Below are 56937 nucleotides of genomic sequence, written 5' to 3'. Positions count from 1 at the left end.
CCACCTGATTCCACCCACTCCAGCGTGCCTGGGTCCGCGTATCGAGCCATGGGCAGAGAACCTACACGGGCAGCGGTCAGCAGCCGCACTCGCCTTCGACGGGCGCCGTCAGCGGATCGGCCTCGCGGCGGGCCGGGCCCTGCCAGGTCTCGTAGCCGAAGCCCTCGCGGGCCCAGTACTCGAAGCCGCCGAGCATCTCCTTGACCTGGTAGCCGAGTTCGGCGAGGGCGAGAGCGGCGCGGGTGGCGCCGTTGCAGCCGGGGCCCCAGCAGTACGTCACCACCGGCACGGACCTGTCGAGGAGCCGCTCGGCCTGCTCGGGGATCAGCGCGGTGGGCAGGTGGACGGCGCCGGGGATGTGCCCCTGGTCCCAGGACCCGGTCGAGCGCGTGTCCACGACGACGAAACCGGGATCGCCTCCGGCCGCGAGCGCGGCGGCCACGTCGGAGACGTCGGCGTGAAAGGCCAGGCTCGCCCGGAAGTAGGCGGCGGCTTCGGCGGGAGCGGCGGGGGCGACCCGCAGCACGGGATTCACAGAGATCTGGGACTGGGGCTGATGCTGGGGCTGGGGCTGGGTGGTCTTGGTGATCATGACTGGAAATCTATGGCCCAGGGGCGACTCCTTGAAGAGGGAATCCACGGAGCCACCCTTGCCCAGGCCGGGATTCCCCTGCTATCCATCCGGAATGACCGTGTATTCCCCGGACGCCACCGACTGGCGCATTCTCGAGGTCCTCCAGCGGGAGGGACGGGCCAGCTACGCCGAGCTGGCGCGCGCCGTCTCCATGTCGCCGAGCGCGGTCACCGAGCGGGTCCGCCGGCTGGAGGAGGCGGGCGTGATCCAGGGGTACGCGGCGGTCGTCGACCCCGAACGGCTCGGGCTGCCGATCCTGGCGTTCGTACGGCTGCGGTATCCGAACGGCAACTACAAGCCGTTCCACGACCTGGTCGCCGCGACGCCCGAGATCCTGGAGGCGCACCATGTCACGGGCGACGACTGCTTCGTCATCAAGGTCGCCGCGCGGTCCATGGCTCACCTGGAGGAGATCTCCGGACGGATCGGCGCACTGGGTTCCGTAACCACCAGCGTCGTGTACTCCTCTCCCCTGCCCCGACGCGCCCTGGGCCACTGAACCGGTCAGACGCCGCGCTGCCGCAGCGTAGACCCCGCTCTCCCCTTCACCACCTCCAGCTGGGCGTGGATGCGGCGGCGCAGGTCGGGGACGTGGCTGACGATGCCGACGCTGCGGTCGCGTTCGCGGAGCGAGTCCAGGACGTCCAACACCTCATCCAGGGTTTGGTCGTCGAGGCTGCCGAAACCCTCGTCAATGAACAGGGTGTCGAGGCGGACGCCGCCGGCCTCGTCGGTGACGACGTCCGCGAGGCCGAGGGCGAGGGCGAGGGAGGCGAAGAAGGTCTCGCCGCCGGACAGGGTGGCGGTGTCGCGTTCGCGTCCGGTCCAGGCGTCGACCACGTGCAGCCCGAGGCCGCTGCGGCCGCGTCCGGTGCGGTCGTCGGAGTGGACGAGGGTGTAGCGGCCCGCCGACATGCGCTGCAGCCGGGCGGTCGCGGCGGCGGCGACCTGCTCCAGCCGGGCCGCGAGCACATACGACTCCAGGCGCATCTTGCGTTCGTTGTCGGCCGAGGTGCCCGCGGTGAGGGCGGCGAGGCGGGCGACCCGGTCGTACTCCTCGCGGAGCGGGGCGAGGCGTCGTACGGCCTCCGTGGCGCGCGCGGAGAGGCGGTCCAGCTCGGTGCAGCAGCGGGCGGCCGCGTCCCGTGCGGATGCCGCCTGGCGCAGCCGTTGTTCGGCCCGCGTCGCCGTGTGCTCAGCCATGGCCGGGTCGGCGGCCGGGCGCTGGGCGGCGGCCGCGCTGTCGGCCTCCGCGAGCACCGCGCGGACGGCGGCCTCCTCCGTCTGCCAGGCGTCCAGACGGTGCTGCAGCTCGCGGTGGGCGGCGGCGTCCAGAAGGGCGGCGGCCGCGGCCTGCGGGGTGTCGAAACCGGCCCGGAAGGCGGCGTCGGCAAGGCGGGCGTCAGCGTCCTTCAGCCGTTGCGCGGTGTCCTCGGCGGTACGCGCGGCGTCGGCGGCGTCCGTGAGCAGCGCCGCCTGCCGCTCCAGCTGCGCGGCGCGCGCGGCCACGCTGCCCGAGCTGCCGCGCGCCTGGGTCAACTCCCCCTCCAGCTGGGCCTGTTCACGCTCCAGGGTCTCGCGCCGGGTGAGTCGTGAGGCGGCCCGTACGGCGGCCTGCTGGCGGTCCGTGAGGCGCTGCTCGCGTTCGTGCTCGGCGCGCCGCAGCTCTTCGTGGGTGGCGTGCAGGGCGGAGGCCTCGCGGCGGGCGTGGGCGTACTCCTGCTCCAACTCGGCGGCAACTTCTTCGAGTTGGGCGGTGGGGGTGTCGCCGGCCTCGGCGGTGGCGGCGGCCAGGGCCTCGCGGACGACGCCGAGTCGCCGCTCGTCCTCGGTGTGCTGCTCCTCGGCGCGCTGGTGGGCGGCGAGGGCGCGGTTCTCGGTCTCGCGGTCGACGTGTCCGGCGTCCTTGCGGGCCGGTGCGGGGTGTTCGGTGGCTCCGCAGACGGCACAGGGCTCGCCGTCGGCGAGGTGGGCGGCCAGCTCGGCGGCGATGCCGTTCAGGCGCTGTTCCTTGAGGTCGAGCCAGTGGGCACGGGCGTCCAGGGCACGCTGCTCGGAGGCGAGCGCGCGACGCTGGGCCTCCTCCAGGTCCGCGGCCAGCTCGTCGCGGGTGCGGGCCGCGACGAGGCGCCTGCGCATCGGGTCCCGCTGGACGGCGAGCTGCTCGGCGCGGGTGGCGGCCTCCTGAGCGGAGTCGACGCGGGACTGCAGGCCCGCGCGCGTGGTGTCCCAGGCGGCGAGCCAGGTCTCGGCCTCGCGGAGCACGTCCTCGTCGGCGCGCTCCTGACGGTCGAGCCCGGAGCGCTCCTCGGCCAGGTCGGCGAGCCGCCGCTCGGCGCGACGGGCCGAGTCCAGGCCGCCCAGCTCCTCGGCGGCGCGGCGGGCGGCGGCGGCCAGTCCACTCGCGCCGGCGTCGGCGTAGGAGTCGGGGAGCAGGCCACGCGCGTGTGTCTCGGCGCGGGCCGCCCTGTGGTGCTCCTCCTCGGCGGCCGCGCGCAGCTCCAGCGCGGGCGCGACCGCCTCCGCCTTGCGGGCCCGCTCCATGCGCTGTTGGGCCTCGTCGTGGGCGCCGGCCCGCTCCTGGAGCCGCTCGGCGCGCTGCCGGGCCTCGGTGAACCGGCTCTGCAGCCGGGCGAGTTCGCGTACCTCCTCCAGGGCGCGCCGGGTCTCGGTGTGCGCGGACTCGGCGGCGGTGAGGCGGCACTGGGCGACCGTGAGCCGTTCGCGGGCGGTGGCACGGGCGACGGCGGCGGCGCCGAGGACGGCGGCGGCCAGGCCGGGATCGCCGGGGGCCAGCTCGGGCAGCTCCATGGCGTCGCCGGCCTCCTGCTGCATGCGGTGGGCGTCGGCGAGCAGCGCCGCGTCGCCTTCCCGCACGCGTGCCTCTGCGGCCCGGCGCCGCTCGGCGAGGCGCTTCTCGACGTCGGCGAAGCGCTGGGTGTCGAAGAGGCGGCCCAGCAGCTTGCCGCGGGCTTCGGCGTCGGCGCGCAGGAAGCGGGCGAAGTCGCCCTGGGGCAACAGCACGACCTGGCAGAACTGCTCGCGGCTCATGCCGAGCAGCTGGGTGATCTCCTCGCCGATCTCCTGGTGGGAGCGGCTGAGGTCCTTCCAGGCGCCGGCCGTGGCGTCGTACTCGCGCAGCCAGGTCTGGGCCTTGTCCACGGTGGTGCCGGTGCCGCGCAGTTTGGGCCGCTCCCAGGGCGGCTGCCGGGTGATCTCCAGCCGGCGTCCGGCGACGGTGAGGTCGAGGCGGACCTCGGTGCGGGTGCGCGGCTCGGCGTGGTCGCTGCGCAGGTGCATGCCCTGGCCACTCTGCCGGGCGCCGGGGACGGAGCCGTACAGGGCGTAGCAGACGGCGTCCAGGACGGAGGTCTTGCCGGCGCCGGTGGGGCCGTGCAGCAGGAACAGCCCGGCGGCGGACAGGGCGTCGAAGTCGACGCTCCGGGAGCCGCCGAAGGGCCCGAAGGCCGTGATGTCCAGCCGGTGCAGCCTCATCGGGCCACCTCCCGTACGGCGGCGTCGGCGCGCACGGCGTCGAAGGCCTCGCGCAGCACGGCCGCCTCGCGCTCGTCGGGCCCGGCGCCGCGCACATGGGCGACGAAGTCCTGGGCGATCTGCTGGTCGCTGCGGTCGGCGAGGCGCCGGGCGTACGACACCGAGGGGTCGTCCGGGGCGCGCTCGGGGGCGAAGGCGAGGCTGAGGGTGTGCGGGAAGCGCTCGGTGAGCCGGGCCATGGGGTCGGCGGGGCGGACCGGGTCGGTGAGGGTGGCCTCGACCCAGGCGTTCTCGTGCCCGGCGAGGTCCGGGTCGGCGAGGAGGCCGTCCAGCGTGCCCCGGATGCGGGCCAGCGGGCGGGGCACCGGGCACGCGACGCGCTCGGCGGAGACGGAGCCGTCGACGCCGAGGTCGATCAGCCACATGCTCTTGCGGTGCTCGGCCTCGGAGAAGGAGTAGGCGAGCGGGGAGCCGGAGTAGCGCACGCGCTCGGTGAGGGTCTGGCAGCCGTGCAGATGACCGAGCGCCACATAGTCGACGCCGTCGAAGACTCCGGCGGGTACGGCGGCGACTCCGCCGACGGTGATGTCCCGCTCGCTGTCGCTGCCCTGGCCGCCGGTGACGAAGGCGTGGGCGAGGACGACCGAGCGGGTGCCGGGCGCACGCGTGGCGAGGTCGGCGCGGACGCGGTCCATGGCGGCGCCGAGCACCGCCTCGTGACCGGCCTTCTCGACCGCGAACTCGTCCTTCACCAGGGCCGGTTCGAGATACGGCAGGCCGTAGAAGGCGACGTCGCCGTGTGCGTCGGCGAGCAGGACCGGGGTGCCGGCGGCGGCGGGCTCGGTGCGCAGGTGGATGCCGGCGCGGTCGATGAGTCCGGCGCCGACGCCGAGGCGGCGGGCCGAGTCGTGGTTGCCGGAGATCATCACCGTGGGCACGCCGAGGTCCGCGAGGCGGTGCAGGGCGTCGTCGAAGAGCTCGACCGCGGCGAGCGGGGGCACCGCGCGGTCGTACACATCGCCCGACACGACCACCGCGTCCACCTCGCGCTCGCGCACGGTGGTGACGAGGTGACCGATGAACTCGGCCTGGGCCCCGAGCATGTTCACCCGGTGGAAGGCCCGGCCGAGATGCCAGTCGGACGTGTGCAGGAGTCTCATGATCCTCGAGACTAACGGCCGGGTCTGACATCACGGGCGGTTACTCCCGTATCAGCCCGGCATGACCGGCCACACCGGCGCCCCTTATGCCCGGCTAGTGGCGGATGTCACGCATCTCCGTAGGCTTCTCCGCCCAGTTCGAATCCCGCCGTGCCCGCCGTCGTGTCCGCGAGCCAGGCCCGGAAGGCGTCCACGTCGGCGTCGGGCAGGCCGATCTCGATGGTGACGGCCTCGCCGCCGTAGCGGACGTCCCGCACCTCGCGTCCGGTGGCGTGCAGGTCGTTCTGGACCTTGCCCGCGCGCTGGTGGTCGACGGTCACCGTGGCCAGCCGGAAGCGGCGCCGGGTGAGGGTGCCGAGGGTGTCGAGGGCCTCGCCGACGGCGCCGCCGTAGGCGCGGATGAGTCCGCCGGCGCCGAGCTTGACGCCTCCGAAGTAGCGGGTGACGACCGCGACGACGTAGCGCATCTCACGGCGCAGCAGCATCTGGAGCATGGGGACACCGGCGGTGCCGCCCGGTTCGCCGTCGTCGCTGGCCTTCTGCACGGAGGCGTCGGCGCCGATGACGTACGCCCAGCAGTTGTGGGTGGCGTCGGCGTGCTCCTTGCGCACGGCGGCGATGAAGTCCTGCGCCTCCTGCTCGGTGGCGGCCGGGGCGAGGGCGCACAGAAAGCGGGAGCGGTTGATCTCGACCTCGTGCACGCCCGCGTGGGCGACTGTGCGGTACTCGTCCTGCATCCCGTCACCCTATGCGGTGACGGGGCGTGCCGGATGCGGACGCATGCCGGTGGCAGTCCGGTGGCAGTGAGGTACGCGCGCGTGGCGCTACTCCTTGCTCCCGCGCGGCACGATCATCGACGTCAGGAGGGCCGTGTCGGGGCCGAGGGCCGGCCAGCCGGTGCCGTGCCAGGAGAGGACGGCGATCGCGGACGTGGGGAACTTCGTCCGCACCCGGTCCAGCGTGTCGTCGAGCCCGTCCCCCGCCACCTCCAGGACCAGTTCCTCCAGCCCGGGGTTGTGCCCGACCACCAGCAGCGTCTCCACCTCGGGCGGTGCCTCGCGGACCACCTCCAGCAGCTCCGGTACGTCAGCCGCGTACAGCCGCTCGTCGTAGCGCACCGGCGGCGGCGTGCCCCACTCGGCGGAGGCCAGCTCCCAGGTGCGGCGGGCACGCACCGCCGTGGAGCACAGGGCGAGGTCGGGCAGGCAGTCGGCCTCGGCGAGGGCGCGCCCGGCGGCCGGGGCGTCGCGCAGGCCGCGTCGTGCGAGCGGTCTGCGGTGGTCCTCGACGCCCTCGGGCCAGGCGGATTTGGCGTGCCGCAGCACCACCAGGCGGCGCAGCGGGCCGGTGCCCGCCCGCGCGATCAAGCGAGGCTCCCGAGGTCACGGGCCAGGTCGAGGGCCAGCAGGCGGTCGGCGTAGACGTACGTCTCGAAGCGGGCTCCGTCGGGCAGGTCCGGGGCGCTCGCCACGGCCCGCAGCACGTCCAGTACCGCGGGCAGGTCGAGGTCGTCCTCCCAAGCGGAGCGCAGCCGCGCCCGCACCTCGTCGGGCACCGGCCGCGACGGCTGCCGCGCCCACCCGGCCACGGCCCGCCGCCAGCGCGCCAGCCGCCGGGCGGCCTCGTCGAGCACCGCGGAGTCCAGCCGGACGGGCGCCGTGCGCGGCACGGAGAGCAGGGCGAGCCGGAGCGCGGCGGGATCGGCGAGCAGGAACGGGAGCGCGGCGTGGACAGCGGACTCGGACGCGAGACCCGGAGCGGGCTCGAAGGCGGGCCCTGCGGCGGGCTCGGGCGTACGTCCGGGACCGGGCTGGGACGCGGGTTCGGACCCACGACCGTGAGCGGGCCGGGACGCGGGCCCGGACCTACGGCCAGGAGCGGACTCCGTATCGGGCTCGGACGCGGTATCGGGCTCGGGCGAGGGCTCGGACATGCGGCCAGGCGCAGACTCGGAGGCCGGCTCGGTCATACGGCCGGGAGCAGGCCCAGACGCAGGCTCGGGCCTACGACCGGGAGCGGACTCCGTATCGGGCTCGGACGCGGACCCGGGCATACGGCCCGGCGCGGCCTCGGACGCAGACTCCGGCGTAGGGCCAGACGCGGGCCCAGGTGCACGCTCCGCCGCCCCCGCAACGCCGGGCTCCATCGCGGCCCCGGACGATCCGCCCGCCCCCGCAGACGCATCCGTGCCCGCATCCGTGCCCCCCGCATCCGTGTCCGCGTCCGCGTCCGTGTCCCCCGCCGAAGCCCACCCCGCCCCCCAGTCGCTCGGCGGCTCCTCCGTCCACTCCACCGGCGCGACCCACACCACCGGCCCCTCGCCGCAGGCGTCCGCCGGCTCGGCCGTCACATGGATCGCCTGGGCCTCCCCGAGGCCCGATGCCAGGTCGTGGCCGTCCTCGAAGGGGCGGATGGACAGGGTGGTCGCGGCCGCGCGGAGCTCGGCGTGGCGGTGGGGCGCGGTCAGGATCGTCCAGACCGGGGTGCCGCCCAGTTCCAGGGCGCGGACCAGCAGGTCGGCGGTGAGCAGCACCCGCAGGGCCGTGGGGTCGAGGCCGGAGGCACGGGCCTCGATGCGGGTCAGGCCACGGCGGGCGGGCGCGGCGGGGACGGGCTCACCGGTTCGGGCGTCGAGGATGCGCAGCACGGGCTGAGCGTAGGCGCGCGGAGGCCCGTACGCAGGCACCTTGCGCCGATTCCGGACATGGCGGCGGCGCCGCGGGGCCGGAAGTGGCAGGGTGGCCGCGTGGCCGGGCTGGGAATCCGGACCCACCGGGGGTCTGTTGGCGATGGAAACCTGCAAGGGAAACAGTCCCCGCAGCGCGAGGAGGCAGCCGTGTACGGCGACGACGCGACGATCCGCAGGATCCTGAACGAGCTGGGCGGCACCTGGGCGGTGGTGGGCCTGTCGACCAACCAGAACCGGATCGCCTACCGGGTGGCGCAGGTGCTCCAGCGGTACGGCAAGCGGATCGTGCCGGTGCACCCGAAGGCCGAGACGGTCCACGGCGAGCAGGGCTACGCCTCCCTCGCGGACATCCCGTTCGACGTGGACGTGGTCGACGTCTTCGTCAACAGTGAGCTGGCCGGCGCGGTGGCCGACGAGGCGGTGGCGAAGGGCGCGCGGGCGGTGTGGTTCCAGCTCGGCGTGGTGGACGAGGCCGCCTACGAGCGGACCCGGGCGGCCGGCGTGGACATGGTCATGGACCGCTGCCCTGCCATCGAATTTCCCCTCCTGGGGGCGTGACAACCAGCGAATCTCTCTATCTACCTACATTTCTCCGCTGAATATTGACATTCCTACTAGGCATCTGACCTGTGACAAGGCCGTGACCGTGTGTGTGCCCAAGGCACCTAAGATCCCAGGTCAAAATTTGGTTAACAGTCTTTTGTCGCGCCGGAATGAATCCCTAGCCTGTGGCAGCTCCATCCCCGTTAAACCTGCGTTTACGATCTGAGAGGCCACTTGACATGGCGAATGTCGACCAGGCTGCACCGGTAGCCACAAGCGACACCGGTGGCGGCTTGCGCCGAGACGTCGGACTTATCGGTCTGATGTGGGCCTCCGTCGGCTCGATCATCGGGTCCGGCTGGCTCTTCGGCGCCGAGAAGGCGGTCGTGGCGGCGGGTCCCGCGGCGATCATCTCGTGGGTGATCGGTGCGGTGGCCATCGTGCTGCTCGCGCTCGTGCACGCCGAGCTCGGCGGCATGTTCCCGGTGGCCGGCGGTACCGCCCGTTACCCGCACTACGCCTTCGGCGGCCTGGCCGGTATGTCCTTCGGCTGGTTCTCCTGGCTCCAGGCCGCGACGGTGGCTCCGATCGAGGTCGAGGCCATGATCGGCTATGCCAAGCACTGGCACTTCGCCGACGGCCTGCAGAACGCCAACGGCACGCTCACCACCAGCGGCATCGTCGTCGCGGTGGTCCTCATGGCCGTGTTCGTCGCGGTCAACTTCCTCGGCGTCCGCATCCTGGCCCACACCAACAGCGCCGCCACCTGGTGGAAGATCGCGGTCCCGCTCGCGGCGATCTTCATCATCGCCATTGGCAACTTCCACCCGGCCAACTTCACCTCCGAGGGCTTCGCGCCGTTCGGCGCCAAGGGCGTCCTCACCGCGATCAGCTCCAGCGGCATCATCTTCGCGCTGCTCGGCTTCGAGCAGGCGATCCAGCTGGCCGGCGAGAGCCGCAACCCGAAGCGTGACCTGCCGCGCGCGACGCTCGGTTCGGTGGCGATCGGCTCCGTGATCTACCTGCTGCTCCAGATCGTGTTCATCGGCGCCCTGCCGCACGCTTCCTTCGCGAAGGGCTGGGCGAACCTGGCCTACGCCGGCATCAGCGGCCCCTGGGCTGGTCTCGCCTCGCTGGTCGGCCTGGGCTGGCTGGCCTGGGTCCTGTACGCCGACGCGATCGTCTCTCCCGGCGGCACCGGCCTGATCTACACCACCGCCACGTCCCGTATCTCCTACGGCCTGGCCAAGAACGGCTACGCGCCGAAGATCTTCGCCAAGACCGACACGCGCGGTGTGCCGTGGTTCGGCCTGGCGATGTCGTTCGTGACCGGTGTGATCTGCTTCGCGCCGTTCCCGAGCTGGCAGACGCTGGTCGGCTTCATCACCTCGGCGAGCGTGCTGATGTACGCGGGCGCTCCGCTGGCCTACGGCGTCTTCAAGGACCGGCTGCCGAACCACGACCGTCCGTACAAGCTGCCCTTCGGCAAGTTCATCTCGCCGCTGTCGTTCGTGGTCGCCAACCTGATCATCTTCTGGTCCGGCTGGGACACCCTGTGGCGCCTGGGCTGCGCGATCCTGATCGGCTACGTGCTGCTCGGCTCCTACGCCGCCTACGCGATCCGCAAGGGCCTGCCCGACGCTCCCCGGCTGGACTTCAAGGCCGCGCAGTGGCTGCCGCCCTACCTGGTGGGCATCGGCATCATCTCCTACCTGAGCACCTTCGGTGGTACCGGTGACCTGCCGCTGTGGTGGGACATGGCAGTCGTCGCGGTGTTCTCGCTCGGCATCTACTTCTGGGCCAAGGCGACCGCCTCCGAGCCCGAGGCGATCGAGCGCAGCATCGAGGAGGTCGTGGTCACCGACGCTCCGGCGCACTGACCCCGCCCCCTCCCCCGGTGTCCCGTCGGCCGATCCTGGCTGACGGGACACCGTCATAATGCGGGGGTGATCTCCCCAATGATCCTCCCCTCCCCCCACCCCGGCTCCGCTCCGGAGGAACGCCGTACGGTCGTCGTCGTGGGCGCCGGGCCCGCCGGGCTCACCGTCGGCAACATCCTGCGGGCCGCCTCCGTCGACTGCGTGGTCCTGGAGACCGAGAGCAGGCAGTTCATCGAGACCCGGCCGCGGGCCGGCGTGATCGAGGAATGGGCGGTGCGCGAACTCGGCCGGCGCGGCCTGGCCGAACGGCTGCGGCAGCGCGCCGAGCTGCACAGCGTCTGCGAGTTCCGCTTCGACGGCGAACGGTACCGCTTCCCGTACGCCGATCTGACGGGCAGTCACCATTACGTCTATCCGCAGCCGCTGCTGGTGACGGACCTGGTGCGGGAGTACGCCGACGTACGCGGCGGCGACATCCGTTTCGGCGTGCGCGAGGTCAGGCTGCATGACCTGGACTCGGACCGGCCGGCGGTGTCGTACCGGTGCCCGGAGACGGGTGAACGGCGGCTGCTGCGCTGCGACTTCGTGGCGGGCTGCGACGGGGCGCGCGGGGTGACGCGGGACGCGATCCCCGCGGAGCACCGGCGGATCGCCCGGCAGGACGACGGCATCGGCTGGCTGGCGCTGCTCGCGGAGGTGCCGCCGTCCACGGACTGCGTCCTGTTCGGCGTCCATCAGCGGGGTTTCGCCGGGCAGATGCCCCGCAGCCCCGAGGTCACCCGGTTCTATCTGCAGTGCCCGCCCGGCGACGATCCGGAGAACTGGTCGCATGACAGGGTCTGGACCGAGCTGCGCGAGCGGCTCGCCGCGACCGGTGCGCCCCCGCTCACCGAGGGCCGGCTGATCGAGAAACGCGTCCTGGACATGCACCACTACGTCGTCGAACCGCTCACCCACGGGCGCCTGTTCCTGGCCGGGGACGCGGGGCACCTGATCGCGCCCATCGCCGCGAAGGGCATGAACCTCGCCCTGCACGACGCCTTCCTGCTCGGCGACGCGCTCACCGCGTACGTGACGCGGGGCGACGGCGGCGGGCTGGACGACTACTCGGCGGCGAGTCTGCGGCGGGTGTGGGACTACCAGGAGTTCTCGCAGTGGCTGTCGGACATCTACCACGGGGTCGCGTCGGGCGACCCGTTCCGCGCCGGCACGACACTGGCCCGGCTGCGCCGGCTGTTCACCTCGCCGGCCGCGGCGACGGCCTTCGCCGAGCAGTACCTCGGCACGGCAGCCGCCTACTGACCTCCGGTGGGCCGTTCGGCGAGGTGGTGGTCCGCCGTCTTCAGGGCCTCCTCCACCAGTCGGCGCAGATGGCCGTGCGGGAGGGAGTAGATCACCCGGCGGCCCTCCTTGCGGGTCCTCACCAGGCCCGCGAGGCGCAGCCGCGCCAGATGCTGGCTGACCGCGGGACGGGCCGCGCCGCACGCCTCGGTGAGCGTCGTGACGTCGGCCTCGCCGGCCGTCAGAGCGTGCATCAGAGTGAGCCGGGTGCGGTCGCCGAGCAGGGCCATCAGCTCGGCCGCGAGCGCGAACTGCTCCTCGCCCGGGGTGCGCGTATGCGCATGGTGTGCAGGTGACAGGTGCATGCGTGCGCTCATACGCACATAATGGTCCCGTGGACGCCCCGCGTCCACTCCCGCACACCGGAAGGAGACCCACGTGAACGACCGGCACTCGCATCACCACGAGCACGGCCACGCGAGCCACACCCACACCCCCGGTCTCCGGCACCGGATCGCGCATCTGCTCACCCCGCACTCCCACGACAGCGCCGACAAGCTGGACCCGGCGATGGAGGCCTCGGCGCGGGGGATGCGGGCGTTGTGGGTGTCGCTGGGCGTGCTCGGGGTGACCGCGCTGGCACAGGCGGCCGTGGTGGCCGTCTCCGGGTCGGTGGCGCTGCTCGGGGACTCCGTGCACAACGCCGCCGACGCGCTGACCGCCGTACCCCTCGGCATCGCCTTCGTGCTGGGGCGGCGGGCGGCGACCCGCCGGTTCACCTACGGCTACGGGCGCGCCGAGGATCTCGCGGGGCTGGTGATCGTGCTGACCATCGCCGCCTCGGCGGCCTTCGCGGCGTGGGCGGCCGTGGGACGGCTGCTCGATCCGCGCCCGGTCACCCAACTGCCGGCGGTCGCGGCGGCCGCGCTGCTCGGGTTCATCGGCAACGAGTGGGTGGCCCGGTACCGGATCCGGGTGGGCCGGGAGATCGGCTCGGCCGCGCTCGTCGCCGACGGGCTCCACGCCCGGACCGACGGATTCACCTCGCTGGCGGTGCTGGTGGGCGCGGGCGGGTCGGCCCTCGGGTGGCAACCGGCCGACCCCGTCGTCGGGTTGGCGATCACGGTCGCGATCGTGCTGGTGCTGCGGGACGCGGCGCGGGAGGTGTTCCGGCGGATGCTAGACGCGGTCGACCCGGCGCTGGTGGACCGGGCCGAGCGGGCGGTGCGGGCGGTGCCGGGCGTGCGCGAGGTGGGTGAGCTGCGGCTGCGGTGGATCGGGCACCGGCTGCGGGCCGAACTCGCGGTGGTGGTGGACGGCGAGGCGACGCTACGACAGGCGCATGCCGTCGCCGTCGAGGCCGAACACGCCCTGCTGCACGCCGTACCGAAGCTGACGGCGGCCCTGGTGCACGCCGATCCGGCACCGGCGCCGGGCGAGCGGGACCCGCATCTGGTGCTGGCCCACCATGCGACGGCCTGACCTCCCACACCCGCGAGGTCCTACGTCCTGCCGGCCTCAGGCGACCCCGAGGCCCTCCAGCACCACGGCGCCCGGAAGTTCCGCGAGGGCCTTGCCGGGGACCAGGAGCTTGCCGCGGCGGCGGCCGCTGCCGACGAGGACGTAGGGCAGATCGACGACGGCCGAGTCGATCAGCACCGGCCAGCCGGCGGGCAGTCCGACCGGGGTGATGCCGCCGTACTCCATGCCGGTCTCGCCGGTCGCCGTCTCCATCGAGGCGAACGAGGCCTTGCGCGCGCCGAGTTGGCAGCGCACCAGGCCGTTGACGTCGGCCCGGGTGGTGGAGAGCACCAGGCATGCGACAAGGGTGGTCTCGCCGCCGCGCTTGCCCGCGACCACCACACAGTTCGCCGACCGCTCCAGCAGATCGCGGCCGTAGTGCTCGACGAAGACGGTGGTGTCCGCCCACCGCGGGTCGGTCTCGACATAGAGGATCCGGTCCGCGGGGGTCGCGCCCTGCCACCGGCGTACGGCCTCGGCGACCGGGGCGACCAGCTCCTCCAGGCAGTCCGGCACGGGCGTGGCGGTGTCGAAGTCTCCGATGGGTGCGCGCATGGCCGCACGCTAACAGCCCGCCGGAGCACGGTTCAGCCCACGGGCGGGACGCTGACCGCCATCACCATCTCCATCGGTACGTCGCCCTCGTTGCCGTAGGTGTGCGGGCTGCCGGCCTCGAACGTGGCGCTGGCGCCGGTCGGCACGAGGTGCTTCACCCCGTCCACGGTGAGGGTCAGTTCGCCCGCGGTGACGTGGACGAGTTCCACCGTGCCCACCGGATGCGGCTCGGAGGGGCTCTGCTCGCCCGGCATCAACCGCCAGTCCCACATCTCCAGCGGGCCGGGGGCCTCGGTGCCCGCCAGCAGGCGGTTGTAGCTGCCGGCGTCGGTGTGCCACATCCGTACGGCCTGTTCGGCGGGGACGATGCGGACGGTGCGGCCCTGCTCGTAGTCGAGCAGGGTGGTGATGCTGATGCCGAGCGCGTCGCCGATCTTGACGACGGTGCCGATGCTGGGGTTCGTCCGGGCCTGCTCGATCTGGATGAGCATGCCGCGACTGACGCCCGCGCGGGCGGCGAGCGCGTCCAGGGTGAAGCCGCGCTCGGTGCGCCAGCGCTTGACGTTGCGCGCCAGGGACTGGGTCAGCAGGTCGAGGTCCGACACGTCACGTCCATCGATGAGAGTTCAATATATGGGATACCCATGTTCACTGAACCGAACTACGGTGAGGTGTACCTGATCATTCACCACACTGTACTGCGAGGCCCTGCCGTCACAGCATCCACGGTCGCGGTCCGGCCGAGTCAGCTCTCGGGTTCGAGTGCCGCGAGGCGGGCCGCTGTGTCCTCGTCCAGTTCTGCCAGCGCGCGCAGCTGCTCCGGGGTCGTCCCGTCCGGGATCGGCACCGGAGCCGGAGTCCGGAGCGGTGGCTGCCAGCCGTCCTCGGGCGTCCAGCGCCGGACGACCCGGGCGGGCGCACCGGCCACCACGGCGTGATCGGGCACCGTGCCGCGCACCACCGCGCCGGCCGCGACGACCACGTTCCGGCCGATCCGCGCGCCCGGCAGGATCACCGCGCCGGTGCCGATCCAGCAGCCCGGACCTATCTCCACCGGCTCCATGCGCGGCCACTGCCTGCCGATCGGCTGGTGGGGGTCGTCGTAGGAGTGGTTGGTGGAGGTGACGTAGACGTACGGGCCGAAGTAGCAGTCGCTGCCGATGGTGACCGTCGTGTCCGCGATGACGTGGCTGCCGCGCCCGAGCACCACTCCGTCGCCGATGCGCAGGATGGGGTCCGGGCCGAGGTCCAGGTCCGGCATCAGGCCGGCGGTCAGCGTGACCTGCTCGCCGATGATGCAGTGGGACCCGAGGCGGATCCAGGGCTCGCCGAAGACCGTGCCGAGCGGGAAGGCGAGGCGGGTGGCTTCCCCGATCGCTGCGAACTTCAGGCGGCCGGGGTGATCGGCGGTGACGGAGCCGGTGCGCTGGACCCAGGCCCAGGCCGCGTGGACGGCGCGCTGGGCGAGGCCCTGCCTCCAGGATGAGAACGTGTTCTTGCGCTTCGGCACGGGGTCACGTTACTCAGCGGTTGCCTTCGAGGAGAGGGCGGGCTGCTGTGATCTTTGCCCCACCCTTTGTCGTACCGTGCGGGGTACTTACGGATGCGAGGAGACGGTGATGACGCAGCAGGCGCTGATCGTGGGTATCGGGGGCAAGGAGCCGCGGGTCGATCCGGAGGCGTTCGTGGCGCCTACGGCCTCGGTGATCGGGGACGTCACGCTGCATGCCGGGGCCAGCGTCTGGTACGGGGCGGTCGTGCGGGGAGACGTCGAGACGATCACCGTGGGGGCGAGCGCGAATGTGCAGGACAACGTGACGCTTCATGCCGATCCCGGGTTTCCGGTTTCGATCGGGGAGCGGGTTTCCGTCGGGCACAACGCCGTGGTCCACGGGGCAACCGTCGGGGACGACTGCCTCATCGGGATGGGGGCGACCGTGCTGAACGGTGCGGTGATCGGCGCGGGGTCGCTCGTTGCCGCGCAGGCCCTGGTTCCTCAGGGGATGGTGGTGCCGCCCGGGTCGCTCGTGGCCGGGGTGCCGGCGAAGGTCAAGCGGGCGCTTACCGAGGAGGAGCGGCAGGGGGTCACCCTCAACGGCACGATGTATGCCGAGTTGGCGAAGGCGCACAAGGATGTGCATCGGCCCCTTTAGGCCGGCTCACTCCCCGGCATTGACTGGTTCCGCGTCTCGTTCGTTGTGCTGCTGGGCCTTCTTCGCCTTGCGCTTGACGAGGAGCATGGAGGCCAGGCCGATCAGGACCGCGGCCGCGAGGCCCACGTAGGAGAACTTCTTCAGCCAGCCCTCGGCTACGACGCCCACGTAGTAGATGACGGCCGTGGTGCCGCCCGCCCAGCAGATGCCGCCGAGGACGTTGGCGATCAGGAACTTCCAGTACGGCATGTGGAGGACGCCGGCGAGCGGCCCGGCGAAGATGCGCAGGAGGGCGATGAAGCGGCCGAAGAAGACGGCCCACATGCCCCACTTCTCGAAGGACCGCTCGGCGGTGGCCACGTGGCCCTCGCTGAAGTGTCTCGGGAACTTCTTGCCCAGCCAGGCGAGCAGCGGGCGGCCGCCCTTGCGGCCGATGGCGTAGCCGATGGAGTCGCCGACCACGGCGCCGGCGGTCGCGCAGGCGCCGAGGACGATCGGGTTGATGCCCGAGTGCTGGGAGGACATCAGCGCCGCCGACACCAGGACGATCTCGCCCGGCAGCGGGATGCCCAGGCTCTCCAGACCGATCACCAGGGCCACCATGGCGTAGACGGCGACCGCCGGTACCGAGTCGAGCCATTCCTGGACGTGCACCGCCGGATCCTCCCCTGTCGCTGTCCTTGCGTGCCGGGCGCCGCATGTAAAGGGCGTCCCAAGGGAAGGCTACCTGGTCGACGGTGAACGGCGGCTCGCGCGCGTCCGCCCAGTGGCACCGTCCCGCCCTCCGTCCTTCGGTTTTCGGACATCCCCGTGTCACGCGGGAGGGGAAGGCTCCTCGCGGTTTCGCCCGCCCCGCCTCCCCCAGGTCCCCGCCCCGGGGCCCGCTGCGGAAGGACGACGTCCCCGTGTCCTCACCGTCCCCGTCCTCGCTCTCCTCGCTCCCCTCGCTCCCCCTGTCTCCGGCCTCCCCGCTCGCGCCGGGAACGGTTTCGCCCCGGCCCGCGTCCTTCATGGCGGGCCGGTCCGTACGGCTGGCCCTGTGCCTGGCTCCGCTGCTGCTGGCCGGCGGCTGGGCCGTGGCCAACCGGCCCGCGGTGTACGAGGGGGTCCGGCGGCTCGTCGCCGCGGATCCCTGGTGGCTGCTGGCCGGGGGCGGATTCACCTGCCTGAACTGGGTGGCGGCCACCTGCGTACGGCAGGGCGCCCTGCCCGACCGGGTGCCGCCGGGGCTGCTGCTGGCCTCGCAGTTCGCCGCCGGTGCCGCCAACCACGCGCTCCCCGCCGGGTTCGGCGCCCACGCCGTCACCGTGCGCTTTCTGCGGGCGCGCGGGGTGCCGCTGGAGCGTGCGACCGCGTCCATCGGGCTGTACTCGCTGGCGAAGTCCTCCGCCAAGACGGTCGTGCTGGTGGTCCTTCTCGCGGTGTCACCGGCCTGGCGGCGCCTCGGCGAGCTGGTCCCGGACGGGCGCCTGCTGGTGCCGCTCGCCGCGGTCGCGGGCGGTGCCCTCGCCGTCGTGGGCGTGCTGCTGACGGTCGTACGGCCGTTGCGGCGACCGGTGACCGGGCTGCTGCGCTCCGCCCTCGCCGACGCACGGGAGGTGCACACGCGGCCCGCCCGGGTGGCCGCGCTGTGGGGCGGGGCGATCGCGATGCCGTTGCTCCAGGGGACGACCCTCGCCTGTGTCGGTGCGGCGCTCGGGCTGGCGCTGCCCTGGGCGCACACGGTGCTCGCCTATCTCGCGGCGGGCACGGCCGTCGGGGCGGTGCCGGCGCCGGGCGGGCTCGCGGTCGACGCGGCGCTGGTGTGGACGCTGGTCGCCTTCGGCTCCTCCCTGGCGCTGGCCACCGCGACGGTGATCGGCTACCGGGTGCTGACCGACTGGGTGCCGCTGCTGCCGGGCACGCTGGTGCTGTCGGCGCTGATCCGCGCGAAGGTGCTGTGAGCCACCGAGGTGCTGCGAGCCTCCGAGGTGCTGCGAGCCCCGCTCACTCCCGGCGGGCCACCAGGCGGTATGCGTTGGACAGGCCGAGGCGGTGGGACAGGGGGCGCACCGCGAAACGGTCGAGGAGTGTCGCCGCGATGAGCGCGGGCACGCCCGCGAGAAGGAGCGCGGTGCGCGTGGCACGCCGCAGGGTGCCGGGCGGCTCGGGCAGCCAGGGGGCGTCCTCGCGCGGGGCGGCGTGGTCGAGGGCCAGCCAGACGGCGGCGAGCAGGTCGACCGGGTCGTGCGCCTCGGCATGCTGCTCGGCGACCACCGTGAAGCCCAGCTCGGTCAACCGCCGCCGGAGATTGGCGACCGGCATGAAGTGCAGATGCTGCGGCTGGAGCCAGGGCAGCCACCAGCGGCCGAGCAGCCGGGCGTAACGGCTCTCCGGGTCCGGCACCTCGATGAGGAGGTGCCCGCCGGGGCGTACGGCCGCGTGGGCGGCGCGGAGTTCGCGGTCCGGGTCGGTGCTGTGCTCCAGGTAGTGGAACATGCTCACCACGTCGTAACGCGCGGCGAGTTCGGGGGCGAGAGCCGGGAAGGCGCCGCGGTAGGCGTGGTCCACGCGGCCCTCGCGGGCGGCGAGTTCGACACCGTCGGTGAAGTCGAGCCCGTCGAAGGAGGTGCCGGGCAGGACGGCGCGGGCGGTCGCGCAGAAGTGGCCGTGGCCGGTGCCGACGTCCAGCCAGGTCTTCGGGGTGGGGTCGTGCGGCAGCATCGCCTCGGTGCGGGCCCGGTACATGGCCGCGCGGCCGCCGAAGGTGCCGCTCATCCGCTGCTCGCCGAGGCCGTCGTAGAAGTCCCGGTAGTAGAACTCCAGCCCTTCCTCGGTCAGTTGGGGGTTCTGGAAGGTGTGGCCGCAGTCGGCGCAGTGGTCGAGGGCGAAGCGACCGGGCTTGTGCTGGAGCAGGTCCGTGGTGCGCAGGCGGGTGGCGAGCCGGGCCGAGCCGCACCAGGGGCAGTCGGGGCGGGGGGCGGCGAGGAAACGGTCCGTGCCGGTGGCCAGGTCGGCCTGGTAGGCGGGGCGCAGGGCGGCGATGCGCGCCGCCTTGTCACTGTGGTCGGTCTTCTCGCTCTCGTCACCGTGGTCGGTCTTCTCGCTCTTGCCACTGTGGTCGTCGCTCATCGGCTCTCCGCTGCGAGGTCTGCCAGGTCTGCGAGGTGTTCGAGGTGCGCCGCCGCGGCCCGGGCGCCGCCCGCCGCGCGGAACGCGGAGCGGATCCGGGCGGCGGCGGCCCGATGGGCGGGGTCGGTGAGGACGGTGTCGAGGGCCGCGCCCAGCTGGGCCGCCCGGGCCCGGCCGAAGCGGACCCGGACGCCGGCGCCCGCGTCCACGACCTGTCCGGCCACCACCGGCTGGTCGTCGCGGATGGGCGCGACGACGAGCGGGACGCCGTGCCACAGCGCCTCGCACACGGTGTTGTGCCCGGCATGGCAGATGACCGCGTCCGCCCTTTCCAGCAGCGGGAGTTGGGGCACCGACGGGAGGACCAGGACGTCCTTGTCGCCGGGCGGCACGGCGAGGAGGCCCCCGGGGTCGGCGATCACCCCCTGCACCCGGTCGGCGCGCTCGCGCAGGGCGGTGCGGCACTCGGCGAGGAACCGGCCGCCCGCGTCGGCGTTCGCCGTGCCCAGGGTCACCAGGACCTTCGCCCGGCCCCGGTCCAGTCGTTCCCAGGGGAAGCCGGGGCCGTCCGGGCGGTCGGCGAGGGAAGGGCCGACGTAGTGGATGTGCGGTGCCAACGGGGCCTGGGGGCCGATGAGTTCGGGTGTGCTGAAGATCAGCAGGAGATGCGGCGAGAAGCGCGGGTCGACGGTGCCGGACGGGGTACCGATCCGGGTCCGCAGTGCGGCGAGGCTCCCCCGCAGCCACTCGGCGACCTTGGGCAGGCCGTCGTACGCGCCCGTGAACTCGGCGGAGGTGGTCGCGGACGTGGCCCACGGCAGCCCGAGCCGCTCGGCCACCAGGGCGCCGGCGAAGGCCTGCTGGTCGGCCACGACCACGTCCGGGCGGAATGTCTCGGCCGCTGTGCGGACGCCCGGTGCCATGGCGTCGGCGAGCGGCAGCAAGTACCACTCCCAGAGGAACTTCAGCGCCTCCGCGCCCCGCAGGTCCGGCGGTCGTACGACACCCTCGGCGCCCGGCACCGGACCCGCGCAGCCGAACACCTCGGCGTCCGCGCCCGCGAGCCGGCGCACCAGGGCCGGGTCCGCGCAGGCCCAGGCCACCCGGTGGCCGCGCGCGGCCAGCCGGGCGGCGACGCCGACGGCCGGGTTGACATGCCCGGTCAGCGGCGGCACCACGAAGAGGAAGGCGCTCATCCGACCCCCGCCCCGGCGCCGATCAGATCCAGGATGTGGCCGCCGACGACGGCCGGCGCCTCCACCAGCACCGAGTGCTCGTGCCCGGGCAGTACGACCGCCCGGTAGTCCGCCAGCAGCGCCCGCTTCAGCGGCACCAGGTCCGCGAGGTCCGACTCGCCGCCGTAGACGCCGAGGACCGGGCAGCGTACGGCCCTGATCGCGTCCTCGGTCAGCACCCGGCTGGCGGGGATGTCCCGGCCGAGGGTGGTCTCGCGGGCGAGCCGGGCCGCGCCCTTGGCCAGCCGGGCGGTGTTGTGGCCGCGGTGCGCGATGATCCAGGCGAGGGCGTCGGGCTCGTTGTGGGCGAGTTGGGTCATGACCCGGTCGAGGATGCCGCCGAGCTTCGCCGCCCAGGCGGCGGTCGCGGGTTCGGACTCGATCAGCGTCAGCGTGGCCGTGCGCTCCGGATGGCGGGCGGCGAAACCGAAGGCGATCGTGCCGCCGTAGGAGTTGCCGACGAGGTGCACGGGCCCGGTGACCGCCAGCCGGTCGAGGAGCGCCTCCAGGTCGTCGATGTTCTGGTCGAGGGTGTAGCCCCGCGACGGGCGTTCACTGCGGCCGTGCCCGCGCAGGTCGTACATGACGACGTCGAGTCCGGCCGCGGCGAAGGCGGGCGCGACCGTGAAGTAGTAGCTGGCCAGGCTGTCGGTGAGCAGCCCGTGCACCAGGACGACCGTGGCGTGCGGGACGCGGCCGTCGGCCGGGCCCGTGCGCTGGACGTGCAGCCGGATGCCGCCGGCGTCGACCATCGCCATGGCTCAGCCCGCCTGGGTGGTCTTCAGGCTCCACACCACGTACTCGACGAGCCGGCCGACCGTCAGGCCGATGATCTCGTCGAACTCCATGCCGGCAAGGAACTCGGCGAGGTTGACCCGCTGCCCGTACCGCTCCTCCAGCAGCCCGGCGAGTGTGACGAGGTCGATGCTCTCCAGTTCCAGGTCGCGGTTGAAGGTGGTGGACATGCCGATCAGCACGTCGTCGTCGCCGTACTCCGCCAGCACCGTGCGGAGCATGCCGGTGACGTCGGCGAGCACGGTGTCCACGCTGGGCTGCGCCGGGGCCGGCTGGGTGGGGTTCATCGGGGGGACTCCTCGGCTGCTTCGTGGGGGTGTGGGTCGTCGGCTGGTCCGTCGCCGGCTCCGGGGCCGGTCGTCCATGCCACGACGTAGGCGCGCTCCGGCAGGGCGGGCGGGTTGGTCACCGGCGCGCAGTGCACGGTGTAGACGGGTTCCAGGCGGCCGGAGACCAGCAGCCGGCTGCCGTCCGGGGTGGTCTCCAGCACCGCGAAGTCCCGTGGCCGGCCGCCGAATCCGACGCCCTCGGCCTTGGCGACCGCCTCCTTCGCGGCCCAGAACCGGGTGAACCACTCGGCCTCCGTGCCGGTGCCGTCCGCCGACCGGGCGTGCAGCAGGCGCAGTTCGGCCGGGCCGAGCGCGGTGGCGAGGGTGGCCGGGTCGCGCTCGGTGACCTCTTCGATGTCGATGCCGGGGCCGGGCTGCGGGGTGTGCGGCCGGACGATCGCCACGGCCGCCTCGGCGCGGTGGGCGAGCGAGACGTCCAGCGGGGGCAGGGCGCGGCCGTGTACGCCGGTGACGTAGGGGCGGCCCGACTCGTCGTTGTGGACGCGGAGTTCGGCCGGGAAGACGGGACCCTCGCCGTGCTGCCACAGCCACTGCCGTACGGCGTCCTTGACCGCGATGCGGCCGAGCAGCCACTGCCGGCGGCCGCGCGGTGGGCGTGCGGCGTACTCGGCCCGTTCGGTGCCGCCGAGCGAGTTGCGCATGATCAGCTCGCGGGAGGCGAGGTCCGGCCAGCGCTCGTGCACCAGTGCCCAGGTCCCGGGCATGGCCTGGGACAGGGTGTGGCGCTCGGGGAAGCGTTCGACGGGCCGGGTGGTCGGGTCGTTGTCGAAGCGGCGGTCCTGCCAGCCGTCGATCACGGCCCACACCCGGCCGCCGACGCTGAGTTCCGCGTCGGCTTCCAGGACAGTGTCGGTGAGGGAGGTGATCCGCAGCACGCAGGCGACCTCGGTGCCGGGGGCCGGGTGGGGCCCGTGGAACCGCATGTGCCGCATCCGCACGGGGAAGACGACGGTCCGTTCGCTGCGGGTCGCCATGATCCAGTAGCCGAGGAGCTGGCCCACGTTGTCCAGCAGGGCGCCCGGCGCGGCGGGCGCGGTGATCACACCCCGGATGTGCCGCTCGCCGAGCGCGGTGAGATCGGTCAGGCCCTGGAATCCGGGGCCGTGGAACATCCAGCGCTCCCGGTAGATCTGGGCGGCGGTGTGCTCGGGGCGACGCTCGGGCCCTTCGGGGAGCGGGCCGGGCGGCGGCGGTTCGGAGTGGTGCGGGGCGAGTTCGACCGTGGCGCGAGCCGTGGGGCCGAAGGCGACGGTGACACGGTCCGGGCGGCCCGGGTCCGGGGTGACGGTGACCGGTACGTCGACGGGGGGCGTGGCGGTGAGCCAGCGCTCGAAACGGGCCTCGTGCACGGCGACCGCCCGCAGTCCGGGGGTTGCCGCCTCCGCCGCGTCCATCAGGTACCGGACGATCGTGGTGGCCGGCACCACCGGCCAACGGTCCTCCACGTCCGGCCAGCCGGGGCGTTGCGGGAAGAAGCAGTGGTCCAGGAGGTGGGGCATGGTGCGGGGGGAGACGTGGACGGTGGTGGCGGTCGGGGGCGGGGCGGCGGGGGTGGGCCCGGCGGGGGTGGGCGCGGGGCGAGTGGGTCCGGCGAGAGACGGTGCGGCATGGGCGGGCCCGGCGGAGGTGCGTGCGGGGTGAGTGGGCCCGGCGAGAGTCGGAGCGGCATGGGCGGGCCCGGCGGGGGTGGGTGCGGCGGTTGGTGGGGTGCGGCGGTGGCCTGCGGTGATCAGCCGCGCCGCCGTGTCGGCGGTGTCCCGCAGCAGGGCGGTCAATTCGGCGGCGAGCGGGTAGCGCGCGGTCAGGCCGTCCAGTTCGCCCAGGCCCAGACCGGCCGGTTCGCCGAGTCTCGGACCGGTCGGCCCACCGGGGCCGGGGCTGTCCGGGTGGGGTGGGGGCACCGCGGGCTCAGCCGGTGATGTCGGGCGCAGTTCTGCGCGGAGCGCGTCGAGGGTCGGTCCCTCCAGTGAGACGAGGGCGCCACCGAGGTCGAGACGGACGGGCGGGCGGCGGCGGTGGGCCCGCTCGGGCACGGCGGTACGAGGCGGCAGTGCGGGCGCTGCGGTACGGGGTGGCAGTGCGGGGACTGTCGACGCTCCGGCGGTCCACAACGCCGTTGCCACACGGCGTAGTTGGGACATGCCGGTGCGCTCGGGGGCGTTGGCGGCGACGGTCAGGTGGTCGCGGTCGCCGAGGGTGTCGTCGATCAGGGAGGTGAGCCGGCCGGGGCCCGCCTGGACGAAGACGCGGTGCCCGGCGTCGTAGAGGGCCTCGGTCAGCTCGCGGAAGCGGACCGGTTCCAGTAGGTGCCGCAAGAACAGCGCGCGTACCGCCGACTCGGCCTGCGGGAAGGGCGCCGCGGTCGTCCCCGACCACACCGGCACGGTCGGCGGGTGCAGCCGGAAGCGTTCGGCGGCCTCCCTGATGGGCGCAAGGTACGGCTCCAGCATCGGCGTGTGGAAACCGGACCGGAAGGGCAGTACCTGGCAGATCACCCCCTGTGCGCGCAGGGCCCGTACGAACTCCTCGACCACCGTGCCGGGTCCGCAGACCATGGACTGGCGCGGCGCGTTGTCGTGGGAGAGCACGATCCCGGAGTCCGCCCAGGACTCGGCGAGCGCGGCGCGGACCTGTGCGGCGGAGGTGCCGAGGGCGGCGAAGGCGAGACCGGGGACAGTTACCGCGTCCGGGTCGAACTCGGCCATGAACGCGTCCACTTGGTCCGGCGCGTACAGCCCGGCCGCCGCCATGGCCGTCCACTCCCCGACGCTGTGCCCGGCGACCGCGTCCGGTACGACGCCCATACGGCGCAGCGCCCGGTCCAGCAGACGGCCCACCCCGACGACTCCGAAACCGTGCCGCCCGACGTCACCGACCCGGACGTCCGTGCCCGGCGGCGGGGTGAGGCCGAAGTGCGCGGCGATGTCGTCGGTGCGGGGCGTGAAGTCGCCCTCCAGGCCGGGGAAGACGAAGGCCAGCCCGCCACCGGCCCGGCCGAGCAGCGGGCCCGGCCGGAACCACACATCACCGCGCCCCTGCCAGGCACGGCCCTTGGCGACCGCACGACGCGCCAGGGCGAGACGCTTGGCGGTCGGAGCGACGATCCCGAGCCGGACGGGACCGGCGTCGACGGGCGGCTGCGCGGGGTCGAGCCCCACGGCCGACACGGCCGACACGGCCGATATTGCGGAGTCGTCGGAGTCGAGGAGGGCGGCGAGCTCGGCCACACTGCCGGCGGCGAGCAGCAGGATCCGCTCGGGCTCGGTGACCTGCGCGGAAGCGGAAGCCGAACCGGGAGCAGAAGCCGAAGCGGCAGCGGGAGCGGGGCCGAGGGCGGGCGCAGGGGTGAGTGCCGGCGCAGACACGGGCGTCGCCCCGGGCTCCAGCAGGGACGCGGGCACAGAGTGCGTACGGGGCATCGCGCGAGCACCCGGCGCCTCCTCCAGCACCACATGCGCGTTGATCCCGCCGAATCCGAAGGCGTTCACGGCGGCCCGGCGGACCGGTTGCCGGGCGTCGGTCTCCCAGGGGCGGGCCAGGTCCAGTGTGCGGAAGCGGGTGGCGGTCAGCGCCGGGTGCGGGTCCTCGCAGTGGAGGGTGGGCAGCAGGGTGCCGTGATGCAGGGCGAGGGCAGCCTTGACCAGGCCGGCGACCCCGGCGGCCGGCATGGTGTGGCCGATCATCGACTTCACCGAGCCGAGGACCGGACGGAGGTCGCCCCCAGCGGCGGGCCCGAACACCTCGGCCAGTGTGGTGAGTTCGGCGGCGTCACCGGCGGGGGTGGCGGTGCCGTGGGCCTCCAGCAGGCCGAGGGAGTCCGGTGCGGCGGGGTCGAGTCCGGCGGCCAGCCAGGCCTGCCGTACGGCCCTGGTCTGTCCGTCGGGGTCGGGGGCGGCAAGCCCCGCCGTACGGCCGTCGCTGGCGACGCCGGTACCCCGGATCACCGCGTACACGCGGTCGCCGTCGCGTTCGGCGTCCGTGAGCCGCTTCAGGACGACGACGCCCGTGCCCTCGCCGATGAGGATGCCGTCGGCGTCGCGGTGGAAGGGGCGGATGCGCTCGGTCGGGGACAGGGCGCGCAACTGGGCGAAGACGCTCCAGAGAGTGATGTCATGGCAGTGGTGCACTCCCCCGGCCAGCATCAGGTCGCAGCGGCCGGTGGTGAGTTCGGTGACCGCCTGGTCCACGGCGACCAGGGAGGAGGCGCAGGCCGCGTCCACGGTGTAGGCGGGGCCGCGCAGGTCGAGCCGGTTGGCGATGCGGGAGGCGGCGAGGTTGGGGACCAGGCCGATCGCGGACTCGGGGCTGTCGGGGCCGAGCCGTTCGCTGAACGCGGCGCGGATGCGGGCGAGTTGGGTAGCGGAGAGGTCGGGCAGCAACTCGCCCAAGGTGCGGGTCAGCTGTCCGGCCGTACGCACCCGCTGGTCGAGGCGGACCAGGCCCGGGGTGAGATAGCCGCCGCGCCCCAGGGCCACGCCGATCCGGTCCCGGGCGGGCAGCCGTTCCGCGCCGCCCGCGTCGGCGAGCGCGGCGGCGGCCACGTCGAGGGCGATCAGCTGGTCGGGCTCGGTGCCGGGCACCGAGGCGGGCATGATGCCGTACCGGGTGACGTCCACCTCGGCCAGGCCGTCCACGAAGCCGCCGCGCCGGCAGTACACCTGGTCGGGGGCGGCGGGCCCGGCGGCCGAGCCGGGCCGGTAGTAGTCGGCGTCCCAGCGGTCCGCGGGGACGTCGCGGATCGCGTCGACGCCGTCGCGCAGGTTGCGCCAGTAGGCGTCGAGGCCGAGGGCGCCGGGCAGCAGTACCGCCATCCCGACGATGGCGACCGGGGTGTGACGTGCCGTCATGTCACCAGCCCGACGCGGTGTAGACGACGGCCCGGGCCGACGGTTCGCCCCAGGCGAGTTCCCGGAGCAGGGCCGCGGTGCCCTCGTCCGGGTCGATCAGCGCGATGCCGCGCCGGGCGTACTCGCGGCCGAGTTCCGCGCCGACCATGCCGCTGTGTGGGCCGGACGACGCCCAGGGGCCCCAGTGGACGGTCAGCGCGCGGGCGCCCGCGCGGGCAGCCCAGTCGGCGCCGAGGGTTTCGAGGGCGTCGTTGGCGGCGGCGTAGTCGGCCTGGCCGCGGTTGCCGAGGACGGCGGCGATGCTGCCGAACAGCACGGTGAACGCGGGCGTGCCGGGCAGGTCGTCCAGCGCGGCGAACAGCGCACCGGCCCCGGCCGTCTTCGTGCCGTAGACCCGCTGGAAGGACTCGGGGGTCTTGTCGGCGATCAGCCGGTCCTCGATCACCCCGGCGGCGAAGACGACTCCGTCGAGGCGGCCGTGGTCGGCGTGGATCTCCTTGACCGCCTGCAGCACGGCGTCCCGGTCGCGGAAGTCCACCGCGCGGTAGCGGGCCGCGCTGCCGAGTGCGTCGAGTTCCGCGAGGGTCGTGGTGATCTCCCGTTGGGCGAGGATCAGTTCGGCGGCCCGGTTGATCTCGGCGGGCCGGGGCGCACCGGGCCCGGCGGCGAGCGCCGCGCGCAGTTCCACGGGGGTGCGGGCGGCGGCGGAGCGCGGGTCCTCGGGGGCGGTCGGGGCGGGGGTACGGCCGAGCAGCTCGATGCGGCATCCGCAGGCGCCGGCCAGCGTGGCCGCGAACCTCGCGGTGATGCCCCGGGCGCCGCCGACCAGCAGCACGACGGAGTCCCGGTCGAGGCCGAGCGCGGCCGCCTCGGCGGCGCCGGGCCCGGCCGGTCCGGCACCGGTGGCGGCGAGCGGGCCGAGCGGTGCGGGCACCAGCTCCAGCCGGTGCCGGGCCCCGGCCGCCGTCCGCAGGACCACGGGGGCGGGATCGGGTGCGGCTGCGAGATCGGGGGCGGGTTCGGGGGCGCGCAGCTCGGCGAGTACGGCGTCGGCCACGGCCGCCGGGGCGGTGTCGGCCACGGCGACAACCCGGGCGAGCAGGTCCGGATACTCGCGGCCCACGCTGCGGAACAGCCCGTCCAGGCCGGCCGCGCGCAGGGCACCCGCCGGATCGGCGGCCCGCACGGCGAGCAGCGAGCGGGGCTCGTGGGCGAGCGCCGCCCGCAGCACGGGGAAGGCGTCCGGCAGCACCGGGAGCTCCGGGCCGGGCAGCGCGCCGAGGTACACGACGCCGTCGACCGGGCCGTCGGCCCCGGTGAGGAGGTGGCCCCGGTCGAGGATCACGGTGTCGGCGCCGTGTGCCGCGAGCCGCGCCGCGACCTCGGCGGCCGCGCCCTCCGCGTCTCCCAGGAGGGCGAAGCGCCGGCCGGACAGCGCAGGGGCCTGACCTGGGGCCGGATCCGGCTCCGGAAGAGGCACGGGCCGCAGTTCGCACCGCTGGGGGGCCACGCCGAGTGCCGGGGTGTACGACGGCTCGGGCCCCTCCTCGGCCGGCCGCTGCCCGCCCTCGTCACCAGTGGACGCCGCCTCGGCCGGCCGCTCGGCCTGCCCGTCCCCGCCCCCACCGCCGTACGCCACCTCGGCCTGCCCGCTCCCCGCGCCGGTGTTTGCGCCGCCCCGCGCCATGAGCCACCCGGTCACCGCCGCCGCCGTGCGCGCCTTGGCCAGCTCCTCCAGTTCGGCGTCGTCCAGGATCTGGGCGCCGCCCGCGATGCCGAGGCGCTTGGCGAGTTCGCCGGCGATCTCGGCCCGTTTGATCGAGTCGATGCTGAGGTCCGCCTCCAGGTCGAGATCGGGCTCGATCATGTCGACGGGGTATCCGGTGCGCTCGCTGATGATCTCCAGGACGACCCGCTCGACGTCGTCCACCGGCTCTTCACTGTCCGGTTCGGCCAACTCCTCGGCGACTGACTGGAGTTCGGGGATCCGCACCGGAGCCGCCGGTACCGGCGCGGGTGCGACCGGAGCCGGTGGCGTGGCGGCTCCGAAATAGGTGAGCAGGACATCGCGCTGGGCGGCGATCATCTCCCGGCTGGTGCGCAGGAATTCGGAGATGAGCGCGTCCCGGTCGGCCGGAGCGCCATACGGCTGGTCGGTGGTCACGGTCGCCTCCACGACTCGTCGGGCCGGTGCGAGGGCACCGGGCAGGAGTGCTCCGTCGGCGGTGCGGACGAGGTGTCCGTCGACCGTCCAGCCGGGCCGTTTCGGTGCCGGGTCGCGCAGCGCGTCGACGGCGTCGCGGCCCCGCAGCAGCCAGGCGGTGCGCACCGGCCGGCCGGCGACGGCGAGCCGGGCGAGGGCGTCGAGCCAGCCGCGCAGGCCGCTGTCGGGGTCCGGCTCGCAGGCGACGGTGCGATGCGGGCGGTCGCCGAGGATCCGTGCGACGAGCCGGGTGAGGACCGTGCCGGGGCCCGCCTCGACGAAGACGCGGGCGCCCGCGTCGTACATCGCCTCGATCTGGGCGGCGAACGCGACCGGGGCGCCGATCTGGGCGGCGAGTCCGGCGCGCACCGCGTCGGGGTCGGACGGATAGGGCGCGGCGGTGCGGTTGGCCCAGACGGGGAACTCGGGCACCCGTACTGTCTTGTCCGCGAGCACCTTGGCGAACCGCTCCCCCGCCGCGGCGACGAGCGGACTGTGGAAGGCGCAGGCCACGGGGATGCGCCGAGCCCCGAGACCCGCGGCCCGCAGCAGCCGTACGGCCGTCTCCACATCGTCCGTCGGCCCTGAAATCACTGTCTGATCCGGTGAGTTGAGGTTGGCGGCGACGACCGAGCCGGGTGCCCCGGCCGTGTGCAGGGTACGGACGACGGTCTCGGCGGAGGCGCCCACGGCGGCCATGGTGCCCGGGTCGTCGCCCGCCGCTGCCAGGATCGCACCGGCCCGCTCGGCGCTCAGCTCCAGCAGGGTCTCGGGGTCGAGGGCACCGGCCGCGGCGAGGGCGACCAGCTCGCCGTAGCTGTGCCCGGCGGCCTGGTCGGGGTGGACCCCGGCGGCGGTGAGGAAGGCGTGGGCGGCGAGGCCCATGACGCCGAGGGCGGGCTGGGCGACCCGGGTGTCGGTGAGGGCCGCTCGGCGACGCTCACGGGCGCTGTCGTCGAAGGCAGCCGGCGGATGGACGGTGTCGGCGTGTGCGCGGCCGAGGTCCAGGTAGTGCCGCAACTCGGGGAGGTGGACCAGGAGGTCGGCGAGCATGCCGGGGCGCTGGCTGCCCTGACCGGGGAAGAGGAAGGCGGTCGCGCCGTCGACGGGGTCGGCGACATGGATCCCCGCGGCCGGATCGTGTTCCCCGGCGAGGATCCGCCGTAGCTGCCCGGTGAGTTCCTCGGTGTCGCGGGCGACGACCGCGGCCCGTACCGGTTCGTGCGAGGTGTCGGCGCGGCGGGCGGCGGCGAGGGCGAGGTCGCGCAGGCGCCAGGGGCGGCCGTCGGCCTCGGCGGCCCGGAGGAGCTCCTCGGCCTGCCGATGGGCGGCCGCCGTGTCCCGGCCGCGGAAGAGGAACAGCTCGGCGGGCCAGGCGTCCAGGGTCTGCCGGGGCGGTACGACCTCGGCGTGAGCGGCGAGTACGGCATGGAAGTTGGTGCCGCCGAAGCCGAACGCGCTGACCCCGGCGAGGCGTTCGGCGGCCGGTGCGGTCCAGGGCCGGGCGCGGGTGTGGAAGGCGAAGGGGCTGTCGTCCTCCGCCCAGGCCGGGTTGGGCCGCTCCAGGTGCAGGGTGGGCGGGGTGACCCCGGTGTACAGCGCGAGGGCGGTCTTGATCAGGCCGGCGAGTCCGGCGGCGCACTTGGTGTGCCCGATCTGCGACTTGACGGAGCCGAGCGCACAGCCGCCGGTACCGGCCCCCGCCTCGCTGAACACCTCGGCGAGCACGGTGAGTTCGGTGCGGTCGCCGACGACGGTCCCGGTGCCGTGCGCCTCGACGAGGCCGACGTCCGCGGGCGAGACACCGGCGTTGCGGTAGGCCCGCTCCAGTGCCGCCCGCTGGCCTTCGGGGCGGGGTGCGGTCAGGCCGAGGGAGCGACCGTCGCTGGCGGAGCCGAGGCCCTTGACCACGCCGTAGATCCGGTCGCCGTCCCGTTCGGCGTCCGCGAGCCGTTTGAGGACCAGGCAGGCCACGCCCTCGCCGAGGGCGATGCCGTCGGCGGCGGCGTCGAAGGCGCGGGAGCGGCCGGTCGGGGAGAGCGCGTGGACGGAGGAGAACAGGACGAAGTCGTTGATGCCGTTGTGCAGGTCGGCGCCGCCGCACAGGACCAGGTCGCTGGTGCCGGAGACGAGTTCCTTGCAGGCCACGTCCAGGGCGGCGAGGGAGGACGCGCAGGCGGCGTCCACGGTGAAGTTGGCGCCGCCGAGATCGAGCCGGTTGGCGATCCGGCCGGAGATGACATTGGCGAGCATGCCCGGGAAGGAGTCCTCGGTGAGCCGGGGCAGTTGCTCCTCGATCCCGTCGGGGACCTTGCCGTAGTACGCGGGGAGGACGGCGCGCAGGGTGACGGCGTTGGACAGATCGCTGCCCGCCTCGGCGCCGAAGACGACGGAGGTCCGCGCACGGTCGAACTCCCGCCCCCGCTCGCCGTATCCGGCGTCCTCCAGCGCCCGGCGGGCCGCCTCCAGGGACAGCAGCTGGACGGGTTCGATGCTGCCGAGGGAGGCGGGCGGGATGCCGTAGCGCAGCGGGTCGAAGGGGATGCGGGGCAGGAACCCGCCCCACTTGGACGCGGTGCTGCCGGCGGTGTGGTGCACAGCCGGGTCCCAGCGTTCGGGCGGCACTTCGGTGACGGCGTCGCGTCCCGCGACGATGCCGGCCCAGAAGGCGGCGAGGTCGGGAGCCTGCGGGAACATGCAGGCCATGCCGACGATCGCGATGTCGAGCGGTGCGGGCGGTGCCGGTTCGGGCCGGGGCGGCGGGCTCGGGCGTACGGCCCGTCCGGCCCGTTCCGCCAGGAAGTCTGCGGCGCCGTCGGTCACCGCGTGGTGCAGGCCGGCCAGGGTGGTGGTCGCCGAGCGCAGCACGGCGACCTCGCCGGCCATGAACATCCCGTCGGAGAGCTGCCGTTCCTCGCCGACGGCCGTCAACGCACCGTCGTCATCGCGCTCCACGCCCTTGCTGGCGATGCGCAGCCGGCCCACGTTGAGCCGTTCCAGGCTCTCCCAGATGTCGCGGTCGGGCAGGCCCTGCGCCCGGAGTGCGGCCTCCCGGGCGCGGTAGTCGCCGGTGAAGGGGCTCGGGACGCAGCGGGTGGCGTGGCCGGGGGCGGTCTCCAGCAGGGCAGTCGTGGTGGCGGCGAGGACCTGCCGCTGGAAGAGCGGCCGGACGGCGCCGTGGGCCACGGCCTCCTCGGTGAACAGGTAGGCGGTGCCCATGAGCAGACCGACGGCGGCACCCCGGGCGGTGAGCGGCGCGGCCAGGGCCGCGACCATCGCCGCCGAGCGCTCGTCGTGCACGCCACCGGCGAAGAACACCTCCAGTCGCCGGGCCTGCGTGCCATCGGTGTCCGCGTCCGCTTCGGCGTGGGCGTCGGCGTCGGCGTCGTCCAGGAAGTCCTCCAGTACGGCGAGTTGGGCCTCCCACAGCGGGAAGGAGGCCCGCGGTCCCACGTGGCCGCCGCACTCGGATCCCTCGAACACGAACCTGCGCACACCCGCGTCCAGGAACTGCCGCAGCAGCCCCGGCGAGGGCACGTGCAGGAAGGTGCGGATCCCGGCCCGCTCCAGTGCCTCGGCCTGCGCGGGCCGTCCGCCCGCGACGATCGCGTGCGTGGGCCGCAACTCCCGTACGGCGTCCAGCTGGGCGTTCCTGATGTCCTCGGGCGCGAAGCCGAGCACCCCGACGCCCCAGGGCCGCCCGTCCAGCACGGCCCGCGCCTCGGTGAGCATCGACCGGGTCCGCGCGCCGTCGGCAAGGGCCAGCGCGAGAAACGGCAACGCCCCGCCCTCGGCGACGGCAGCGGCGAACCCGGCCTGGTCACTGACCCGGGTCATGGGCCCCTGCGCGACGGGGAGTCGAGTCCCGAGGGCCCTGCTCATGGGCGATCCGGGGCGCAGGGCGGATGCCGGGCTCCGGTCGGCCACACCGTCCAGCGCCGCGGACGCCGGGCGGGCGTCAGCCGCACCATGCGGTGCCGCCGGTGCCGCACCTCCGCCAGTCCCTTCGGGCAGAGCCGCCGGCACCGGATGGCCATCGGCCGCCTCGCGCACCACATCGGGCACCGAGCCGCCGTCGGCCGCCTCGCGCACCACAGCCGGCACCGGGCCAACGTCGGCAGCCTCGCCCATCCCCGCCGACGCCAGGCCACCATCCGCGCCCTCGTGTATCGCCTCCGACACCGCCCGCACCACCCGCCGTACGTTCCGATGCCGTTCGGCGAAGCGGGCGGCGAGGAAGCCGTCCTGGCCCACCGGCAGCAACCCGCGGCGCGGATCGCGGGTGCCCAGCAGGGACGCGACCGCCTCGGGGTCGTCGGCCGGCGGTCGCGGGGCGTTCGGTCCGCGGCGCCGCAGGACCCGGTGGCCGCCCAGTACCACGGTCTCCGAGCCGTCGAGGGTGCGCAGCACCGACCGGACCGCCTCCGGCAGCCCCGACTCCGGGAGCAGCGCGAGCTGGCTGTCGAGGACGACCCCGGCGGCACCGCCGGCCACGGCGGCGGCCGCCGTACGCGGCCCGATGCCGCCGCACGCCCAGACCGGTACCGTGCCCGACTCCTCGTCGGACAGCAGTTGCTGCAGCAGCACGAAGGTGCTCAGCTCGCCGACCCGGCCGCCGCTCTCGGCGCCCCGGGCGATCAGCCCCTGGGCGCCGGCGCGTACGGCCGCGCGCGCCTGACCGAGGTCGGTGACCTCCGTCAACACCCGGCACGACGAGGGGAGTTCCGCCGGATCCCAGGTGGTGTCCGGGGTGTGGACCACCGTGTCGAGGGTGTCGCCGACGTCGGCCGGGGTCAGGGCGCAGCGCCCGGTCACCCGTATCCCGAAGGGGCCCGGGGCGGCTCGTCTCAGCCGCGCCAGCTCCTCTCGTGATATTCGGTCGCCGGTTCCGAGGTCGAGGACGCCGAGCGCGCCGGCGGCGCACGCTGCGGCGGTGAGACCGGCGTCGGGTTCTCCGCAGGGGGTGAGGCAAAGGACGAGGTCGAGGGCGCGCGCAGGGGAGGTCATGATGGCTCCGGCACGATCGGCGAGACAGCACGGTGGGGGGTGTGCGGCGGAACGCTCTGAGGTGAGGGCACCGGAACCTAGCCCCGGGTTACTCACGGGTCAATAACGTCACGCCCTTTTCTTGGCTGGTGAGATCGATTCGGCCAGTGGGTCGAATTCCCCACAAGAACCGGGAAACGCTGTTATTCCGCTCGTGGGTGCGGGCGCGGGACCACCGGGGGTCCACACGCCACACCACCACAAGCCCGTCAAAGCGTCCGACCGCTTCACCGTGCACTCACCCTGCCGCAACGTGCCGGGGCATGCACTCGGCGTCTGTAAATTTCACATGACTTTAGCGCTGTGACTCGAACGCGATCAGGCGTTCGGAAGACGGTGCGAGGCGGCAGGTCAGCGCAGCAGCGCCCCCGCGGTCGCCGGTACGGCGGCGACCGCGTCGGCGGCAGACGACACGACGTCGTGGGCCGCGTGCACCGCCTCGACCGGCGACACGGGAGCGGCCCGCCGCCGGTCGCGTTCGGCGCTGACCGGAGCGATCCGGGTCTCGTTCGCCGCACCCGATTCACCCGGTTCACCCGGCTCGTCGCCCGCGCCCTCCGGGTTCCCGCCCGGCGCGTCTCCGTAAGGCGCGCCCTGGGCATCCCCCTTCGGATCCCCCGGCTGCCGGTCCCTCGGCACCCCGGCCCCGCCCGAAGCACCGTCAGCACCGCCGGCGCCCGAAGCAGCCGTTGCGCCGGGAGCACCCGGACCGCCCGGTTCATCCGACGCGGCATCAGGCCGCTGCACCCCGCCCGCCCCCGGCTCCAGCACCCACCGCTGCTCCGGCGAACCGTCACGCGGCACCACCCCGACCCGGGCGGACGTACCACCGGAGCCGGACCCCGACCCCGACCCGGAGCCGGGGCCGGGAGCGAGTGCGAGGCCCTCCTGCCCGCGGAGCAGGATCTCGCCCCGCACGGTGAAGTCGTACGTCACCTCCCCGGCGTGGACGACGCATCCGGCCAGTACGACGCTCTTCGTGCCAGGATCTGCGGCGAGGCACAGGGACGGGTCGGCGGCGCTGCGCAGCAGTCCGTCGTCCTGGTACGACCACTGCTGCGTGGCGGCGGACGAGCACGGCGCGAGTCCGACGCCCGCGCCCGCCTCGACGGTCCCCCCGCGCACATCCAGACAGCGGCCGGAGCCGAGACCGCGCAGGCTGCCGTGGGCGAGCTCGACGGGGGCGCCGGCCGAGGCGGCGGAGGAGGACGTGGCGGACCGGGCGCCGGTGCCGCCCGGCCGGGTGGTGCGGTCGGCGGGGGCACCCCAGGTGGCACCGGGCGTCGGGACACCGTTGTCATCGGACCAGCTCCTGACCACGAGCACGGTGACGAGCAGCGCGAGCGAGGTCAGTCCCACGCCGACGGCCACGGCGGTGCGGTGGCGGCCGCCCGGCGCGGTGCGGTGCCTGCCGCCCGGTGCCGCTTCCCTCGGGTCGGGCGCTGCCGCGTAGTGCGCCGACGGTGGCGGCAGTTCCTCGGCGGCGCCGCGGCCGGGACGCGAGTCGAGATAGCGGCGGGCTCCCCAGCCGAGCACGGTCTCGGCGAGCAGCAGGCCCAGGCCGTCGTCGAACAGCCCGAGGGTCTCGGCAGCGTGCCGGCAGTACGCACAATTCGTCAGATGCTGCTGTACGTCCGGCAGCAGGGCGCCGCCACGGCGCAGGGGGACGTCCAGGAGCCGGTTGTAGAAACGGCATTCGCTGGTGGGTGCGAGTTCCCGGTGCGCGCGTACGCAACCCGCCCGGAATTGCTCGCGCGCCCGCTCCAGGGCGGCCGACGCGGTGGCCGGGGCGATACCGAGCAGACCGGCGGGAACGTATATGGGTTCGGCTTCGACCTCGGTGTGCCACAGAAGGCATTGCGAGGCGCCGGGAAGGGCGCGGAAAGCGCGTTCGGCGAGTTGTCGCCTTTCCGGCGTTCCGGGCTTCGTCGCGCGCAGTCCGCGACCGCCGGTGGGCCTGCGCAATTCCGGGAGCGCCGCACAGGCCGCGTCGTCCGCCGCCCAGGCGCGGACGGTGTCGCGGACGGCGATGAGCAGTTGGGGGCGCAGGGCGCCGCCGATCGCCCCGCCCGCCATCCGGTCGAGGACCTCGTGGAAGGCGGCGGTGGCCACGAGGTGGGCGGTGGGACCGGCGGAGGCCAGGCAGACGATGGCGTAGTCACCGGCGGCCCGCCAGTGGCGGGCCAGCAGCAGGGCGACGGCGTGATGACGGGCGTGGTGGGGACCGCCGAGCCCGGCGACGAGATTGCGATCGGACTCCCCGGGCGAACCGGGCACGGGCGGATAGGGCGGGCGTGGGGGGTATGGGGACTGCACGGAACCATTTCCTTTCCAGCCGCAGGACCGCACGTGAAATGCCGTCCTGTCGGAAAGCAGTGCCGATTTGGTGCACACCTGGATCTGGTACATACCTAAAGGGCCGGCCGGGGCGCTCAACGCCTGCCTTTGCCCTCCCGCGGGGAGGCTCACCTTCGCACACGCGACTCACAGGAAACAAGAAGTTCGATTGACTCGACTTCAAAGTCGGCTAATTGCACAGCAGTTACCGGCGGTATCGCTTCACAGCCGGTTCCCATGCTGCTCCGGGCGTGCTCCCATCCGCGTCCTCCAGCATGGGCCGCATGATCGCCCTCCGCTCCTCAGCGCCCCCCGCCTGCCGCCGTACGGTCCGCAAGGCGGTCGTACCCGCCGCCGGACTCGGCACCCGGTTCCTGCCCGCGACCAAGGCCACCCCGAAGGAGATGCTGCCCGTCGTCGACAAGCCGGCCATCCAGTACGTGGTCGAGGAGGCGGCCGCGGCCGGTCTCGACGACATCCTGATGGTCACCGGCCGGCACAAACGCGCCATCGAGGACCACTTCGACAACGCCTTCGAACTGGAGCAGGCGTTGGCGGCCAAGGGCGACACCGTACGACTGGACGCGGTGCGCGATCCGGCGCGGCTGGCCGACATCCACCACATCCGCCAGGGCGACCCGCTCGGTCTCGGCCACGCCGTGCTGTGCGCCCGCCACCACGTCGGGAACCAGCCGTTCGCGGTCCTCCTCGGCGACGATCTCATCGACGCGCGCGAGACCTTGCTGAGCCGCATGCTGGAGGTCCGCGAGGCCCACGCGGGCAGCGTGGTCGCGCTGATGGAGGTCGCCCCGGAACAGGTCCACCTCTACGGCTGCGCGGCGGTGGAGCCCACGGGCGAGGAGGGCGTCGTACGGGTCACCGGCCTGGTGGAGAAGCCGGCGCCCGGGACCGCGCCGAGCCGGTACGCGGTCATCGGCCGCTATGTCCTCGACCCGGCCGTGTTCGACGTCCTGGAGCGCACCCCGCCGGGCCGCGCCGGCGAGATCCAGCTGACCGACGCCCTCCAGGTCCTCGCGGCAGCCGGCACCGTGCACGGGGTCGTCTTCGACGGTCTGCGCTACGACACCGAGGACAAGGCCGACTATCTCCGCACGGTGGTCCGCCTGGCCTGCGCACGCCCGGACCTCGGCCCCGAATTCACCGGCTGGCTCAAGGAGTTCGTGGCCGGCCTGCGGGACGGCGAAGCCGACGGCCGGGACGAGCGCCGGGCCGCCTGAAGCGTCCGTACGGCGGTCATCTCGCTCGTCACGGCGCCGTCCGCGCGCCGGATCTGGATCGCCACGGAGTCGCCACGGGGAACTCGGGGCGCTCTCCGGTGTCCCCGCCCCGTAGTCCGTCAAGCGACGCGTGGTGCGCTTGATGTCTCGGGGGTGCCCAAACGGTTCGGCGGTCTTGAGTCGGCCGGTCCCGGTCATGCGCCCCCGCGTTCGGGATGTGGCCTTCGGCGCGCGTGGGTGGGTGGGTGGCGTGGGTGCGGTCGTCGCGGGAGGCGGCATGGCCGCGGCGGCCGTCGCCATGGCCGGAACCAGCGGGCGCGGCGGATCGTCGGCGGCGGGACCGGTCAAGACGCATGTGCACTCGCTGCCCCTGACCGGGTCGAGCGCGTCGCTCAAGACGCTGGGAGCCCGGTCCACGGACCCGTTCAGCATGGTCGGCGTCATCTGGCGCGGTGCCCATGCCTCACTGCGCGGCACGGTGGAAGTGCGCACCCGCTCGGCCGCGGACAGCCACTGGACGGCATGGCTGAAGATGCAGCAGCCCGACGACATCCCCAACCCGGCCGAGCCGAACCGTCCCGGGGTGCGGGGCGGCATGTCGCCGATATGGGCGGGGCCGTCGAACGGCATCCAGGTTCGCGCGGCCGGTGCGCACCGCACGGCCGCGCTGCCCGCCGGACTGCTGGTGGACCTGATCGACCCGGGCAAGGCCGACACGAGCACCGGCGGCACGACGGGCACCGGCATGGCCCCGGCCGGCAACACCGCGGGCGCCTCCGTCTCCCGGACGCCCTCGATCATCCAGGAGACCTCCACCACCCGCACCGGGACCTGGACCCACAAGAGCGGCACCGGCTACCTCGGCGGCTACTCCTACAGTTCCTCCGCCACCGGGGCTTCGATCAGCTGGACCTTCACCGGCCGCTCGGTGGCCTGGATCGTCTCCTGAAGATCGTCGTGGTCGGCACCTCGGGCCGCCCCACGGTCACGACGGACGGCATCGCGACCATCAACTGACCAGCTGTCCCGCGCGTCCACAGGGCGGACCGCCGGCCCTTGGGAACACCGCCCGCTCAGGAATCAGGGCTCCGCAGCGCAAGCCGCTGGGGTTCCGGGCGGGCGGCAGTCCGGCAGCGCCACTGCGACCGCCGCCTCCGGGCGCAGGCCCGCGCAGTTACGGCGTAGGACAGTTTCCGCGACCAGCCGCGGTCGACGAGTCCGACCAGCTTTCCCCCAACCCCGCAGCGGTTCCGGCTCGGCCCGCACGTTGACGTCCGCTCCCGGCATCTCGCCCAGCCCACCTGCCCGGGCGTCGGCGCGGCCGAACCCGACCGGCCCTCGGAGCAGCTCCGACAGGCTGTGTCGCGGCATCGCTCCGCCAAGTCTCCGTCGGCGTCGACGCGCAGCCGCAGACCCACCGAGACTCGCCGACTCGTGCGCTCGCGGCGGCGAAGGGCAGTGGGCAGAACCGTCCGAACGGTGATCCCACCGGGTCGCATGGTTCACCTGCTCGTCCCGCCCGCCTCCGCGGTGAACGCCAGGGGCTCATGATCCGTAGTCCACTGCGGCGGTACGGCGGACGACAGCCGATCGCCAGTTCCTCGTTCGCTGACCGACAAAGGGGTCCCATGAAACACCGCCGACCGCGCCACCGCCGCAGAGTGATCGCCAGAGCGGTCGGTACGGCGGGTACGCTGGCCATCGCCCTGGGTGCGGGGATGACGCCGGCGATGGCCGCCACGAAGACACCCAGCAAGCCCACCGCCACCGGGTTCTCGCCCGACCAGGACGACACGCCCTGGGCGCCCCAGCACGACGAGCCGCCGCAGCGGCACAAGGCCGTCCGTCCGGAGGCCGCCACGCCCCGCGCGGGCACGTCCGGTCTCCAGCTCAGTCTGCCCGCGCCGACCGGGCGCCACGGCGTGGGCACGTTCAGCCTTCACCTCGTCGACAAGTCCCGCACGGACCCGTTCGTGCCCGGCAACAAGCCGCGCGAGCTGATGGTGTCGTTCTGGTACCCGGCCGCCTCCACTCGCGGTCACTACGCGGCGCCGTGGATGCCGTCGGTCTCCGGCGCCCACTTCCTCGCCTCCCAGGGTCTGACCCCACAGCAGGTGACGTTGCCGAAAACCGCGGGCCATGTCCTCGCCCCGGTCGACACCAAGCTCGGCAAGCTGCCCGTCCTGCTGTACTCCAGCGGGCTGCACTCGGACCGCGCGAGGGGCACCGTGCTCGCCGAGGATCTCGCCAGCCGCGGCTATCTCGTCGTCACCGTCGACCACACCCACGACGCCAACGAGGTGGAGTTCCCGGGCGGACGCCTCGAGGTCAACACCATGCCGGCCGGCGCGCACTCCTCCGACACGCTCAACGTGCGCGCCGCCGACATCCACTTCGTCATCAACCAGCTCGCCGCGATCGACAAGGGTGCCAACCCGGACGTCGACCACGCCAGGCTCCCCACCGGGCTGTCGCACGCCGTGGACATGTCCCGCATCGGGATGTTCGGTGCTTCGCTGGGCGGCGGGGCGGTCGACACCGCCATGCAGTTCGACCACCGGATCCGCGCCGGTGCCGACCTGGACGGCCAGTTCTTCGGCTCGGCGCCGAGGAAGGACCTGGACCGCCCCTTCATGCTCTTCAGCTCCGGCACCCACAACCGCAACAACGACGGTTCGTGGCGCACGCTGTGGTCGCATCTGAAGGGATACCGGGTCGACATCCAGCTCCACGGCGCGGCGCACGTGTCGTTCATCGACGACGAGGCGCTGGCACCCCAGGAGGCGAGCCTGCTCGGGCTCACCCCGGCCCAGCTCCAGCAGGTGTACGGCACGATCGACCCCAACCGCGCGATCGAGATCCAGCGCGTCTACCTCGCCGCGTTCTTCGACCAGGAACTGCGCCACCGGCATGGCACCCTGCTCGACGGGCCCGACAAGAAGTTCCCGGAGATCTCCTTCGTCCGCTGACCGGTGGCATCCGAAGGGCCGGCCCTTCGGATGCCACAGCAGTCCTCCGGCAGCTCGCTTGCGCCCTCAGCCATTCAGCCATTCAGCCGCAAGGTCCAGACAACCGTCATCTCGCCCGTGACGGCTCCGTCCTCGCGCTGTATGGCGATACTGACCGGAAACTCCGGTCGCCCACCCGCGTCAAGCTCGGCGATGACCTCGGCCGCCGGGCGGCCGAGGGTCGCCGTGGCCGTCACCGGCCCCATGGCCAGCTTCTTGTAATCGATCTCGGCCCGAACCGCGAGCGGCACCGCGCGCGAAAGCTGATCACCGAAGGCCGTGAGCACGATGGCCCCACTGGCGGACTCGGCCAGAGTGAACATGGCGCCGGCATGAGGGCCGCCGATGTGATTGTGGAAGTCCGGCTGGTCCGGCAGCCGCAGCACGGCTCGCTCTGCGGTTACCTCGACGAACTCCAGGTTCAGGGTGCGCACCATCGGAACCGCGGTGGCCAGCATGTCGCCCATCGAGGGGCTCTCCGTAGTCATGGACCAGATGTTACTGGCGAGTAGTTTCGCTGACCAGCCCCTCACGCCCACCCCCGATCGAAACAGGGGCGCCGGTGCGTCGACCGGCGTACCGTTACGACGCGCCGTGGGGCACGGTGTCGATCACGCCCGGGACATTGGGATGTTCCTGTTCACAGGGCGCGGCGTACCTCTCGTGAGGCACATACTTCTGCCACTCCTCCGGCTGGATCACATCACCGACGGCCCTGCACAGCTGGCGCACGTCGTCTTCGGGATCGGCGCTCCACACGTCCACCGACTCGGAGACCGTGGTGACCAGGAAGTGCCCGGTCGGGCTGAAGGCGACGGTTCCCGAGAAGGTCATCGCTTCCTGGTACGCCATTCCCCCCTGGGGGACGGGAGCCCTCGGATCGGTGACATCCCACAGCGCCACACGCCCACGGCCGTCCTCAGGACCGATGACGTTGCGCGGGTCGCCGTCCTCCACGAAGGCGAGGGTGCGTCCGTCGGGACTGAACGACGGGGCGGACGAGCCGGCTCCGGGCGAGCGGATGATGCTGGGGGTGCGGGTGATCCGGTCACCGTCCACTTTCCACAGCCGGATGGTGCCGCTGCCGTCACCGACCGCGAGCCACCGGCCGTCGGGACGGAACGCGGTATTCGATGTCAGTCCGCCCGGTGTCAGAGGGTAGGTCGGCCGGACGGCGGGGTGGCGGGGATCGGCGATGTTCCACGAGAGCAGTGTGTCGGCGGTGTTCGCGGTGAGCAGGCGGCCGTCGGGCGAGACCGCGACCTGAAACGCGTCGGCGGGCAGTCGGGCGATCCGCTGCGGGTGGGCCCGGTCGTGCACGTCGAACAGCTTCACCGACGGCCCGGCAGGGAAGTGGCCGCCCGCGTAGTCGTTGTTGTCGGCCACCGCCATGGTCCGGCCGTCCGGGCTGAAGGCGATGCTGACCGCACCCCGGTCGATGGTGTCGATGGTGGCGAGCACGGGAGCGCCCGCCCGAGTCGTGTCGCGCAGTCGGAGAACCGGCTTCCCGGTGCCGGTGTGCTCACTGTCGGCCAGCACCGTGCTGTCGGGCGTGAAGGCGGCGGCCGACGCTCCGACATCACCGCCCGGCAGGTCGGCCAGCACATGGTGACCTTTGCTGCCGGTGAGGTCGGTGAGCTGGCCGAAGTCCCCGCCGACCACGGCGAGCAGCCTCCTGCGTCCGCCACTGATCACGGCCTTTCTCTCGAAGCCGTTCGGTACCTGCCCGTAACTGCCGTCGGCACCCGGCTGGTAGGGGTCGCCGACGTCCCACTGCTGGACGCCGTTGCTGGTCGCGTGCAGCACCACATTGCTGCGGGGCTCGAACAGCGCGGGGCCGTTGTGCGAGGATTCGACACCCGGCAGTTGGTGGACGGGTACCACGTGTGCCATGTCGTGCGCCTGCCAGAGTGTCACTGACCCGGTGCCGGCGTTGCAGACCGTGGCGAAGACACGTCCGTCGCCGTTGAAGGAGATCGACTGAAGACCCTTGTGGCAGTCGTCGCCGGCGGAACCCACCGTCATCGCATCGGTGCCGGGCGCGGCGAGCAGACGTGGCTTGGAAGGGGTCTTGACGCTCCACAGCCGGACCGCGCTGTTCGCGTCACCCGGCCCGGCCAGGATCGTCCCGTCGGGGCTGAACGCGATCGCGTGGGCCATCGACCGATACGTCGAGTACGTGTCGGCCTCGACCTGGTCCTTGCCCGGAACGGCTTCGGCCCGTGACGGGTGCGTGGGCTCGCCCAGATCCCACAGCCGTACCAGGTGGTCGGCTCCGTGACTGGCCAGCAGGCGGCGGGTCGGGGAGAACGCCAGCGAGTCGATGCCTCCGCGGTGGCCGGTCAGAGCCGGGAGCGGCCGTGGCGTGGCGGGGGCCGAGATGTCCCAGAGCCGGATGGCACCGTCCCGGCCGCCTGCGGCGAGCAGCCGTGCGTCCGCGCTGACGGCGACGGCGGCGACGCCCCGTGCTCCGCCAGGAAGGGTGGCGAGCGGTGCAGGGTGCCTTCGATCGGCCAGGGACCAGAGCCTTACGGAGCCGCTCCGCGTGCCTGCCGCCAGTACCGGTCCGTCCCGGCTGACCGCCAGCGGGCCCGCCGCGACGCCCGTGATGCGGCCGATCTCGCCGCCGGAAGCGTTCCAGACGGCAATGTCCGTGCCGGTGGACAGGAGCAGGGTGCGGGCGTCGCCGGTGACGGCCAGATCGAGCGCGGGGTCGGTGCGGTCGAAAATCCCGGGTGCCTCCAGTGCGGCGAGCATGCCGGCGGTGCCGACGGCCGGGTCCATTCGGTAAGCGGCGATGGCGAGTTGCTTGGCCAGGCCGGGCTGGGACCTGAGCAGGCTCTGGGCCTCGGCGGCGACTGTCCGGGCGCGAGCGCTGCGACCTTGTGCGAGGGCCTGGCCGCGCTCGACGAAGGCGGCGACCGCGGTGCCGGAGGCGATGAGTGCCAGGACCATCACCAACGCCACCCCGACACGGCGCAGTCGGCGGCGCCGGGTCTCGGCGGCGTGCGACAGGTTGATGAACGCGGCGATGTCGGCGGGCAGTCCGCGCCGCGCGGACCACGACATGCCCTCGGCGAGGTCGGTGCCGTCCAGCAGGTCGGCCGAGCGGGCGGACCGCGTCCACACCGCGTGCTGTTCACGGGCGCGGCGCAGCCAGTCCTGGAACTGGCGGTCGTCGGCGACCCAATCGCGCAGCTTCCCCCATTCGCGGATGAGCGCGTCGTGGATGAGTTCGGCCACCACGGGCTGGTCGGGGTCGTTCTCCGGTCGGCCCGGAAGACGTACCGCGCGAGTGGTGACGATGCGGTGCCGAGTGAGGGCGGACAGCGTGTCGTCCGCGCGCTGGAGCTGTTCGTCATCCGGGACGTCGGTCATCGTGCCGACGGCGAGCTCGCGCAGCGTCGGCACCGGAATCTGCTGGCGCACGGCCGGGATGTCGTGGGCCTCGTCCGCGGGCCGCACCAGTGCCGTCAGGATCCGCTGCGCGACAGGCCGCCGCTCGGCGGGCAGGTTGCGGACGGCGTCGTCGCACCAGGAGGCCAGGCTGCCGGTGACCTGGCCGATGGCCTGGTAGGCATCGTGTGTGAGGTATCCGTCCACGCGTCGCTGCCACAACTGGCTCAGCGTGAGCTCCAGGAGTGGCAGCACGGTGACCGGCGCCCGCAGACTCGCGGAGCCCTCGCTTCCGGCAGCCAGAATGTCGGCAACGATCCGTTCCGGGAGCCCTTCTTCCAGGTGCGCGCCCGCCGCTCGGGCGGGCAATGTGATCATGGCGTTGAGGTCCTGGGCGTCCAGCGTCGCGGGAACGTTCACCAGTCCCGGTGCCACGGCGTCGAGCAGTTCGGGGGCGAGCGCGGCCAGCCTCGGATAGAAGTCGTCCCTCATGACCAGCAGCACACCCAGTGCGGCGGACGAGGTGAGCGCGGTGGTGAGCTGTCGCAGTGCCGTCAAGTGGCGGTCGCCGGAGGGCCCCTTGGCGATGGCGTGCGTCAGGAGTTCCTCGAACTGGTCGATGACCAGCAGGACCCGGTGGGAGCCGGGTTCGGCGGTGAGCAGGCGGTCCACGGCGGCGTGGATCCCGTCGTCGGCCGAGCCGACCAGCCCGGCCCGTTCGATCTGAGCCGGCAGATCCTGCTCCGGGCGCACCACGACAGGCAGCCATCGGTCACTGCCCGGCAGACGGCCCGCGGCGAGCGCCGGGAGCACCCCGGCCTGGACCAGGGAGGACTTGCCCGCGCCGGACGGCCCGAGCAGCAGCACAGCGCGGCGCTGCCCGGCCAGGGCCGCCAGCACCCGCTCGACAGCGGCATCCCGGCCGTGGAACCAGGCGGCGTGCTCGGCGGTGAACGGCTCCAGCTCCCGGTAGGGGCGTACGTCGTCGCGCACGGCCAGCTGCGGCCAGATCTCCCGCAGCACCTCGGTGGGGGTGGCGTAGGCGATGCCGAGCCCCTTCAGATGCACATCGGGAGCTGCGATGGCGGTGACCATGCCGGTGACCCGGCCGGTCTGCTCGTCGAGCACCGGTGCACCGCTGAAGCCGGTGGTCAGGTCGTTGGCGTCGGTCAGCTGCAGCAGCGAACCGCCGCCCGCGTCGGCGCCGGCGGAACCGGGGGCCAGCAGATGACCAGCCGTACCGTAGCCGTGATGACCGCCGGGCGGCGCCTGGCCGGGGAAGCCGAATGAACGCACGCGGTGCCCCTGGCAGCCCTCGGCAGAACCCAGCGGCAGCGGTGCAACGCCGGCGGGCCCCTGCGCGAGGCGTATCACTGCGACGTCCTCGGCGGCGGGGGCGCGCCACGGTTCGGCGAGCACCTGGCCCTGTGCCCGCGGTGCGCCGGGGGCCTGCGGGAAGGCGACATGCAACGTGCCGTCCGGGCCGCTTCCGGCGGCGGCGACCACGTGGGCGCAGGTGAGCACGACCGCGTCCGCGACGAGGAAGCCCGCGCCGGCCACCGCACCTGCCGAGTCGAGGATCTGGGCGACTGCGGCGGACAGCTGACTGCCCGTCACCGAGGGGCCGGCGTCCACCGAGTCAGCCTTCCGCGCCGGTGTCCGACCCGGCGCGCCGCCACGTCGCCCTGATCTTGAGGTGACACGCGGCCTCGCCCCTGGTGATCACGACGCCGGCCTGGCAGGACAGATCGACACCGAACTCCACCTCGACTTCGGTGGGCCCGGCGCTGCGTAACTGCTCCAACGCCGCCCGAGCGGTCTCCGTGACAGAGCCAAGGGCCGCCTGCAGGTTCGTGGGCAGATCGTGGATGACGTCACCGATCCTGGCGGCCTTCACCGGCCCGTCAGAGTCCACCCCGGCCGCCGTCTCGACCAAGACCGATCCGCCGTCGTCCAAGGCCATGCGAGCAAGAACAGCCACGCGCTTCCCTCCACCCCAGGGCGCCTCTCCATTTGTAGGACATGACCCTAGTCGAGCGTTCCGCCGACTTGCACCTGTTTCACAACTCCCCGCCCAGGAGCAACGGCCGCTCCAATAGGGGCGGTTGAGGATCCAACAACCCTCCGCCTGTGTATGTGGCGTGGCACGCCGCTCCGGTCCGTTTCGCGCGTGGTGCCGAAGGCCGGGTCGGTCGGCCCGCTCCCCGGAACCGACGTGCCGGCGTCCACGACGCTCCGCTCGGCCGCACTCCCCAAGCGATGGGGCAGAGCGTACGTCCGCGTGGCTGTTCCGGTCCGTGCTCACGACCTCTCGACCGTCACGAGTAGCAGAAACGGACCAGCACCAGTCGCCGCTGGCCCCGCTTCGCTATCACCCTGACGAGGACCGGTGACCGAATCGTGTCCCTGACAGCATTAGGGTTACTGGCCATGTGGCCAGATCAGCAGCCGCCAGGGGGCGCGCAAAACCCGCAGAACAACCCGCAGGACAACCCGTATCAGCAGCCGGGTTACCAGCAACCGAACCCGTACCAGCAGCCCGGGTACCAGCAGTACCCGCAGGCCGGGCAGTACGGTCAGCAGCAGCCGTACGGTCAGCAGCCGCAGTGGGGGCAGTCGCAGCCGCCCACCGTGCCCGTCCCGCAGCCCCCGCAGGGCGGCGGCCGCACGAAGCTGATCGCGATCGTCGCCGCCGCGGCGGTCGTGGTCGCCGCCGGCGTGACCGGCTATCTCGTCCTCGGCAAGAAGGGCGACAAGAACGACCAGGCCGACGGCGGCAAGGGCGGGCAGCACGCCAGCCAGTCGCCCACACCCCGGCCCACGGCCTCCTCGTCGGTGACGGACGACCCTCGCGGCACCCAGTCGGAGAAGCCGACCGTCCCCGGCTGGAAGGTCGTGGTGAACCCCCGGTGGGGCGTCGCCTACGACGTGCCCGCGGACTGGCAGATCCAGTCCCCGGGCCTCGACATCGGCTTCGACCTCCCGAAGCAGAAGAACGGGATGTCCGACAACATCATCCAGTCGGGCACCGCCGAGGACCAGCCCAAGTGGTGCACCTCCGACGACAACAAGGACGGCCGCACCGACGACACCCCCCTGGCCGTCGTGGGCTCCAAGGGCGCGAGCGGCGCCAAGAGCACGGACGAGATCGCGATCAACACGCCGGCCTGGTGGGTCTACGGCGGCTACACCCAGCCCGACAAGAAGAGCATCACCTTCGACAAGAAGGGCACCCCCTTCAAGACCGATTCCGGCATCCAGGGCAGCTACGCGTGGGCCCAGTCGAGCCACACGCCCCAGAAGGGCAAGTGCGCCAGCGACGGCAAGGCGCTCACCTTCGGCTTCCAGAACTCGGCCCACGACTACGTGTCGTTCAACTTCTACGGGGCCAAGGGCGTGAAGGGCGAGGTGCCCCAGGCGACCGTCATGAAGATCCTCAGCACGGTCCGGCTGCACGGAGACCCCACGAACCAATAGGCCCGCGGGCCGGTCAACGAAACGCCCGGCACGGCCGGTTGACAAGGCGGGCGTTCACCGGAGAATCCGTTTGCCCAGGCGGCACGCACGAACGACAGCCGCCCGGTGAATCCAGCGTCCATCCCGCACGGCCCGCGCAGACCCACCTGAGCGGGCCGACACCACTCCCTGCTGCTCTCCGCGCTGGACAGCACCGGTCAGGCGTTCTTCCATGCTGATGCCGTCCGTGGAGGGCGAGCAGGCGGGCCGGGCGTTCGCCGTCTTCCGCATGGCCATACAGGGAGTGGCTGGCCGATCTCCGAGGCGAAGCTCTCCCGGGTCTCGGCGTACGACTGGTTCGGCTCGGTCGCGCTCACGCCCTTGGCCATGGCGCTGGCCGGCCCCGCCCGGACCGCCTTCGGCCGGACGGCCGCGCTGTGGGGCTGCGTCGGCCTGGTTGTCCTGGTCACCGTGCTGGTCCTGCTGGTCCCGGACGTCCCGCATGCGGCCCGCATGCGGCCCGCCGTGGGCAGCGGGTCGCCGTCTCCCGGTCGCGTCAGCCGATGCCGAACGCCCCGTCGGGGGGCTCGGGTGACGGCACGGCGTCGGCGTCCTCCACGGGCCGCGCGCCGGCGATGAACTCCCGTACCGCCGCCCCGTGTTCGACCCGCGCCGGAAACGCGTCCGCCGCGGTACGACGGGCCAGCGCGGCGGTGTCGAAGGGCCGGTGCGAGGCGACGAGCACCGCGTTCCCGAAGCGCCGACCGCGCAGCACACCCGGCTCGGCGATCAGCGCCAGATCCGTGAAGTACTCGGCGAACGTGGCCAGTTGGGAGCGCAGGAAGCCGAACGGCGCCGCGTCGGCGAGGTTGGCCAGATAGACCCCGCCGGGCCGCAGCACCCGCTCGGCCTCGCGGGCGTAGGCGAGCGTGGTCAGATGCGCCGGCACCCGGGATCCGCCGAACACGTCGGCGATCAGTACGTCGGCGTGATCGGCGGGAGCCGTCTCCAGCCAGGCCCGGGCATCGGCGGCGTGCAGCGCGACGCCCGAGTCCGCAGGCAGCGGCAGATGCTCGACGACGAGCTCCAGCAGCGCCGCGTCGGCCTCGACGACGTCCTGCCGTGAGCCGGGCCGGGTGGCCGCCACGTAGCGCGGCAGCGTCAGCGCCCCTCCCCCGAGGTGCACCGCGTCCAGCGCCCGCCCGGCCTCGGCCATGACATCCAGCACATGGCCGAGCCGCCGCGCGTACTCGAACTCCAGATGCGTCGGCTCGTCCAGATCCACATACGACTGCGGTGCCCCGTCGACCGTGAGCAGCCAGGCTCGCTCCCGATCCACATCGGGCATCAGCTTGGCGGTCCCGTGCTCGGTGGCGCGCATGACAGGTCTGGATTCACTCACGACACCATTGTCACCAGGAGTCCGCGACGCTGGGTGCGGGGCCCTGCCCAAGGTGCGCGGGGAACTGCGCGACCGGCCACGACGAGCCCGCACTCCCCACGCACCTCAGCCCCTACGAACCGACGGAGACAACGGTTCCGGCACCCACGGTCCGCCCACCCTCACGGATGGCGAACCCCAGCCCGGGCTCCAAGGGAACCTCCCGTCCCAGCTCGACGCTCATCTCCACGGTGTCTCCGGGCCGGGCCACGCCCACCGGACCGAGGTCGACGTCCCCCACCACATCCGCGGTACGGATGTAGAACTGCGGCCGATACCCGGTGGCGACCGGCGTCGTACGTCCGCCCTCCCGCGCGGAGAGCACATACACCTGCGCGGTGAACCGCCGGCGCGGCACCACGCTGCCGGGCGCGGCCACGACATGCCCTCGGCGGACCGCGTCCCTCGGGACGCCGCGCAGCAGCAGCGCCACGTTGTCGCCGGCCTGTGCCTCCTCCATCGGCTTGCCGAAGGTCTCGACGCCGGTGACGACCGTCTCGACCTCCGCGCCGAGCACTTCGACCCGGTCACCGACCCGAACCGTGCCGCGTTCGACGGCCCCGGTGACGACGGTCCCCCGTCCGGTGATGGTGAGCACGTTCTCGACGGACAACAGGAACGGCGCGTCCAGATACCGCTCCGGCATCGGCACATACGTGTCCACCGCGTCGAGCAGCGCCTCGATCGACGCCGTCCAGCGCGGGTCGCCCTCCAGCGCCCTCAGGCCCGAGACCCGTACGACCGGTACGGAGTCGCCGGCGTAGCCCTGGGCGGTGAGCAGGTCGCGGACCTCCAGCTCGACGAGGTCGATGAGCTCTTCGTCGTCCGTGCCGTCGGCCTTGTTGAGGGCGACGACGATGTGGTTAACGCCCACCTGCCGCGCGAGCAGCACGTGTTCGGCGGTCTGCGGCATGATCCCGTCCAGCGCGGAGACGACGAGGATCGCCCCGTCGAGCTGCGCGGCGCCGGTGACCATGTTCTTGACGTAGTCGGCGTGACCCGGCATGTCCACGTGGGCGTAGTGCCGGGTGTCGGTCTCGTACTCGACGTGCGCGATGTTGATGGTGATGCCGCGGGCGGCCTCCTCCGGGGCGCGGTCGATGCGGTCGAACGGCACGAACGTGCCGGATCCGCGCTCGGCGAGGACCTTGGTGATGGCGGCGGTCAGGGTGGTCTTGCCGTGGTCGACGTGACCCATGGTGCCGATGTTCAGGTGCGGCTTGGTGCGCACGTAGGCCGTTTTGGACATGGCTGTACCTCGAAGCCTCTCAGCCGTGAGAAGAAACGCGGGACCCCGAGGACTGGCCGACCCTCCCCCTGCGGGGTCCGCCGGACGTTCCGGAGAGGGTCAGCTTCGGGCGCCGTCGACGGCGGCCACGAGGAGCGGGACGGCAGCCTTCGGCGCATCCGCGACGGCGGATGCTGCGAGGAGGAAGGCGTACCGGAACATGACGTCGATCATCGCCCAGGGCATGTCCGGCGTCGAATGATTTTTCGCGGTACGCGAGGTCGGCCGCGGTGGACGACCGGGGCCGGGTTCAGGCGCCGATGTTCTTCAGCGCCTCCCGCACGGTCAGCGGGGCGAACCGGCCCCGTTCCCGTGCCAGGAAGGCCCGTACGGCCTCGGGATCGGTCTTGGCGTACTCGCGCAGGGCCCAGCCGATGGCCTTGCGGATGAAGAAGTCGGGGTGCCCGGACTGGAGCAGGCAGTAGCCGAACAGCCGGTCGGGGTCGGTGCGTTCCTTGTAGGGCAGCTGGTGGAGCAGCGCCGTGCGGGCCACCCACAGGTCGCCGTCACCGATCCAGGCGTCCATGTCGGCGGTGAGCCCGGGGTCGGAGGCGACCAGGCGGCCGACCACGTGGGCGGCGAGCAGGTCGACGGTGTCCCACCAGGGGACGGTCGTGACGAGGTGCCGGGTCACCGGCAGGAAGCCGGAGGAACAGCGGGCCACGTGCCGACGCAGGAAGTCCACGGCGAAGTAGTGGTACTCACGCTCGGGCAGGGCCCAGCAGCGCAGCGCGATCGCGGTGCAGTCGGCCTCGTCGGGACGGGGCGTGCCCGCGAGGACGGTGCGGGACAGGGCTCGGCGCGCCGGGGTGGGGATGCCGAGGAAGGGCGCCACGTCCTTCATGTACGCCCGCATCGGGCCGGCCCGCTCGGGGTCGGCGGCGGGCGGGAACACGGCCGTCACCCGGGCCAGCACGGTGTCGGCGAGCGCACTGCGCGGCACGTCCGGCGGGCTCGCGCCGGGGATGGTCATGAGACGAACCATGATGTCGAATATACGTTCGCAAACCGGGCGCCCGCCACGGCGCGCCGTCTCCGCCCGACGGCGCGCCGCCTCCGCTCGACGGGGTGCCACCACGGTCCGACGGGGCTTGCAACCCCTTCCGTACCGGCGTTACCTGGAAGTACCGGCGGTGATGCGGGCGCATGGGGCCACGGCTCAGTCCGAGGGCCCGCGCCTTCGTGTGCGTCCCCTCCGCAGCGGCCCCTCCGTGCCGCCGTCGTCCAACGCTGGACGCGGAGGTGACACAGGTGAAAGCCGTTGTCTACGAAGAGCCTTTCAGTGTGGTCGTGAAGGACGTCCAGGATCCTCGGATCCAGCACCCCAACGATGTGCTCGTACGCGTCACGTCGACCGCCATATGCGGCTCGGACCTGCACATGTACGAGGGTCGCACGGCGGCCGAGTCGGGCATCGTCTTCGGACACGAGAACCTCGGCATCATCGAGGAGGTCGGCAGCGGCGTGACCTCCTTGGCCAAAGGTGACCGCGTCGTGATGCCCTTCAACGTGGCCTGCGGATTCTGCAAGAACTGCCTCGCGGAAAAGACCGGCTTCTGTCTGACGGTCAATCCCGGATTCGCCGGCGGGGCCTACGGCTATGTGGCGATGGGGCCGTACACGGGCGGCCAGGCCGAGCTGCTGCGGGTGCCGTTCGCCGACTTCAACTGCTTGAAGCTGCCCGTGACCGACTTGGAGACCGACTTCGTGCTGCTGGCCGACATCTTCCCGACGGGCTACCACGGGTGCGAACTCGCCCAGGTGTCCCCCGGTGAGAGCGTGGCCGTCTACGGCGCCGGACCGGTGGGGCTGATGGCCGCCTACTCCGCGCTGCTGCGTGGTGCGGCGAAGGTGTTCTCCGTCGACCGGGTGCCCGAGCGGCTCGCCAAGGCCGCGGAGATCGGGGCCATCCCGATCGACTTCACCCAGGGCGACCCGGCGGCTCAGATCAAGGAACAGACCGGGGGCGAGGGCACCGACAAGGGCGTCGACGCGGTCGGCTACCAGGCCCAGGCGCACGACGCCAGCCACGAGGAACCCGCCATCGTCCTCAACGAGCTGGTCGAGACGGTACGGCCGACCGGCATGCTGGGCGTGCCGGGTCTGTACGTGCCCTCGGACCCGGGCGGTCCCGACGAGCACGCCAAGCACGGCCAACTGCTGGTCTCCATCGGCCGGATGTTCGAGAAGGGCCAGCAGATGGGCACCGGTCAGTGCAACGTCAAGCGGTACAACCGCCAGCTGCGCGACATGATCATCGCCGGGCGGGCCAAGCCCAGTTTCGTGGTCTCCCACGAACTGCCGCTGGACCAGGCGCCGTTGGCGTACGAGAAGTTCGACAAGCGGATCGAGGGCTACACCAAGGTCGTCCTGCACCCTGGTCACGCGCTCGCCGCATGACGGGACACCCTTGGCGGCGATCACCGGCGTGCGTGGGTTAGTGTCACCGGATGCTCGATGCCACCAACCGCTCTGGGGGCACCGTCACGGTCTCTCCCCGGGTCGCCGCCACGGAGTGCGCCGTACCCGCGTCACCCCTGTCCGGCACGGGGTTCGCCGACCGCTGCACGCGCGCGGTGCGGTCCCCCTACGCCCGGCTCTCGCTGCTGCTCGCCCTGCTGGCCGGTGCCGCCGGGGGCGTGCTGGTCTTCGAGCCGCAGCGGCTGCTGGCCCATGGCTGGCCGCCGCAGCTCGGCGGGGCCGCGGCGGCCGTGGTGTTCGCGGTGGCGTACGGGCTGTGCACGGTGGCGTTCGTGCCGCGACCCTTGCTCAACCTCGCCGCGGGCGCGCTGTTCGGTTCCCAGCTGGGGTGCGCGACGGCGCTGGCGGGCACGGTGCTCGGGGCGGGGGCGGCGTTCGGGCTCGGCCGGATGCTCGGGCAGGACGCGCTGCGCCCACTGCTGCGGGGCCGCTGGCTGAAGGCGGTCGACGGGCAGCTGAGCAGGCACGGGTTCCGGTCCATGCTGGCGGCCCGGCTCTTCCCCGGTGTGCCGTTCTGGGCGGCGAACTACTGCGCTGCCGTGTCCCGGATGCGCTGGTGGCCGTTCCTGCTGGCCACGGCCGTGGGATCGGTCCCGAACACCGCGGCCTACGCGGTCGCCGGCGCCCGTGCCGCCGCGCCGACGTCCCCCGCCTTCCTGATCGCGATGGCCGCCATCGCCGTACCGGCGCTCGCGGGCTCGGTGGTGGCCTGGCGCAAGCGCCATCACCTGCGCGGCCGGTAGGAACCGAGAGCGATCAGACGCCCTCCAGGATCATCGCGTTGGCCAGTCCGCCCGCCTCGCACATGGTCTGCAGGGCGTAGCGGGCACCGCGCTCGCGCATGGCGTGGACCAGGGTGGTGGTCAGCCGGGTGCCGCTGGCGCCGAGCGGGTGGCCGAGGGCGATGGCGCCGCCGTGCACGTTGACCTTGGCGAGATCGGCGCCGGTCTCCTGCTGCCAGGCGAGGACCACGCTGGAGAAGGCCTCGTTGACCTCGAAGAGGTCGATGTCGGACACGCTGAGACCGGCCTTGCGCAGCACCTTCTCGGTGGCCGGAATGACCCCGGTGAGCATCAGCAGCGGGTCGGAGCCGGTGACGGCGAAGCTGTGCAGCCGGGCGAGCGGGCGCAGGCCGAGACGGGCTGCGGTCTCGCTGGAGGTGATCAGCACGGCGGAGGCGCCGTCGTTGACCGGGCTCGCGTTGCCCGCGGTGACGTTCCACTCGATCTGCGGGAAGCGTTCGGCGAAGCCGACGTCGTAGTAGGCGGGCTTGAGGCCGGCGAGGACCTCCGGGGTGCTGCCGGGGCGGACGCTCTCGTCGCGGGCGACGCCGTCCAGCGGGGCGACCTCGGCGTCGAAGAGTCCGGCCTGCCACGCCGCGGCGGCCTTCCGGTGCGAGGAGACGGCGAACTCGTCCATCCGCGCGCGGGTGAGGGACCACTTGGCGGCGATCAGCTCGGCACTGACCCCCTGCGGGACCAGGCCCTCGGGGTAGCGCTCGGCGACGCCGGGCCCGAACGGGTCCTTGCCGGCGGGCACGTTGGACCACATCGGCACCCGGCTCATCGACTCCACACCGCAGGCGACGACGAGGTCGTAGGCACCGGAGATCACGCCCTGCGCGGCGAAGTGCACGGCCTGCTGGGAGGAGCCGCACTGGCGGTCCACGGTGGTAGCCGGGACCGTCTCGGGGAAGCCGGCGGCGAGGACGGCGTACCGGGTGGTGTTCATGGCCTGCTCGCCGACCTGGTCGACGGTGCCGCCGATGACGTCGTCGATCAGCGCAGGGTCGACGCCGGAGCGCTCGACCAGGGTGCGCAGGGTGTGGGCGAGCAGCTGCACGGGGTGGACATGGGCGAGGGAACCGTTCGGCTTGCCCTTGCCGATGGGGGTGCGTACGGCTTCGACGATCACTGCGTCGCGCATGGCGCGGGCCTCCTTGGCCGCCTGGCTGTCCGTAGCGGGCTACGGCAGCTACCAGTGAGTAGGAAATCCGAACTCACGATAACGCGCCGAGTTGGAAAATCAAACCCTCCCCTAGACTGGCCTCCATGGCCGCAAGGAAGACCACGCACGACCCGCGCCCCTGCTCGATCGCCGACGCCCTCGCGCTGGTCGGCGAGAAGTACTCCCTGCTCGTCCTGCGCGAGGTGTGCCTGGGCAACGGCCGCTTCGACCAGCTCGTACGCAACATCGGCGCCCCGCGCGACATCCTGGCCACCCGGCTGCGCCGGCTCGTGGACGCCGGGATCCTCACCAAGCGCGTCTACAGCGAGCGCCCGCAGCGCTTCGAGTACCGGGCCACCCAGGCGGGCCTGGAGCTGGAGCCGGTCCTGATGACGCTGAAGGAATGGGGCGACCGCCACATCCGCAAGGGCGCCGACCTCCCCATGGCCGTCGAGCACACCTGCGGCCACGAACTGGTCCCGGTGATCACCTGCCAGGCCTGCGGCGCCGAGGTGCGCCACGAGGACCTCACGGCCCATCCACAGGCTCCGGGATGGACGATCACCGGCCCCACGGCATAGCGCTCCGCCAAGAGGGCCGGGACAAGGGGCGCCGCCGAACCCGGACCGCCCGGTTTCTCGGGCTGGGAGGACCCCGGAGCCGCCTTCACGGCGATCACTCGGATCGGCACGGAGACCGCGGTGCCGATCTACTTCCGCCGGGACATCGGCCGGATCCTCTCGGCCTGGTTCCGCTCGCTCTTCGACAAGGCGATGCGGCAGGACCACCACGCACAGACGGGCTGGCTGGTGATCGCGACTCGATCCCGATCGGCGCACTCGGCGAGACACTGAAGGACCAGATCGAGGGGCCGTTCCGCGATCTGCGGATCACCGCCACCATGCTCATCGTCATGGTCCTGTTCATGGGCTACAGACGGGAGGCCGCGGCCCGCTACCCCTTCCTGCTCGCCATCCCGGCCGTGCTCGCCTCGGGCGCGTTCGAGGTGAAGGACTCGGTCGGCGAGGGCCATGTGGCCTGGGCCCGACCCTGCTCGCGACGGCCATCGCGTTCGCCTCGGGATACGCGGTCATCGCATGGTTCATGAAGTGGATCTCCCACAAGAGCTTCATGCCGTTCGTCTGGTACCGCGTGGCTCTCGGCGTCGTCATCATCGCCCTGGTCTCGGCGGACGTCCTGAGCCCACACGCGGCGGAACCGGCGAGCTGAGCACGGCGGCGGCCACGCAGGACCACTGAACTCCCTTACCTCTACGACGAGTTCGCAGCCGTTTCCCGGCCACCGCCGCTGTTTCGGACATCTCTCATGCCCTGAACCGAGCGGTCCGGCACGGCATATGCCCGGTGGCCTGGATCGACTGCGAAGACGGCCGCCGCCGACGGTGACCAACCCCATACCTACTCCGTAGCCGGGCGGTAGCGCAGTGTCAGTGCTTCCCCCTACGCTGTCCGCATGTCCCCCGATTCCCTACCCTCTGGTTCCGTGCGGTCTGCCGCCGAGGTCAACGAGCAGATCCGGGCGCTGTGGCTGCGTGCGGGCGGCACCCTGTCGGCCCAGGAACGCGCGGAGTACGAGCTGTTGGTGGTCGAGTGGGCCGCGGCGATCCGCAGCGCGGTGATCGAGGCGGCCTGACCCGGACCGGCCCGCACGGTGACCGAACGCCCCGGATCCGGAGGCTACGCCCGCAGATGCGCGAGCACCTCGTCCTCGATCGGATACGGCTGCTCCACAGGCAACAGCCCGCTCGCACGCTCCGGTTCACCGGCCCGCACCAGCGCGTGGACCTCGGCGGCCAACGGGGTCACGTCCTTGATGCCCACGATCCACTCGTCGGCGTACCGGGCCGCCGCCTCCCCGGCGAGGCCGAGCTGCAGCGACCGGTGGGGCAGCGCGTTGTGGTGCAGATCGCGCTCGGGGTCCCACTGGACGCGCGCCGGAGCCTCCCTCAACTGCCGCTTCCAGGAAGCCTGGTCCTCGTGCAGGCCGGGCACGTAGTGCGACAGGCACGCATGGCGCAGGGCCCACTCGAAGCCGGCGCGATCGACCTCGACGGCGAGGACGGTCTCCTGCCCCTCCTTGGTGCCCCAGCCGCAGCGGTACATCATCCACAGGAAGGACGGCTTGATCCATGTCAAGCCTCGCTCACAAACCATTGGTAGCAGTCTGAAGCATGACTGGCCTACAGGCGGCCGTCCGGTCCCACACAGGACTCGCACGCATCACAAAGAGTCAACTCGATCGGCCGGGTTTCGCGCAGCGTTCCAGCCTCGCCGCAGCGCTCGCAGATGTGCTCGCTGGCGGCCGTGAACTCGGCCACCAGCGCGTCGAGCCTGACCGCCTCGTCGGACGTCCAGTTTCCACCCCGATTCCAGGGCCGAGGAAACGCTTGGAAGGACAGGACCGCCCACTTCTGCTTCACCGCCAGAAGCTCGTACTCGGGAAACGCCGCGACAACCGCCTCATGGCACAGCAGCACAAGGGCCTGCCACCCGGGCCCCACATCGAATTCGGTCGAGGGGTCACGGAGGTGGCGCCTGAGCGGCTCCAGCTCAGCAGCATGCGCTGCCATAGGACGGCCGCTCATCTCTCCGACCCCTTCGTGTCGAGCGCCCACACCCGTACGGGATCGAGGTGGAGTTCGTACGGACCCATGCAGTCGGCAGCGAGGGCGGCGACGAGGACAGCGCATCCACGGGCCATGTTGCGGCCCCCGGTGCCGAGCGGGCCACAACAACCCCAGTGCGCACCCCCCTGACCCAGCAGGCTCAGAGCGGGTACGTCTTGGGGATGCACGACGACGGTGTTCCTCGGGCCGGCCGGGGTCCA

At 72.9% G+C, this 56937-nt stretch carries 44 protein-coding genes and 4 pseudogenes (2 of these 48 running past the window's edge); 17 read left to right on the top strand and 31 right to left on the bottom strand.

Annotation, left to right across the window (positions count from 1 at the left end; all coding sequences use genetic code 11):
• On the bottom strand, positions 1–50 hold the 5' end (the start) of the coding sequence (locus AB5L52_RS36695) for an immunity 21 family protein (RefSeq protein ID WP_369367798.1). The gene continues 466 nt to the left of window position 1, outside the view; only the first 50 of its 516 coding nucleotides appear in the window; it begins with the start codon at positions 48–50; its stop codon lies off the left edge, out of view.
• A 26-nt stretch (positions 51–76) separates the two neighbouring features.
• Positions 77–592, bottom strand: a complete 516-nt coding sequence (locus tag AB5L52_RS36690; protein WP_351571656.1) for a rhodanese-like domain-containing protein — start codon at positions 590–592, stop codon at positions 77–79.
• Positions 593–686: 94 nt separating this feature from the next.
• Here AB5L52_RS36690 and AB5L52_RS36685 point away from each other — a divergent pair, with 94 nt between their 5' ends.
• On the top strand, positions 687–1133 hold the full coding sequence (locus tag AB5L52_RS36685) for an Lrp/AsnC family transcriptional regulator (protein WP_351019758.1): 447 nt from the start codon (positions 687–689) through the stop codon (positions 1131–1133).
• Positions 1134–1138: 5 nt separating this feature from the next.
• On the opposite strand, the gene AB5L52_RS36680 is transcribed toward AB5L52_RS36685, so the two are convergent.
• From AB5L52_RS36680 to AB5L52_RS36655, 6 genes and pseudogenes are all read right to left on the bottom strand, one after another.
• Positions 1139–4129, bottom strand: a complete 2991-nt coding sequence (locus AB5L52_RS36680; RefSeq protein WP_369367797.1) for an AAA family ATPase — start codon at positions 4127–4129, stop codon at positions 1139–1141.
• Positions 4126–5289: an exonuclease SbcCD subunit D gene (locus AB5L52_RS36675; RefSeq protein WP_369367796.1), complete on the bottom strand. Its 1164-nt coding sequence runs from the start codon at positions 5287–5289 to the stop codon at positions 4126–4128. Before AB5L52_RS36675 ends, AB5L52_RS36680 begins: the two co-directional genes overlap by 4 nt.
• Positions 5290–5396: 107 nt before the next feature.
• A complete protein-coding gene (locus AB5L52_RS36670) occupies positions 5397–6026 on the bottom strand; it encodes a YigZ family protein (protein WP_351571668.1) in 630 nt (209 codons plus the stop codon).
• Between the two features lie 87 nt (positions 6027–6113).
• Positions 6114–6656: a histidine phosphatase family protein gene (locus AB5L52_RS36665; protein WP_351019746.1), complete on the bottom strand. Its 543-nt coding sequence runs from the start codon at positions 6654–6656 to the stop codon at positions 6114–6116.
• A pseudogene (locus tag AB5L52_RS36660) lies at positions 6653–6994 on the bottom strand (hypothetical protein); the annotation flags it as partial. The pseudogene AB5L52_RS36660 and the gene AB5L52_RS36665, both read right to left, overlap by 4 nt.
• A 642-nt stretch (positions 6995–7636) precedes the next feature.
• Positions 7637–7936: pseudogene (locus AB5L52_RS36655) on the bottom strand (hypothetical protein); the annotation flags it as partial.
• 189 nt (positions 7937–8125) lie between these two features.
• On the opposite strand from AB5L52_RS36655, the gene AB5L52_RS36650 reads away from it, so the two are divergent.
• From AB5L52_RS36650 to AB5L52_RS36640, 3 genes are all read left to right on the top strand, one after another.
• Positions 8126–8536: a CoA-binding protein gene (locus AB5L52_RS36650; protein WP_351571674.1), complete on the top strand. Its 411-nt coding sequence runs from the start codon at positions 8126–8128 to the stop codon at positions 8534–8536.
• Positions 8537–8760: 224 nt separating this feature from the next.
• Positions 8761–10401, top strand: coding sequence for an APC family permease (locus AB5L52_RS36645; RefSeq protein ID WP_369367795.1), 1641 nt, complete (start codon positions 8761–8763; stop codon positions 10399–10401).
• Positions 10402–10479: 78 nt separating this feature from the next.
• Positions 10480–11703 (top strand): 4-hydroxybenzoate 3-monooxygenase, encoded by a 1224-nt coding sequence (locus AB5L52_RS36640; protein ID WP_369369026.1) that lies wholly within the window; start codon positions 10480–10482, stop codon positions 11701–11703.
• Here AB5L52_RS36640 and AB5L52_RS36635 read toward each other — a convergent pair.
• Positions 11697–12059 (bottom strand): metalloregulator ArsR/SmtB family transcription factor, encoded by a 363-nt coding sequence (locus AB5L52_RS36635; protein WP_351019737.1) that lies wholly within the window; start codon positions 12057–12059, stop codon positions 11697–11699. The genes AB5L52_RS36640 and AB5L52_RS36635 overlap by 7 nt on opposite strands.
• 61 nt (positions 12060–12120) lie before the next feature.
• Here AB5L52_RS36635 and AB5L52_RS36630 point away from each other — a divergent pair, with 61 nt between their 5' ends.
• Positions 12121–13164, top strand: a complete 1044-nt coding sequence (locus AB5L52_RS36630; protein WP_351571682.1) for a cation diffusion facilitator family transporter — start codon at positions 12121–12123, stop codon at positions 13162–13164.
• A 36-nt stretch (positions 13165–13200) separates the two neighbouring features.
• Here the strand turns inward: AB5L52_RS36630 and AB5L52_RS36625 are convergent, their stop codons facing one another.
• The 3 genes from AB5L52_RS36625 to AB5L52_RS36615 form a co-directional block, all read right to left on the bottom strand.
• Entirely contained in the window at positions 13201–13758 is a 558-nt protein-coding gene (locus AB5L52_RS36625) for a YbaK/EbsC family protein (protein ID WP_369367794.1), read from the bottom strand.
• Between the two features lie 32 nt (positions 13759–13790).
• Positions 13791–14363 carry a helix-turn-helix domain-containing protein gene (locus AB5L52_RS36620; protein WP_351019728.1) on the bottom strand — a complete coding sequence of 191 codons (573 nt, stop codon included), beginning with the start codon at positions 14361–14363 and terminating at the stop codon, positions 13791–13793.
• A gap of 140 nt (positions 14364–14503) precedes the next feature.
• Complete coding sequence (locus AB5L52_RS36615; RefSeq protein ID WP_351019725.1) at positions 14504–15268, bottom strand: acyltransferase; 765 nt, start codon at positions 15266–15268, stop codon at positions 14504–14506.
• 109 nt (positions 15269–15377) lie between these two features.
• Here AB5L52_RS36615 and AB5L52_RS36610 point away from each other — a divergent pair, with 109 nt between their 5' ends.
• A complete protein-coding gene (locus AB5L52_RS36610; protein ID WP_351571690.1) occupies positions 15378–15911 on the top strand; it encodes a gamma carbonic anhydrase family protein in 534 nt (177 codons plus the stop codon).
• Between the two features lie 6 nt (positions 15912–15917).
• Here the strand turns inward: AB5L52_RS36610 and AB5L52_RS36605 are convergent, their stop codons facing one another.
• Entirely contained in the window at positions 15918–16565 is a 648-nt protein-coding gene (locus AB5L52_RS36605) for a DedA family protein (protein WP_351019720.1), read from the bottom strand.
• Positions 16566–16864: 299 nt separating this feature from the next.
• Here AB5L52_RS36605 and AB5L52_RS36600 point away from each other — a divergent pair, with 299 nt between their 5' ends.
• The gene (locus tag AB5L52_RS36600; RefSeq protein ID WP_369369025.1) at positions 16865–17854 is read left to right on the top strand and encodes a YbhN family protein; all 990 of its coding nucleotides are present in this window, start codon (positions 16865–16867) and stop codon (positions 17852–17854) included.
• Positions 17855–17897: 43 nt separating this feature from the next.
• On the opposite strand, the gene AB5L52_RS36595 is transcribed toward AB5L52_RS36600, so the two are convergent.
• The 7 genes from AB5L52_RS36595 to AB5L52_RS36565 all read right to left on the bottom strand — a co-directional run bounded on the left by AB5L52_RS36595 (position 17898) and on the right by AB5L52_RS36565 (position 35814).
• Complete coding sequence (locus AB5L52_RS36595; RefSeq protein ID WP_369367792.1) at positions 17898–19022, bottom strand: class I SAM-dependent methyltransferase; 1125 nt, start codon at positions 19020–19022, stop codon at positions 17898–17900.
• Positions 19019–20218, bottom strand: coding sequence for a glycosyltransferase (locus AB5L52_RS36590; protein ID WP_351019714.1), 1200 nt, complete (start codon positions 20216–20218; stop codon positions 19019–19021). Before AB5L52_RS36590 ends, AB5L52_RS36595 begins: the two co-directional genes overlap by 4 nt.
• Positions 20215–21015 (bottom strand): alpha/beta fold hydrolase, encoded by an 801-nt coding sequence (locus tag AB5L52_RS36585; protein ID WP_369367789.1) that lies wholly within the window; start codon positions 21013–21015, stop codon positions 20215–20217. The genes AB5L52_RS36590 and AB5L52_RS36585 overlap by 4 nt, the downstream gene beginning before the upstream one ends.
• Positions 21016–21018: 3 nt before the next feature.
• A complete protein-coding gene (locus tag AB5L52_RS36580; protein WP_351019708.1) occupies positions 21019–21339 on the bottom strand; it encodes an acyl carrier protein in 321 nt (106 codons plus the stop codon).
• On the bottom strand, positions 21336–26249 hold the full coding sequence (locus AB5L52_RS36575) for a beta-ketoacyl synthase N-terminal-like domain-containing protein (RefSeq protein ID WP_369367787.1): 4914 nt from the start codon (positions 26247–26249) through the stop codon (positions 21336–21338). The genes AB5L52_RS36580 and AB5L52_RS36575 overlap by 4 nt, the downstream gene beginning before the upstream one ends.
• A gap of 1 nt (position 26250) precedes the next feature.
• On the bottom strand, positions 26251–33459 hold the full coding sequence (locus AB5L52_RS36570; RefSeq protein ID WP_369367785.1) for an SDR family NAD(P)-dependent oxidoreductase: 7209 nt from the start codon (positions 33457–33459) through the stop codon (positions 26251–26253).
• A 390-nt stretch (positions 33460–33849) separates the two neighbouring features.
• A complete protein-coding gene (locus AB5L52_RS36565; RefSeq protein ID WP_369367783.1) occupies positions 33850–35814 on the bottom strand; it encodes an RICIN domain-containing protein in 1965 nt (654 codons plus the stop codon).
• A 305-nt stretch (positions 35815–36119) separates the two neighbouring features.
• Here AB5L52_RS36565 and galU point away from each other — a divergent pair, with 305 nt between their 5' ends.
• From galU to AB5L52_RS36550, 3 genes are all read left to right on the top strand, one after another.
• Entirely contained in the window at positions 36120–37073 is a 954-nt protein-coding gene (gene galU, locus AB5L52_RS36560) for a UTP--glucose-1-phosphate uridylyltransferase GalU (RefSeq protein ID WP_369367781.1), read from the top strand.
• A 250-nt stretch (positions 37074–37323) separates the two neighbouring features.
• Complete coding sequence (locus AB5L52_RS36555) at positions 37324–38022, top strand: hypothetical protein (protein WP_369367779.1); 699 nt, start codon at positions 37324–37326, stop codon at positions 38020–38022.
• A 679-nt stretch (positions 38023–38701) separates the two neighbouring features.
• The gene (locus AB5L52_RS36550; RefSeq protein WP_351019690.1) at positions 38702–40042 is read left to right on the top strand and encodes a hydrolase; all 1341 of its coding nucleotides are present in this window, start codon (positions 38702–38704) and stop codon (positions 40040–40042) included.
• 74 nt (positions 40043–40116) lie between these two features.
• Here the strand turns inward: AB5L52_RS36550 and AB5L52_RS36545 are convergent, their stop codons facing one another.
• The 3 genes from AB5L52_RS36545 to AB5L52_RS36535 form a co-directional block, all read right to left on the bottom strand.
• A complete protein-coding gene (locus tag AB5L52_RS36545) occupies positions 40117–40569 on the bottom strand; it encodes a DUF4442 domain-containing protein (RefSeq protein WP_351571719.1) in 453 nt (150 codons plus the stop codon).
• Positions 40570–40663: 94 nt separating this feature from the next.
• Positions 40664–45112: a trypsin-like peptidase domain-containing protein gene (locus AB5L52_RS36540; protein ID WP_369367777.1), complete on the bottom strand. Its 4449-nt coding sequence runs from the start codon at positions 45110–45112 to the stop codon at positions 40664–40666.
• 4 nt (positions 45113–45116) lie between these two features.
• Positions 45117–45440: a CU044_2847 family protein gene (locus tag AB5L52_RS36535; protein WP_369367775.1), complete on the bottom strand. Its 324-nt coding sequence runs from the start codon at positions 45438–45440 to the stop codon at positions 45117–45119.
• Positions 45441–45907: 467 nt separating this feature from the next.
• Between AB5L52_RS36535 and AB5L52_RS36530 the strand changes: the two genes are divergently transcribed.
• Together AB5L52_RS36530 and AB5L52_RS36525 are read left to right on the top strand one after the other, a co-directional pair.
• On the top strand, positions 45908–46954 hold the full coding sequence (locus tag AB5L52_RS36530; RefSeq protein ID WP_369367773.1) for a hypothetical protein: 1047 nt from the start codon (positions 45908–45910) through the stop codon (positions 46952–46954).
• A 294-nt stretch (positions 46955–47248) separates the two neighbouring features.
• Positions 47249–47528 (top strand): annotated as a pseudogene (locus tag AB5L52_RS36525) (MFS transporter); the annotation flags it as partial.
• Here AB5L52_RS36525 and AB5L52_RS36520 read toward each other — a convergent pair.
• From AB5L52_RS36520 to AB5L52_RS36505, 4 genes are all read right to left on the bottom strand, one after another.
• Positions 47490–48335 (bottom strand): spermidine synthase, encoded by an 846-nt coding sequence (locus AB5L52_RS36520; RefSeq protein WP_369367771.1) that lies wholly within the window; start codon positions 48333–48335, stop codon positions 47490–47492. The pseudogene AB5L52_RS36525 and the gene AB5L52_RS36520 sit on opposite strands and share 39 nt — an antisense overlap.
• Before the next feature lie 112 nt (positions 48336–48447).
• Positions 48448–49623, bottom strand: a complete 1176-nt coding sequence (gene tuf / locus AB5L52_RS36515) for an elongation factor Tu (RefSeq protein ID WP_369367769.1) — start codon at positions 49621–49623, stop codon at positions 48448–48450.
• Positions 49624–49722: 99 nt separating this feature from the next.
• Complete coding sequence (locus AB5L52_RS36510) at positions 49723–49848, bottom strand: hypothetical protein (protein WP_369369096.1); 126 nt, start codon at positions 49846–49848, stop codon at positions 49723–49725.
• A gap of 64 nt (positions 49849–49912) precedes the next feature.
• Positions 49913–50635, bottom strand: a complete 723-nt coding sequence (locus AB5L52_RS36505; RefSeq protein WP_351571736.1) for a DNA alkylation repair protein — start codon at positions 50633–50635, stop codon at positions 49913–49915.
• A gap of 278 nt (positions 50636–50913) precedes the next feature.
• Here AB5L52_RS36505 and AB5L52_RS36500 point away from each other — a divergent pair, with 278 nt between their 5' ends.
• Both AB5L52_RS36500 and AB5L52_RS36495 read left to right on the top strand, forming a co-directional pair.
• Complete coding sequence (locus tag AB5L52_RS36500; RefSeq protein WP_369367767.1) at positions 50914–52062, top strand: glutathione-independent formaldehyde dehydrogenase; 1149 nt, start codon at positions 50914–50916, stop codon at positions 52060–52062.
• Between the two features lie 50 nt (positions 52063–52112).
• Entirely contained in the window at positions 52113–52886 is a 774-nt protein-coding gene (locus AB5L52_RS36495; protein ID WP_369367765.1) for a TVP38/TMEM64 family protein, read from the top strand.
• Between the two features lie 13 nt (positions 52887–52899).
• Here AB5L52_RS36495 and AB5L52_RS36490 read toward each other — a convergent pair whose 3' ends face one another.
• Positions 52900–54069: an acetyl-CoA C-acyltransferase gene (locus AB5L52_RS36490; protein ID WP_369367763.1), complete on the bottom strand. Its 1170-nt coding sequence runs from the start codon at positions 54067–54069 to the stop codon at positions 52900–52902.
• Positions 54070–54194: 125 nt separating this feature from the next.
• Between AB5L52_RS36490 and AB5L52_RS36485 the strand changes: the two genes are divergently transcribed.
• The 3 genes and pseudogenes from AB5L52_RS36485 to AB5L52_RS36475 all read left to right on the top strand — a co-directional run bounded on the left by AB5L52_RS36485 (position 54195) and on the right by AB5L52_RS36475 (position 55743).
• Complete coding sequence (locus AB5L52_RS36485) at positions 54195–54671, top strand: helix-turn-helix domain-containing protein (protein WP_351571743.1); 477 nt, start codon at positions 54195–54197, stop codon at positions 54669–54671.
• Between the two features lie 54 nt (positions 54672–54725).
• Positions 54726–55320: pseudogene (locus tag AB5L52_RS36480) on the top strand (undecaprenyl-diphosphate phosphatase); the annotation flags it as partial.
• 243 nt (positions 55321–55563) lie between these two features.
• Positions 55564–55743: a hypothetical protein gene (locus AB5L52_RS36475; RefSeq protein WP_076086520.1), complete on the top strand. Its 180-nt coding sequence runs from the start codon at positions 55564–55566 to the stop codon at positions 55741–55743.
• Positions 55744–55787: 44 nt separating this feature from the next.
• Here AB5L52_RS36475 and AB5L52_RS36470 read toward each other — a convergent pair whose 3' ends face one another.
• The 3 genes in view from AB5L52_RS36470 to AB5L52_RS36460 are tightly spaced (at most 26 nt apart) and all read right to left on the bottom strand, a layout consistent with a single transcriptional unit that may run on beyond the window.
• Entirely contained in the window at positions 55788–56264 is a 477-nt protein-coding gene (locus tag AB5L52_RS36470) for a DUF4291 domain-containing protein (RefSeq protein WP_369367761.1), read from the bottom strand.
• A 26-nt stretch (positions 56265–56290) separates the two neighbouring features.
• The gene (locus AB5L52_RS36465) at positions 56291–56680 is read right to left on the bottom strand and encodes a hypothetical protein (protein WP_351571746.1); all 390 of its coding nucleotides are present in this window, start codon (positions 56678–56680) and stop codon (positions 56291–56293) included.
• An 11-nt stretch (positions 56681–56691) separates the two neighbouring features.
• Positions 56692–56937, bottom strand: partial view of a hypothetical protein gene (locus tag AB5L52_RS36460; RefSeq protein ID WP_369367758.1) — the 3' portion only. Its footprint extends 21 nt past the window's final position; only the last 246 of its 267 coding nucleotides appear in the window; its start codon lies beyond the right edge, outside the window; the stop codon is at positions 56692–56694.

Source organism: Streptomyces sp. CG4 (genome assembly GCF_041080655.1).
In the GTDB taxonomy this organism is placed as follows: Bacteria; Actinomycetota; Actinomycetes; order Streptomycetales; family Streptomycetaceae; genus Streptomyces.
Note: the sequence above shows the minus strand (reverse complement) of the source record. Positions and strands in the feature narration are given on the sequence as shown.

Bases quoted from the DNA above. Each gene is read 5' to 3' on its own strand.
- AB5L52_RS36690 (WP_351571656.1), bottom strand. From the start codon at position 592: ATGATCACCAAGACCACCCAGCCCCAGCCCCAGCATCAGCCCCAGTCC.
- AB5L52_RS36685 (WP_351019758.1), top strand. From the start codon at position 687: ATGACCGTGTATTCCCCGGACGCCACCGACTGGCGCATTCTCGAGGTC.
- AB5L52_RS36680 (WP_369367797.1), bottom strand. From the start codon at position 4,129: ATGAGGCTGCACCGGCTGGACATCACGGCCTTCGGGCCCTTCGGCGGC.
- AB5L52_RS36675 (WP_369367796.1), bottom strand. From the start codon at position 5,289: ATGAGACTCCTGCACACGTCCGACTGGCATCTCGGCCGGGCCTTCCAC.
- AB5L52_RS36670 (WP_351571668.1), bottom strand. From the start codon at position 6,026: ATGCAGGACGAGTACCGCACAGTCGCCCACGCGGGCGTGCACGAGGTC.
- AB5L52_RS36645 (WP_369367795.1), top strand. From the start codon at position 8,761: ATGGCGAATGTCGACCAGGCTGCACCGGTAGCCACAAGCGACACCGGT.
- AB5L52_RS36640 (WP_369369026.1), top strand. From the start codon at position 10,480: ATGATCCTCCCCTCCCCCCACCCCGGCTCCGCTCCGGAGGAACGCCGT.
- AB5L52_RS36635 (WP_351019737.1), bottom strand. From the start codon at position 12,059: ATGAGCGCACGCATGCACCTGTCACCTGCACACCATGCGCATACGCGC.
- AB5L52_RS36625 (WP_369367794.1), bottom strand. From the start codon at position 13,758: ATGCGCGCACCCATCGGAGACTTCGACACCGCCACGCCCGTGCCGGAC.
- AB5L52_RS36610 (WP_351571690.1), top strand. From the start codon at position 15,378: ATGACGCAGCAGGCGCTGATCGTGGGTATCGGGGGCAAGGAGCCGCGG.
- AB5L52_RS36595 (WP_369367792.1), bottom strand. From the start codon at position 19,022: ATGAGCGACGACCACAGTGGCAAGAGCGAGAAGACCGACCACGGTGAC.
- AB5L52_RS36590 (WP_351019714.1), bottom strand. From the start codon at position 20,218: ATGAGCGCCTTCCTCTTCGTGGTGCCGCCGCTGACCGGGCATGTCAAC.
- AB5L52_RS36585 (WP_369367789.1), bottom strand. From the start codon at position 21,015: ATGGCGATGGTCGACGCCGGCGGCATCCGGCTGCACGTCCAGCGCACG.
- AB5L52_RS36580 (WP_351019708.1), bottom strand. From the start codon at position 21,339: ATGAACCCCACCCAGCCGGCCCCGGCGCAGCCCAGCGTGGACACCGTG.
- AB5L52_RS36575 (WP_369367787.1), bottom strand. From the start codon at position 26,249: ATGACGGCACGTCACACCCCGGTCGCCATCGTCGGGATGGCGGTACTG.
- AB5L52_RS36570 (WP_369367785.1), bottom strand. From the start codon at position 33,459: ATGACCTCCCCTGCGCGCGCCCTCGACCTCGTCCTTTGCCTCACCCCC.
- galU (WP_369367781.1), top strand. From the start codon at position 36,120: ATGATCGCCCTCCGCTCCTCAGCGCCCCCCGCCTGCCGCCGTACGGTC.
- AB5L52_RS36550 (WP_351019690.1), top strand. From the start codon at position 38,702: ATGAAACACCGCCGACCGCGCCACCGCCGCAGAGTGATCGCCAGAGCG.
- AB5L52_RS36545 (WP_351571719.1), bottom strand. From the start codon at position 40,569: ATGACTACGGAGAGCCCCTCGATGGGCGACATGCTGGCCACCGCGGTT.
- AB5L52_RS36535 (WP_369367775.1), bottom strand. From the start codon at position 45,440: ATGGCCTTGGACGACGGCGGATCGGTCTTGGTCGAGACGGCGGCCGGG.
- AB5L52_RS36530 (WP_369367773.1), top strand. From the start codon at position 45,908: ATGTGGCCAGATCAGCAGCCGCCAGGGGGCGCGCAAAACCCGCAGAAC.
- tuf (WP_369367769.1), bottom strand. From the start codon at position 49,623: ATGTCCAAAACGGCCTACGTGCGCACCAAGCCGCACCTGAACATCGGC.
- AB5L52_RS36510 (WP_369369096.1), bottom strand. From the start codon at position 49,848: ATGCCCTGGGCGATGATCGACGTCATGTTCCGGTACGCCTTCCTCCTC.
- AB5L52_RS36505 (WP_351571736.1), bottom strand. From the start codon at position 50,635: ATGACCATCCCCGGCGCGAGCCCGCCGGACGTGCCGCGCAGTGCGCTC.
- AB5L52_RS36495 (WP_369367765.1), top strand. From the start codon at position 52,113: ATGCTCGATGCCACCAACCGCTCTGGGGGCACCGTCACGGTCTCTCCC.
- AB5L52_RS36490 (WP_369367763.1), bottom strand. From the start codon at position 54,069: ATGCGCGACGCAGTGATCGTCGAAGCCGTACGCACCCCCATCGGCAAG.
- AB5L52_RS36485 (WP_351571743.1), top strand. From the start codon at position 54,195: ATGGCCGCAAGGAAGACCACGCACGACCCGCGCCCCTGCTCGATCGCC.
- AB5L52_RS36475 (WP_076086520.1), top strand. From the start codon at position 55,564: ATGTCCCCCGATTCCCTACCCTCTGGTTCCGTGCGGTCTGCCGCCGAG.
- AB5L52_RS36470 (WP_369367761.1), bottom strand. From the start codon at position 56,264: ATGGTTTGTGAGCGAGGCTTGACATGGATCAAGCCGTCCTTCCTGTGG.
- AB5L52_RS36465 (WP_351571746.1), bottom strand. From the start codon at position 56,680: ATGGCAGCGCATGCTGCTGAGCTGGAGCCGCTCAGGCGCCACCTCCGT.